This window comes from Vibrio sp. B7 (assembly GCF_963888765.1).
In the GTDB taxonomy this organism is placed as follows: Bacteria; Pseudomonadota; Gammaproteobacteria; order Enterobacterales; family Vibrionaceae; genus Vibrio; species Vibrio anguillarum.
Genome location: NZ_CAWPKR010000039.1, coordinates 57672 through 115342, shown reverse-complemented (window position 1 = coordinate 115342; position 57671 = coordinate 57672). Strand labels below are relative to the sequence as shown.

General features: G+C 43.1%; 57 protein-coding genes and 1 pseudogene (2 of these 58 cut by a window edge). 21 read left to right on the top strand and 37 right to left on the bottom strand.

The features are described from left to right. From AACV32_RS16460 to AACV32_RS16375, 18 genes are all read right to left on the bottom strand, one after another. A protein-coding gene (locus AACV32_RS16460) for a UDP-glucose 4-epimerase family protein (RefSeq protein WP_017045890.1) crosses the window boundary here: on the bottom strand, window positions 1–21 show its 5' portion. 939 nt of this gene lie to the left of the window's left edge; the window shows 21 of its 960 coding nt (coding positions 1–21); its start codon is at window positions 19–21; its stop codon lies off the left edge, out of view. Between the two features lie 523 nt (window positions 22–544). After that, on the bottom strand, window positions 545–2044 hold the full coding sequence (locus AACV32_RS16455; RefSeq protein ID WP_017045891.1) for a hypothetical protein: 1500 nt from the start codon (window positions 2042–2044) through the stop codon (window positions 545–547). Next, window positions 2034–2384 (bottom strand): DUF2304 domain-containing protein, encoded by a 351-nt coding sequence (locus tag AACV32_RS16450; protein ID WP_000972858.1) that lies wholly within the window; start codon window positions 2382–2384, stop codon window positions 2034–2036. The genes AACV32_RS16455 and AACV32_RS16450 overlap by 11 nt, the downstream gene beginning before the upstream one ends. Then, window positions 2381–3088, bottom strand: coding sequence for a glycosyltransferase family 2 protein (locus tag AACV32_RS16445; protein WP_017045892.1), 708 nt, complete (start codon window positions 3086–3088; stop codon window positions 2381–2383). The genes AACV32_RS16450 and AACV32_RS16445 overlap by 4 nt, the downstream gene beginning before the upstream one ends. A 56-nt stretch (window positions 3089–3144) precedes the next feature. Beyond that, complete coding sequence (locus AACV32_RS16440; protein ID WP_017045893.1) at window positions 3145–4719, bottom strand: GMC oxidoreductase; 1575 nt, start codon at window positions 4717–4719, stop codon at window positions 3145–3147. Then, window positions 4709–5971 carry a sugar nucleotide-binding protein gene (locus tag AACV32_RS16435; protein WP_005524837.1) on the bottom strand — a complete coding sequence of 421 codons (1263 nt, stop codon included), beginning with the start codon at window positions 5969–5971 and terminating at the stop codon, window positions 4709–4711. The genes AACV32_RS16440 and AACV32_RS16435 overlap by 11 nt, the downstream gene beginning before the upstream one ends. 4 nt (window positions 5972–5975) lie before the next feature. Beyond that, window positions 5976–6350, bottom strand: coding sequence for a GtrA family protein (locus tag AACV32_RS16430; protein ID WP_017045894.1), 375 nt, complete (start codon window positions 6348–6350; stop codon window positions 5976–5978). 27 nt (window positions 6351–6377) lie between these two features. Next, window positions 6378–7574, bottom strand: a complete 1197-nt coding sequence (locus AACV32_RS16425) for a glycosyltransferase family 4 protein (RefSeq protein WP_017045895.1) — start codon at window positions 7572–7574, stop codon at window positions 6378–6380. Beyond that, entirely contained in the window at window positions 7574–8704 is a 1131-nt protein-coding gene (gene wecB / locus AACV32_RS16420; RefSeq protein WP_170895465.1) for a non-hydrolyzing UDP-N-acetylglucosamine 2-epimerase, read from the bottom strand. The genes AACV32_RS16425 and wecB overlap by 1 nt, the downstream gene beginning before the upstream one ends. Next, complete coding sequence (locus tag AACV32_RS16415) at window positions 8701–9567, bottom strand: dTDP-4-dehydrorhamnose reductase family protein (protein ID WP_017045897.1); 867 nt, start codon at window positions 9565–9567, stop codon at window positions 8701–8703. Before AACV32_RS16415 ends, wecB begins: the two co-directional genes overlap by 4 nt. Beyond that, a complete protein-coding gene (locus AACV32_RS16410) occupies window positions 9568–10605 on the bottom strand; it encodes a polysaccharide biosynthesis protein (RefSeq protein ID WP_017045898.1) in 1038 nt (345 codons plus the stop codon). A gap of 1 nt (window position 10606) precedes the next feature. After that, window positions 10607–11710 (bottom strand): glycosyltransferase, encoded by a 1104-nt coding sequence (locus AACV32_RS16405; protein ID WP_017045899.1) that lies wholly within the window; start codon window positions 11708–11710, stop codon window positions 10607–10609. A gap of 10 nt (window positions 11711–11720) precedes the next feature. Further along, the gene (locus AACV32_RS16400) at window positions 11721–12695 is read right to left on the bottom strand and encodes a class I SAM-dependent methyltransferase (RefSeq protein ID WP_236732699.1); all 975 of its coding nucleotides are present in this window, start codon (window positions 12693–12695) and stop codon (window positions 11721–11723) included. 74 nt (window positions 12696–12769) lie between these two features. After that, window positions 12770–13921, bottom strand: coding sequence for a glycosyltransferase family 2 protein (locus AACV32_RS16395; protein ID WP_017045901.1), 1152 nt, complete (start codon window positions 13919–13921; stop codon window positions 12770–12772). Continuing rightward, the gene (locus AACV32_RS16390; RefSeq protein WP_017045902.1) at window positions 13911–15371 is read right to left on the bottom strand and encodes a lipopolysaccharide biosynthesis protein; all 1461 of its coding nucleotides are present in this window, start codon (window positions 15369–15371) and stop codon (window positions 13911–13913) included. Before AACV32_RS16390 ends, AACV32_RS16395 begins: the two co-directional genes overlap by 11 nt. Beyond that, the gene (locus tag AACV32_RS16385; protein WP_236732700.1) at window positions 15349–15984 is read right to left on the bottom strand and encodes a hypothetical protein; all 636 of its coding nucleotides are present in this window, start codon (window positions 15982–15984) and stop codon (window positions 15349–15351) included. Before AACV32_RS16385 ends, AACV32_RS16390 begins: the two co-directional genes overlap by 23 nt. An 83-nt stretch (window positions 15985–16067) precedes the next feature. After that, the gene (locus AACV32_RS16380) at window positions 16068–17282 is read right to left on the bottom strand and encodes a hypothetical protein (protein WP_017045904.1); all 1215 of its coding nucleotides are present in this window, start codon (window positions 17280–17282) and stop codon (window positions 16068–16070) included. After that, a complete protein-coding gene (locus AACV32_RS16375; protein ID WP_249339508.1) occupies window positions 17283–17567 on the bottom strand; it encodes a transposase family protein in 285 nt (94 codons plus the stop codon). Window positions 17568–17960: 393 nt separating this feature from the next. Here AACV32_RS16375 and rfaD point away from each other — a divergent pair, with 393 nt between their 5' ends. The 7 genes from rfaD to waaA all read left to right on the top strand — a co-directional run bounded on the left by rfaD (window position 17961) and on the right by waaA (window position 26266). After that, on the top strand, window positions 17961–18902 hold the full coding sequence (gene rfaD, locus AACV32_RS16370) for an ADP-glyceromanno-heptose 6-epimerase (RefSeq protein WP_017045906.1): 942 nt from the start codon (window positions 17961–17963) through the stop codon (window positions 18900–18902). Window positions 18903–19093: 191 nt separating this feature from the next. After that, on the top strand, window positions 19094–20863 hold the full coding sequence (locus AACV32_RS16365) for a polysaccharide deacetylase family protein (protein ID WP_026028626.1): 1770 nt from the start codon (window positions 19094–19096) through the stop codon (window positions 20861–20863). A gap of 5 nt (window positions 20864–20868) precedes the next feature. Then, window positions 20869–22119, top strand: a complete 1251-nt coding sequence (locus AACV32_RS16360; RefSeq protein ID WP_170895466.1) for an O-antigen ligase family protein — start codon at window positions 20869–20871, stop codon at window positions 22117–22119. Between the two features lie 13 nt (window positions 22120–22132). Next, window positions 22133–23161, top strand: coding sequence for a lipopolysaccharide heptosyltransferase II (gene waaF / locus AACV32_RS16355; RefSeq protein WP_170895467.1), 1029 nt, complete (start codon window positions 22133–22135; stop codon window positions 23159–23161). A 5-nt stretch (window positions 23162–23166) separates the two neighbouring features. Continuing rightward, entirely contained in the window at window positions 23167–24204 is a 1038-nt protein-coding gene (locus AACV32_RS16350) for a glycosyltransferase family 9 protein (protein WP_170895468.1), read from the top strand. Continuing rightward, entirely contained in the window at window positions 24201–24983 is a 783-nt protein-coding gene (locus AACV32_RS16345; RefSeq protein WP_017045911.1) for a glycosyltransferase family 32 protein, read from the top strand. The genes AACV32_RS16350 and AACV32_RS16345 overlap by 4 nt, the downstream gene beginning before the upstream one ends. A gap of 11 nt (window positions 24984–24994) precedes the next feature. Next, window positions 24995–26266, top strand: coding sequence for a lipid IV(A) 3-deoxy-D-manno-octulosonic acid transferase (gene waaA / locus AACV32_RS16340; protein ID WP_170895469.1), 1272 nt, complete (start codon window positions 24995–24997; stop codon window positions 26264–26266). On the opposite strand, the gene AACV32_RS16335 is transcribed toward waaA, so the two are convergent. The 3 genes from AACV32_RS16335 to AACV32_RS16325 are packed head-to-tail and all read right to left on the bottom strand — an operon-like array spanning window position 26267 to window position 28770. Further along, window positions 26267–27313, bottom strand: a complete 1047-nt coding sequence (locus AACV32_RS16335) for a glycosyltransferase family 9 protein (RefSeq protein WP_170895470.1) — start codon at window positions 27311–27313, stop codon at window positions 26267–26269. Window positions 27314–27319: 6 nt separating this feature from the next. After that, a complete protein-coding gene (locus AACV32_RS16330) occupies window positions 27320–28060 on the bottom strand; it encodes a glycosyltransferase family 25 protein (RefSeq protein ID WP_170895471.1) in 741 nt (246 codons plus the stop codon). Further along, a complete protein-coding gene (locus tag AACV32_RS16325) occupies window positions 28057–28770 on the bottom strand; it encodes a 3-deoxy-D-manno-octulosonic acid kinase (RefSeq protein WP_170895472.1) in 714 nt (237 codons plus the stop codon). Before AACV32_RS16325 ends, AACV32_RS16330 begins: the two co-directional genes overlap by 4 nt. A gap of 115 nt (window positions 28771–28885) precedes the next feature. Here AACV32_RS16325 and AACV32_RS16320 point away from each other — a divergent pair, with 115 nt between their 5' ends. Together AACV32_RS16320 and AACV32_RS16315 are read left to right on the top strand one after the other, a co-directional pair. Next, a complete protein-coding gene (locus AACV32_RS16320; RefSeq protein WP_170895473.1) occupies window positions 28886–29956 on the top strand; it encodes a glycosyltransferase family 9 protein in 1071 nt (356 codons plus the stop codon). Next, window positions 29953–30738, top strand: coding sequence for a glycosyltransferase family 2 protein (locus tag AACV32_RS16315; protein WP_170895474.1), 786 nt, complete (start codon window positions 29953–29955; stop codon window positions 30736–30738). Before AACV32_RS16320 ends, AACV32_RS16315 begins: the two co-directional genes overlap by 4 nt. Here AACV32_RS16315 and AACV32_RS16310 read toward each other — a convergent pair. Further along, window positions 30707–31741: a glycosyltransferase family 9 protein gene (locus AACV32_RS16310; RefSeq protein WP_170895475.1), complete on the bottom strand. Its 1035-nt coding sequence runs from the start codon at window positions 31739–31741 to the stop codon at window positions 30707–30709. The two genes, AACV32_RS16315 and AACV32_RS16310, sit on opposite strands and share 32 nt — an antisense overlap. 123 nt (window positions 31742–31864) lie before the next feature. On the opposite strand from AACV32_RS16310, the gene coaD reads away from it, so the two are divergent. Then, entirely contained in the window at window positions 31865–32356 is a 492-nt protein-coding gene (gene coaD, locus AACV32_RS16305) for a pantetheine-phosphate adenylyltransferase (protein WP_026028196.1), read from the top strand. A gap of 15 nt (window positions 32357–32371) precedes the next feature. Here coaD and mutM read toward each other — a convergent pair whose 3' ends face one another. The 5 genes from mutM to radC all read right to left on the bottom strand — a co-directional run bounded on the left by mutM (window position 32372) and on the right by radC (window position 35217). After that, window positions 32372–33181 (bottom strand): bifunctional DNA-formamidopyrimidine glycosylase/DNA-(apurinic or apyrimidinic site) lyase, encoded by an 810-nt coding sequence (mutM, locus tag AACV32_RS16300; protein ID WP_017045920.1) that lies wholly within the window; start codon window positions 33179–33181, stop codon window positions 32372–32374. A gap of 63 nt (window positions 33182–33244) precedes the next feature. After that, window positions 33245–33712 (bottom strand): hypothetical protein, encoded by a 468-nt coding sequence (locus AACV32_RS16295; protein ID WP_017045921.1) that lies wholly within the window; start codon window positions 33710–33712, stop codon window positions 33245–33247. Between the two features lie 135 nt (window positions 33713–33847). Then, window positions 33848–34015 carry a 50S ribosomal protein L33 gene (gene rpmG / locus AACV32_RS16290; protein WP_010318992.1) on the bottom strand — a complete coding sequence of 56 codons (168 nt, stop codon included), beginning with the start codon at window positions 34013–34015 and terminating at the stop codon, window positions 33848–33850. 13 nt (window positions 34016–34028) lie between these two features. Then, on the bottom strand, window positions 34029–34265 hold the full coding sequence (rpmB, locus tag AACV32_RS16285; RefSeq protein WP_004397476.1) for a 50S ribosomal protein L28: 237 nt from the start codon (window positions 34263–34265) through the stop codon (window positions 34029–34031). 277 nt (window positions 34266–34542) lie between these two features. Further along, window positions 34543–35217: a RadC family protein gene (gene radC, locus AACV32_RS16280; RefSeq protein WP_017050807.1), complete on the bottom strand. Its 675-nt coding sequence runs from the start codon at window positions 35215–35217 to the stop codon at window positions 34543–34545. Window positions 35218–35438: 221 nt separating this feature from the next. On the opposite strand from radC, the gene coaBC reads away from it, so the two are divergent. The 4 genes from coaBC (at window position 35439) to lpxM (ending at window position 39456) form a co-directional block, all read left to right on the top strand. Further along, window positions 35439–36653 (top strand): bifunctional phosphopantothenoylcysteine decarboxylase/phosphopantothenate--cysteine ligase CoaBC, encoded by a 1215-nt coding sequence (gene coaBC, locus AACV32_RS16275; RefSeq protein WP_249339507.1) that lies wholly within the window; start codon window positions 35439–35441, stop codon window positions 36651–36653. A 208-nt stretch (window positions 36654–36861) separates the two neighbouring features. Then, window positions 36862–37452 carry a nucleoid occlusion factor SlmA gene (slmA, locus tag AACV32_RS16270; RefSeq protein ID WP_013855724.1) on the top strand — a complete coding sequence of 197 codons (591 nt, stop codon included), beginning with the start codon at window positions 36862–36864 and terminating at the stop codon, window positions 37450–37452. Between the two features lie 56 nt (window positions 37453–37508). Then, window positions 37509–38456, top strand: coding sequence for an LpxL/LpxP family Kdo(2)-lipid IV(A) lauroyl/palmitoleoyl acyltransferase (gene lpxL, locus AACV32_RS16265; protein WP_017048263.1), 948 nt, complete (start codon window positions 37509–37511; stop codon window positions 38454–38456). 22 nt (window positions 38457–38478) lie between these two features. Further along, entirely contained in the window at window positions 38479–39456 is a 978-nt protein-coding gene (gene lpxM / locus AACV32_RS16260) for a lauroyl-Kdo(2)-lipid IV(A) myristoyltransferase (RefSeq protein ID WP_026028740.1), read from the top strand. A 101-nt stretch (window positions 39457–39557) separates the two neighbouring features. Here lpxM and pyrE read toward each other — a convergent pair whose 3' ends face one another. Together pyrE and rph are read right to left on the bottom strand one after the other, a co-directional pair. After that, window positions 39558–40199, bottom strand: a complete 642-nt coding sequence (gene pyrE / locus AACV32_RS16255) for an orotate phosphoribosyltransferase (RefSeq protein WP_017045925.1) — start codon at window positions 40197–40199, stop codon at window positions 39558–39560. Window positions 40200–40444: 245 nt separating this feature from the next. Then, window positions 40445–41161 (bottom strand): ribonuclease PH, encoded by a 717-nt coding sequence (gene rph, locus AACV32_RS16250; protein WP_170895477.1) that lies wholly within the window; start codon window positions 41159–41161, stop codon window positions 40445–40447. A 178-nt stretch (window positions 41162–41339) separates the two neighbouring features. Between rph and AACV32_RS16245 the strand changes: the two genes are divergently transcribed. Next, complete coding sequence (locus AACV32_RS16245; protein ID WP_013855720.1) at window positions 41340–42206, top strand: YicC/YloC family endoribonuclease; 867 nt, start codon at window positions 41340–41342, stop codon at window positions 42204–42206. A gap of 240 nt (window positions 42207–42446) precedes the next feature. On the opposite strand, the gene citG is transcribed toward AACV32_RS16245, so the two are convergent. From citG to citC, 6 genes are read right to left on the bottom strand one after another with little or no spacing between them, the layout of a single operon-like run. Then, on the bottom strand, window positions 42447–43391 hold the full coding sequence (gene citG, locus AACV32_RS16240; protein ID WP_170895478.1) for a triphosphoribosyl-dephospho-CoA synthase CitG: 945 nt from the start codon (window positions 43389–43391) through the stop codon (window positions 42447–42449). Then, the gene (gene citX, locus AACV32_RS16235) at window positions 43369–43905 is read right to left on the bottom strand and encodes a citrate lyase holo-[acyl-carrier protein] synthase (protein ID WP_094123284.1); all 537 of its coding nucleotides are present in this window, start codon (window positions 43903–43905) and stop codon (window positions 43369–43371) included. The genes citG and citX overlap by 23 nt, the downstream gene beginning before the upstream one ends. After that, a complete protein-coding gene (gene citF / locus AACV32_RS16230; protein WP_170895479.1) occupies window positions 43902–45431 on the bottom strand; it encodes a citrate lyase subunit alpha in 1530 nt (509 codons plus the stop codon). Before citF ends, citX begins: the two co-directional genes overlap by 4 nt. Window positions 45432–45441: 10 nt before the next feature. Then, window positions 45442–46317: a citrate (pro-3S)-lyase subunit beta gene (citE, locus tag AACV32_RS16225; protein WP_026028738.1), complete on the bottom strand. Its 876-nt coding sequence runs from the start codon at window positions 46315–46317 to the stop codon at window positions 45442–45444. Further along, entirely contained in the window at window positions 46314–46610 is a 297-nt protein-coding gene (citD, locus tag AACV32_RS16220; RefSeq protein ID WP_017050622.1) for a citrate lyase acyl carrier protein, read from the bottom strand. Before citD ends, citE begins: the two co-directional genes overlap by 4 nt. Window positions 46611–46661: 51 nt before the next feature. Further along, window positions 46662–47717 (bottom strand): [citrate (pro-3S)-lyase] ligase, encoded by a 1056-nt coding sequence (citC, locus tag AACV32_RS16215; protein WP_170895480.1) that lies wholly within the window; start codon window positions 47715–47717, stop codon window positions 46662–46664. A 284-nt stretch (window positions 47718–48001) separates the two neighbouring features. On the opposite strand from citC, the gene citS reads away from it, so the two are divergent. From citS to AACV32_RS16185, 6 genes and pseudogenes are all read left to right on the top strand, one after another. Then, window positions 48002–49342 (top strand): citrate/sodium symporter CitS, encoded by a 1341-nt coding sequence (gene citS, locus AACV32_RS16210; protein WP_017050620.1) that lies wholly within the window; start codon window positions 48002–48004, stop codon window positions 49340–49342. After that, window positions 49335–49704: pseudogene (locus tag AACV32_RS16205) on the top strand (OadG family protein). The gene citS and the pseudogene AACV32_RS16205 overlap by 8 nt, the downstream one beginning before the upstream one ends. Before the next feature lie 17 nt (window positions 49705–49721). After that, window positions 49722–51536, top strand: coding sequence for a sodium-extruding oxaloacetate decarboxylase subunit alpha (gene oadA, locus AACV32_RS16200; RefSeq protein WP_017050619.1), 1815 nt, complete (start codon window positions 49722–49724; stop codon window positions 51534–51536). Between the two features lie 15 nt (window positions 51537–51551). Further along, window positions 51552–52853 (top strand): sodium ion-translocating decarboxylase subunit beta, encoded by a 1302-nt coding sequence (locus AACV32_RS16195; RefSeq protein ID WP_017048250.1) that lies wholly within the window; start codon window positions 51552–51554, stop codon window positions 52851–52853. 70 nt (window positions 52854–52923) lie between these two features. Beyond that, complete coding sequence (locus tag AACV32_RS16190) at window positions 52924–54630, top strand: ATP-binding protein (RefSeq protein WP_156117094.1); 1707 nt, start codon at window positions 52924–52926, stop codon at window positions 54628–54630. 2 nt (window positions 54631–54632) lie between these two features. Then, window positions 54633–55316, top strand: a complete 684-nt coding sequence (locus tag AACV32_RS16185) for a response regulator (RefSeq protein WP_017048248.1) — start codon at window positions 54633–54635, stop codon at window positions 55314–55316. A gap of 13 nt (window positions 55317–55329) precedes the next feature. On the opposite strand, the gene AACV32_RS16180 is transcribed toward AACV32_RS16185, so the two are convergent. Further along, the gene (locus tag AACV32_RS16180) at window positions 55330–55602 is read right to left on the bottom strand and encodes a hypothetical protein (RefSeq protein WP_017048247.1); all 273 of its coding nucleotides are present in this window, start codon (window positions 55600–55602) and stop codon (window positions 55330–55332) included. Between the two features lie 391 nt (window positions 55603–55993). Further along, window positions 55994–57671, bottom strand: partial view of an Ig-like domain-containing protein gene (locus AACV32_RS16175; RefSeq protein WP_170895482.1) — the 3' portion only. The gene runs 1211 nt beyond the window's last position; 1678 of the gene's 2889 nt are visible here — the last part of the coding sequence; its start codon lies off the right edge, out of view; it ends in the stop codon at window positions 55994–55996.

The window sequence follows — 57671 nt, the reverse complement described above, 5'->3', positions numbered from 1 at the left end:
GCCTGTAACTAAAAGTTTCAATCTTCCTCCTGATTTGAAACGGTTGCAAAACGAGTACCGCAATACATATTCGCAGCGACTGATTTTACTTATAAAAGTTTTAAGTGCCTTTAACGTCTGTTAACTGAAAGGTTGCATTTTTCTTGAAAGTCTTCAAACCGAACAGTTTGATGCCCTGTGTTGCGGACAGCCCTCAATAAAACTATAGACTGATAATCATACACTTATAGTTAAACAAATAACTGAAACAGTAGGATCAATAACAATGCTTAAGCCGAGATCATAACGTTGTTGTGTGTTAAACGTCCAAAAAATTGGCAATTAAGCCAACAGAAAAAACTAAAGCATCAACAATATATAGCATAATACACTACCAGTAAGATCCTCAAATGCTATATTTAAGTCAAGGGCATTCTGTTCTAACCCCTAAAATAAATATAGCGATCGATAGTCGGTTACCAGCAAACTACCCATTCTGACATTTTTGCCAATCTTTATCACTCTCTGATGAGACATTGAATATCTTCAGGCAATTCTTTACACGTTACTTATAATTGCTTTCGTTTTCGATAAAAGAGAACAATAGTAATGCGACAGACATGAGCGAAGACACGATCAACCAATGCGAATACCGAAAATCAGATGATACGGCAAAAATGGATACGCCAAGAAGGTGGAGTAATCCTGATAAGGAAACAGCTAAGGCGAACGTTGAAAGTATCCTATTGCTAAGGCTATTTTGTTTCAGGATAACAACAAAACTAATGCCAAACACTACTAATGCTAGTAGCGCATAAACTATAGGCAAGAAAATTATGGAGTTGAGAGACAACGACCTTACTTCCTCGAACACTGTCGAGTCGACCTTATCTCTCGCAGCAACTCCTAACTCGTTTGAATAGATTGCGTCGAAAACAGGAGCCCATAACGCTCCAAAAGACCTAGTTGTAAGTGCAAGAAAGAAATCTGCTCGGTGCTTAAAGTACGCAATAGGATTATCAATAATCACACTCATCCAGTGTTTTAACAAATATTCATTTATGTCATCATCGCCATCGCGTATTTTGAGAGGTACTCCTTTGAAACGTCTTTTTGCATCGAGTTCATGGATTTGCTCGCCAAAAACAAGCGGAATATATGAGTTTGGCGTGTACAATGCGCAGATATTGTCCATTCCCTGTCCAGATTCTAGGATTTCAGAAAGATAATCCTTTTTTGTTCTACAACTGATACCAGTCAAATCATACAATACGGTTACTCTCCAGAAGTTCTTCTTCTCGACCGTATATGCGTTGTTGAGATATTTCGAAGCTGCAAAGAAACCCACTGTGGCCATAACCGCAAGCAAAAATACGGCCAATAAACGGCCAAAACGCACAAGCGAGATCGCATTACCTTTTGTCAGGTTTGGCATCAGCGAGGAGAATAGTAGAAAAACCATAGGGATCACCGCTGCCGCTGCGTTATGGCGAGTCGACACGGCCGCAAACGCGATAACCAGTCCTATGATCGCAACAAAATATTTGACTGGTTTGCTTAATGTGTCACGTTCCGCTCCGAAACCAGTAATCACTGACAAACCAAGTAAAAACATAAGCAAGGAGGTGAGTGTGATGTCGGACCAAACAGCGCCCAATATTCCAATAATTGGTGGGAAAAAACCAAACAGCATACAAACTAGAGAACTCAGCCTTGAATAGGTTTTTGCCAGAGAGTAGCAAGCCATAAACAGACCAGCATAGTAAAGAAGCATGTTCAAGACCAACATACCAGCAGGTCCTTCAACAACATATTGATCTAAGAACTTCCAAAGGTACACATTAAAAATGGGAAATGAGTCAGAAATATTGTCTGTTCTAGCCTGAGTGAGAATATTTATCGAATCTGGAGACATCGCCCCTGGATAAAAATGCTGTACGACAAAGTAAAACGCTAAAAAACAAGGTAGCCCAATTTTAATTATTCTTGCAACGTTGCTTGACTCTTTCTTTAGCAGCACATTTAACAAGCTGTTACTCAAAATAAAGAGTGGTTTATTTTTCATGTTCAACAGCCGAAAATTTATCTTCAATTTTCTTTTCTAGTATCGCTATATGCCTAACGAGCTTGGTATGCTTATCTAGCAATGCACGATTTTTCAAGTGCAGATTAAATACTACTATGGCACCACCCACAACAAAGAAATAAAGTAGAAGATCAGCCCCACGACCAACACCCAAGGCATTTGCGATCGAGTTAGACACTTCTGGAAATATAACCAGAAAGACACCAAAAAATGAAAAAACAGAAATCAATAACGAGACAAAAAAGAATTTCTTTCTCTGCTGAATAGCATAGATGAAAAAGATTAATAGAAAAGCCGCTAGTATTAACTTAATCATCATTTATATAACCTATTAATCAACAAATCTAATACTATGGAAATGGAATTTGAAATTTTCTGCCCTTTCGACACCGAATACTCAGTATATTTAATCGTCACTGGTACTTCGCACCATTTTAGATTCTTATTGCAAATTTCATCGATGATTTCAGATGCATGCGCCATACCACGTTGAGTGATAGAAATTTCGTTCACTGCGCGCGCAGTAAGCAACCTCAGACCATTATGCGAGTCAGTCAGCGTTACACCACTGGTTGCATTCGTAAACGCTATCGCCGCTTTTAGTGTGAGCAGCTTTTTCTTCGAGATATTTTCTACTCGACCAAGAAAACGACTACCCAAGGCAATATCCGCTTGCTCTTTCTCAAGCGCCTCCACCATCACGAAGATATCTTCGTACATGTGTTGTCCATCAGCATCAAACGTGACGACATAATCAAAGTCGATTCCTTTCAGATAGCTAAACCCAGTTTGCAATGCCGCACCTTGACCCAAATTATCACAGTGACTAATCACTTGAGCACCCGCAGCTTTCGCTATCTCTGCCGTATTGTCACTGGAGCCGTCATTCACTACCAACACATTGTTTGTAACGTTAAGCAGTACATCTTTGATGACATCACTGATAACACTCGCTTCATTATAAGCAGCAATTAAAACCCACAGCCTTCCATCAAAAAAACGGCGAGTACTATCTAAATTCATTTTTCATTTCCTAATATGTACAGCGAGCTAAATAGGTTTGCTTTCGTTGACTAGCACTACACTATTTTTAAATATTCTCTGGCAATCCTATCTGCGTTTGCCATGATCGTAAGAGTATGCGACTTTTCTGTGAGATTAGGTAAAGAAGAACCATCGACCAAGTACACATTTTCTAACCCACTAACTTCCCCTGAAAGTTTACATTGCCCTAACACGGGTTTTTCTTTCATCGGAAATGTCGATGCGTAATGAATACATGCACCAGGTTGTGTAAATTTAAAACTAAAAGGAAACAATATCGCACCAAGTTTTAAAAAATTCCTCCTTAAAAGTCCTTTAACTTCCTTACCCGCAGTTTGGTATCGTTCATCATATTTCCCTTCAATTTTCATGTTGCCTTTTTCATCAACAATAATTTTTGATTTAGAAAAATACCCTGGCAGGAACACATTACCTATGACACATGCGTTCATTAACCGGCTCAATAGTTTAAGCGCGTTAGCCTGTCCCATAGGCACATATCGGGAAAACTCAAACAGTGGTAAGCCTTGTGTGCCCAATAATGAACCAAACGCGCTGTCTTTCTTTTTCGTTTTGACATTGAAGGAAAGTTGCCCCAATCCAAACTCACTGCTTTCGACTTTGCGACCAAAAAAGCGAGGAATGAAAAGCAAAAATGCTGCTGCCGGGCAACTTTGCACTTCAATTTCCTTGTTTTTAATTTTTAACGATCGAACAAGAATTTTTGTACTTGAAAGAGTCCCAGCGGCCAAAAAGACCGCTGAAGTACTGTAAGAATATGACGCCCCATCTCTTCCGACAGCATGTATTTTGCTCCCTTCTGGTTGCGACTCTACATTAGTTACACGTCGATCTTTGATCAAGGTAAAGTTAGGTGAGCGAAGCAACTCATCAAGATCATATTTCGCTGAGTAAATAGCCTTCTTACCACACCCCCAAAGGCAGTTTCCAGACTTGTCACACTTTTGTCTTTCACCTCTTTGCTCATTGAGCACAGCGATGCGTGAGCGCCCCAATTTGAATCTATTACTTCCAGCATTCTTAACTCTGTAATTATTATTAATGTAGGAAGCCAGAGGATCTATATCGATGGGATCAGAAGACCAACTATCCAGACCAAAATAATACTTCATATCATCTGAACAACGACCACTGATACCCATACGACGTGCAACAGTCGCGTAAGATGTATACATTTCTCTATAGTGGTGCCCAAAGTGATAGATCAGACTTCTTGAATCCCATGCTGCGACACCAGCCCCCCACGCCGTCGACAGTCCACCGAGCGCCATAGAACCTGCAACAAAAAAATTCTCTGTCTGAGTATTAAGTTGTTCACTAAAATCTTTAAACACATGTGATAGTGTTGGCACACGAAACTTAGGTGATACCGCACCACCATTTTTTAAGGAGAAATAGGTTTTTCCCAGCATCCATTCCCACTGCTTCTTATCATTTAGACGACTTATATAGTGAGGTACAGTTGGGCCGCTCAATGCAGTATCATTCCCCCAATCCAGCATCAACACTTTCTTTCCACTTGCTATTAATGGAAAGGCAGTTGAAGTTCCTGCTGGACCACTTCCGATAATGATTACATCATATATCATATTTTTTATCTCTAGTCGGGTGAACACCATATAAGAGTTTAAAGAAAGGCGCAGTAACTATGGCAATCACCTCTTTGAAAAGAGTTATTACAATATCTCTTATTGAACTACCAACAGTTCTATTTCGACAGTTTACAAACTCATTAAATCCTTCAGGCGTCGTCTCAATCAATATCGATGCAGCCACTATTCTGTCAAAAAGTTCGGGGTGTCGTGACAAGGTATTATCGTAATATTTAATCAGGTTTGGCGAAAAAATAAGTCGCTCTTTCAAATAAAGAGGCACACCATCATGTAACGTCTCAATGACATGAACATAACGTTTTATTAGGCTAGCCGACGGCAGTTGACCGTATACATAACTTAATACCGCTTTGGCTTCTCGAATAAGTAAGTATCTATTGACATTGCAGCTTCTACAAATACTTGGTATAGGTTCATCTTGGCAAAGATCTGATTCAAATAATTGATATCCAAAACTCAGCGCTAGATAACGATCCAAACCAAATGGTTTCAAAGAGGAGTGTTTCATCACTTCATTTAAAAGGTAACTTATCGGTTTGGGTATATAAAAAAACACTAAACTTTTATTTAACTTAAAAAAGGCTGTTTGACTAAGAAAGTCGTCAAACGCCATCGTATTGGTTATGATATTTAGCTTATGCTTTGTTGCATTGTCATCAAGAATCGTTTTAACACTCGCGCAAACTTGCCCAATGTAGGACGTTTGAATTTTCGGTATCGGCTTAAATATGGGTACCAGAGGAAGCTTTTCACTCAGACCAAGCAACATTTGATAGAAACCTTGCGGTTCACCACCATACACTAAGCCTAATCGCAACACATAAGCATTAGGTTGAGAGGAAAGATAATTTTCAATCTCCAACTTTACTCTCGCATATTTGGTTTGAACGGTTTTCTGTGCAGACAAGCTGCTGAAAAAGATAAACTTAGCTCCCATCGAAATAGTGTCTTCGTAGAGTTTTTTTGCCGCAGATATTTCTGTTTCTGCTGACAAATCTGCTTCTTTATCAAGTTTGGTGATTGCAGCAAGGTGCACAACGGCATTTACATCTTTGGGAAGATGGAAATTCTGATAGTCTGCAAGACTATACTTCAACGAAGTTATTCTCCGCTGGCTGCTTTGTTCACCGCTTCTAGAGCAGGCAATAACGTCTACGCCATCTTTCGTCAACGCATTGATTAGCGATTTGCCGATGTACCCCGTTGAACCAGTAATTAGGACTTTCAATTAGTTATACCTTAAATATAATCTTTTTGGTCACATAGAAGCTAAGTATCATGATCAATACATCAGAGCAGAACTTGAGTATAGATATATGTGCACTAAAATAATATTCAAACACAAGTAACAGTGTGGTTCCTAACATTGAGTTAGTAATTACGGCAAGTATATATTTCATGACTTGAGCCAATATTTGGTTTTTGTCGGCGCCTTTAAAGGTTACATAGCGATGCCCTAGAAAAGACATTGCTGCGGCAAAGGCCTTCGATGAAACATTGGCGAGAGCAACATCAAACTTTACGCTCATGGTCAGCAGCAAAAACATTCCCATCTCAAGTAAGTAAACCACTCCTTGAAGAAAGAAGTAGATGATTAATGATTTCATTTTTTATCTATCAGAAAAGACTGTCACTCACTTATTCATCAACAACAATTTGATAGCAGAACGTACGGAGAAGTATTGTTCAAGCGTTTTACGTCCATTTTCACCTAATTGCTCTCTAAGGTTGGCATCTTCCGCTAATTTTCTAGCTGCCTCAGTGAGCAATTCATCCTCCCCGTTGATATACGCAAACCCACACTGATTGTCGTTGATGTAGATTGACAAGTCATTGTCAGGATTCAAACTACCCAAAATCGGGAGTCTATTTGCTTTATATCCCAGCAGTTTGCCTGGGAAATTATGTGCTTTATGACTTCTTGCTAATGAGAACAGACCCACGTCTACCTGCGTGAGAATATCGGCGTAAACTTCCTGACTTACTGCCCCCATAACGGACAAGTTGTCAAGTCTCCACTCCTCTTTCTTTTCAAGAACCAGATCGAATTCATCCCCCTGCCCAACAAAGAGAAAATGAGCCGAAGGAACGTCTTTCATGTTCCTTACCAAACGAAGTAGGTTTGCCATATCTTGCGCATGGCCGATATTGCCACCGTAGAAGAAAAGGACTTTATCCTCTGTCGCGGTCTGTTTTCTGATATCAATCAGAGAACATGGCATGCCATGACACTTCATGTTTGACCAATTTCGAAGAACTTCGAGATTCTTAAACTGTGGATGTATTGAACTGAAGTAAGTCACATTGGCGTCGGACATCAAACCAATCTTATGAGACGCTTTGTAATTTAGGCGTTCAAAACACTGGAAATATCGTGCGACGATTGACCCTTTTCGAATGATTCCCTCATCAATGGCCCACTGAGGAAACATATCTCTAAGTATCAGATAGATTCGTGAATTGTGCGTCTTTCTCATCCAGTGCATTAACGGCCCAAAAAAGATGGTCGGAGAATAGTTAATACAGAGTTCGAACGGGTTTTCTTGAACTTTTTTGCGGATGGCCACCCAAGCCCGAAAAGATAAGAGCGACTCATTAATCGCCCTCTTTACCATGCCAACACCTCTAAGTGTACCGCTTCGAAAACGCCACACTTCAACATTGTTTACATAGTCAATAACCAGATCGCGCTCTTGATTAGACTTTCCCGGAGTAATAACAACAACATCATGTCCTTGGGACTGCAATTCGACCGCCAACTCGTTGAACATTTTCGCGTGAACACGTGTTCCTTCAGGCAAATATTCATCGGGGAACAGAGCAATTCGCACTAGTAGCGCCTCCAGACAATACGGTTTATGTAGTCTGTATAACTCAAAATCGTTCGAACCACTTTGTCTGATACGTTAGGGGCAACATAATCTTTGACGACATTGATTAATCGATTCGAACCTGATGCTTTCTGGTCTTCTAAGATGCTAATCGCTTGAATAATACGATCTACGTTCATACCCGTGAACATGACTGCACCTTCTTCAAAACCTTCTGGTCTTTCTTGAGCGTCTCGAATGTTGACCGCCGCAAGATTCAAAATTGATGCTTCTTCTGTGATGGTTCCACTATCGCTGAGAACGATAAATGCGTCCTTTTGTAGTCTTACATAGTCAGAAAAACCAAGTGGCTTTAGAAGTTGCACGTTTTTGTGAAACTCAAGATTCAGCGCATCAATTTTCTTGCGCGTACGTGGGTGCGTAGACACAATAATCGGGAGATCGTACTTCTCGCCGATCACATTTAGGGCTTCAACAAATTTATGGATATTAACCGAATCTACGTTCTCTTCGCGGTGCACACTCACCACAAAGTATTTATTTGGCAAAACGTTCAGCTGCCCAGTAATGGTTGATTGCTCAATTTTGTTTTTATAGAACGCCAATACCTCATCCATCGGACTGCCCGTCTTAACGATAAAGTTAGGTGAGATCCCTTCTGCTAACAAGTATTCACGCGCAATATCACTATACGGCATATTGACATCAGAAATATGGTCAACAATCTTGCGGTTGATCTCTTCAGGTACGCGTTGATCAAAGCATCGGTTACCAGCTTCCATATGGAATAACGGGATTTTGTGTCGCTTCGCGGAAATAGCTGACAGTGCGCTATTTGTGTCACCTAAGATCAGCACAGCATCGGGTTTCACTTCTGTTAGCAATTCATCTGACTTACAGATCACTTGAGATATGGTTTCTGCTGCCGAGCCACCTGCACATTCTAAGAACATATTGGGTGCGCGAATTTCTAAATCATCAAAAAAGATCTGATTTAATTCATAGTCATAGTTCTGACCTGTATGAACAAATATATGCTCGAAGTACGTATCCAGTTTCGCAATCACGCGAGACAAGCGAATAATTTCAGGTCTGGTACCTACAAATGTAACAACTTTTAGCTTTTTCATTTTTTATACCGTTTGACAAAGTCTGCGTGCATGTAGTCAACAAGCTCTTCCCAGGGAGGAGGAGTAAAGTCAATTTCAGTCCTTAACTTTGTAGAGTCCAACGAGCGGTCAATATGAAGTGTATCGTCTGGATTAATTAAGATATTTTTTTTGTAAGAATTGGATACCAGTTTCAGAAGCGTGTACTTGTCAATTGGATCAACGGACAAGTGGTATAGTCCCTTTACATCGCTATTAAAGATCTTTTCGGACAACATTTTTGCAATATAACACGTTGGCAAACCGGAGAAAATCGCCTTAGAAAAACCTCTAACTTGTCCTTCTTGAGACAAAAACCAATCAATCAGACTCAAATTAGAACTGAGTTCATGGCCAATGATTGAGGTGCGCAAAGTCAGGTGATTGCCGTATTCGACCTCACCCAGTTTCTTCGATAATCCATAGAGGTCAAATGAGTCTGGTGCACTTTCCTCGGTATACATACCTTGTTTACCAGTGAAAACACAATCCGTTGAGAAATGAATCAGCTTGGCAGATACCGTGTCACACAACGCAGCCAACTTGTGAGGTAACAAGGCATTAATGGAAATGGCTGCAACGTGATTTTTAGCAATATCATTCTGCTTAATTAAGCCTACGCAATTAAGAACCAACTGAGGCTTCAGACTCTCTACAACGTGCTCAATGGTACTGAAGTCGTCAACATCAACACTGGTGAAAATGTTTTCTTCGAATCCTTGGAAGTGTTCGCTTGGTTGATTTGCCCGAATTGTACCAAAAACGCTTAACTCTTTATTTTCGTGGAGGTTTGAGAACAAGCTGTAACCCAGCATGCCCGATGCGCCTATGACAAGTACTTTCATTTATACACCCTCTGGTACAAAAACATTGCCGCTTTCAATTTCACGAATGAAATCCAGTTTACGCAGCAACTCTTTCATTCCTTCAACGTCCAGAAGTTGGGTATTATGAGAGTTGTAGTCTTCGATTGTTGACAAATCCTTTTCTCCATTTTCAAAGTACTTGGAGTAATTTAAATCGCGGTTGTCAGAAGGAATACGGAAATAACGACCTTGCTCTTCAGCAACAAACATTTCTTCACGGCTACAAAGTGCCTCATATAATTTCTCACCATGGCGTGTTCCAATAACATTCATGCTATGGTCTTCTTTACCCATAATTTCTAGGATTGCTTTCACTAAAACGTTAATTGTTGCTGCTGGTGCTTTCTGGACAAAGATGTCACCGTTTTCACCGTTCTGGAACGCATGAATCACTAGGTCTACTGCATCATCCAACGTCATCATGAAGCGGGTCATATTTGGATCTGTCACTGTAATTGGTTGCTTGTTAACCACCTGGCGAATGAATAGTGGAATCACAGAACCACGAGACGCCATGACATTTCCGTATCGTGTGCAACAAATTTTCGTGTTGGTGTGCTCTAGGGTACGGCTTTTTGCGACAATGACTTTTTCCATCATTGCTTTGGAAATACCCATAGCATTGATTGGGTATACAGCTTTGTCTGTACTCAAACAAACCACTTTTTTCACGTTGTTTGCGATTGCTGCTTCAAGCAGATTCTCTGTACCCACAACGTTGGTTTTTACCGCTTCCATTGGGTAAAACTCACAAGACGGCACTTGCTTTAACGCAGCAGCATGGTAGATATAATCAACGCCACGAGTTGCACTCAACAAGCTATTGTAGTCACGAACATCAGCGATATAAAACTTAAGTTTATTGTTATTAAATTTTTTACGCATGTCGTCTTGTTTCTTTTCATCGCGACTTAGAATGCGGATTTCTTTAATATCGCTATCGAGGAATCTATTTAGAACAGCGTTTCCGAACGAACCAGTTCCGCCTGTAATTAGTAACGTTTTATCTTTAAACACGCTATACCTCACACATATCATTTAATAATTTAAAAAAGTCATTCCAGCCGGAATCAAAATTGGGTTCGAATTTTTTAAAGGTTGTCAGATCGGACTCTGACAACCTTTGAATTGCCTTAGACCAAAGTAACTCAGAGTCGGAGACAAATGTTACCCCTTCGTAACGTTCTAGTATTTCACGCGAAAAGCTAGTGTCAGCACTTATAATTGGTTGCCCGTTACTCGCAGCTTCAAGCAGGGGTAAGCCAAAGCTTTCAATTTTACTCGGATATACCATTGCAGATGTTTGTATATAAAATTTTTGTACATCCGAAAAGCTCAATTTACCCAGATACACCACATTGCTCGCCAGACCTAAGGCGTCTATCAAGCTGTCTAAATAGGGAGATTCTCCTTTGGCCATGGTTAAATAGAAGCCAATCTGAGAAATGTCATGATGCTGCATCAGTTCGTGGAGTGCCCTTAACACAACCTCATGGTCTTTAAACGGCTCAGGCGTTGCAGGGTAGAACAGCGACACTCGATGCTTAATTCGCTCGTCTTTTGGCTCATGGCCGTTTTTCACAGACAAATTCACTTCTGGCTTTAGGACGTATGTAGCTTCATTGCGAAGAGAAAACTTATTGACTAACGCCTCTTTCATCCAGTTTGTCTGAACGACAAAACGCGTGTGCTTGTCGTTGTGCAACAAGATGAAAAATGGATAGACGTACTTATAAAATGCCAGACCTCTTTCTCTTTTGGAGAAAAACGACCACTTCATGTCACTCAATGAAATCCCTTGATGGAGATATACTATCTTAGGCTTATTAGGAAAATATACCGAGGTATTCTGTAGTGAAACCACAGCATCAGGATCGATATTCTTTGCCTTTAGCGTTGCACGCAGCCCCTTCCAATCCCAAATAATTCTCTGAAAAGAAGATTGACGCTTTACGCGAGTAACATGAAAATTTTCTTTGTCGCGGACATTTTTGATCTCATCATTAATGAACAGATAATAGTCATGTTGGCTATCGCTGTATTCAATAAGTTGATTTAGTATTGTCAGCCCGCCACCACCAATCAGGCTAGTGGCCGAAATCGCTATTGCTTTTTTTTTCATCACATTAAATTTATTCTTGGCGAAAAACCATCACCACTTCTTCACCACACTTTTTGCTGAACATGGCTATCAGGTATGCCCCCCAAGAAAACGGAACCAACATTGACCATCTAACCACCTTTCCTAGTCCAGTAGCCCAAAACTGCCCAACAAATGACTCGTTATAGATGCCAAGAAACATACTGTTTTTCGTCATCACTTGACTCTTTGAAGAAGAGAATGATGAAAGCTCTATCAGCCTGCAGGCGCTGTGAACGCAAAAAACATTAACGTGTCTTGGTGTTTCCCAACCACGCCAGTTATCCTTAAATACTTTACGGGTCAAAGAGCCGGTGTTGGGTGTACTCGCATAAATAATACCTTCTTCATTGAGCAGTAACTTGAGACGTTCCAGTTCTTTGAGTGGTTCTGAGACATGCTCAATAACATGATTGAGAAAAATCACGTCAAATTTAGCGTCTGTAGCAAGTGATGGAAGTACTTCACATCCTGCATTTTTAGCAACTTCCATCGCTTTGCTGTCAAAGTCATATCCGTAGACATTCCCAATGCCAAAAGCTTTCAGTTTGCGAAGAAAATTACCGTTACCACAACCAAAATCGAGCACTGACGTGGATGCCAAATCTTGGCCAGTAAACAGCGTTTCCCAATCGGAATCGAAATGGCACATTTCTTTGGGGATCAAATGCGTCAATATTGACAAATTCTGTGGTGTTGTTTCTCTATGCGTTGAATACTCACCGTAAAGTGTCGATAAATCAAATTTTTCAGGCACTTTGGCAGAAACGTGGCCGCAGTTTGGGTTTAAGCACTGAACATAATCAAACTTAATAGATAGAGCACATTCATAGTCTGGCCTTCCTGGCAAAATTTTTTTCGTCTCACTCGAACAAAAAAGACATATATTCTCGTTTTTCAAGAGGTTCTCCGTTTCATGTAAGACTCTCACTCCTTCCATATTCCTTATAAAAATGAAAAGGCTCAATTATTTTTCAACGATCGTTTTAACAATTAAATTGATTAACACTGCTACTGATAAATAACTCTTGCGTTGAAGCGTTACTTGGCATTCATAAACTCAACGTATTTATCTACTGCTTCATTGATATTTTCGCAGTTTGCGATCACGGACTTACCACCGCTCGGCGTAGGATTTTTGAGCCTAATCAGGATATTTTTCAATCGGTTAAGTTTTAACTTCACTTTTTCCATTATGAGAGACGATAAGCTGATTGAAACGCCTAATTCTTCACAATTTCTTTTCGCGATAGCAATCTTGTTACCGTATTCAGCATGATTTGTCTGACACAGAGAAATCAATCTCGCAAAGTTAAATTTGTCTGCGAGATTGTATACATGAAGAGTCTCAATTGCTGCCTGAGACCAAGTCGTCTCAACAGAGAAGAAACGAGGTATACGCTCGTCCCATTTAATATCCTTAAATGGCTTGATATGTTCGTCGTCATCGAGAGAGCCTTTGTGCTTGTTCAGCGCACTTCGTCCTGTATTACTACCTCCAGAAGCGCCAGGAATAGTTACTGGATAATCGAGAGTATAATATTCTTCCGTTTGCGCAGCTAATGAAATAGCAATAGATATGTCAGGACTGATTCCTAAAAAGTAGTTACCGTTCTTTTCTTTAATTTTTTCCAACAATGTTTTCTGTACTATTCCGTGATATAGCTTCGGTAGTTCATCAGTACCTTGACAGGCATTCCTCAGTGCTTGCTGGAGTTTTTTCTTACTGTCGCATCTCTTCCAATCACCACTAAATTTATCGATATACAATTTTCCTGCATGTTTGTCGCCCCAGACTTTAGTAATAAAGTCTGGCCAAGAGTAAGTCGCAATGATTCGCGGAGAGAGAACGCTAACCTCGCGTTCTTTCATTAATTCAATCACTCGCTCTATTTCAGGACAAACACTGTCATCATCCCCAATCAAACATACATACTCACCCATTGAGGATTCTACAGCGAAATTGTAGTTTTCTGTCATAGATAGACGTTGGGTGTGATGCGTATATTTCAGCCGAGATATATGGCTATATTTTTCTAACAACGATTTTAACGAGTCAGATTCACTGGTATCACTCACGACAACTTCAACATTTTCGTGAGTGTACGCTAGAATTGACTCTATCGAATGAACTGCATATTTCTGTCGGTTATGAGTTGCAATAACAATCGATAACAAATACTCATTTTTCATCTATATGTCTCATCATATAAAAAGCATAAGTGGTTATTAATAGTAATGACATCATTCCGATTGGGATAATAATCAAAAGTTCATTAATATTCGATAATGATTTCAGTAAAAAATTAGCAAGCAGAAGAGTTAACATACATATAAATATAGGTATAAGCATACTAAATGCTATCCATTTAAATTTATTCTCTATTGCTGTAACATTTTCAAGATTAATAAATATAAGTAATAATATAATAACATTATAAGCAAACCAACATTTCGCCACGTCTATCGGCGTTAAATATGACGCTGCATAAGTCTGAGCAATAATCATAATTATACCCAAAAAAACATTGACCTTCACCAGATATGAAATTCTACCAAATGCAATTTGTGCACAATAAGGGATCATTAAAACACCTTGAATCAGACTGCCTAAAATTAAGTACCTTAATACTCCCGATACCTCTGTTGCTAAAACCTCATTGCCAAAAAATAGTAAGAGAACATATTTTGAATATGCTGCAGCGTAAATGCAAACCGATGTAACGCCGATCATCATGATCAATGAATTCTTAGTTATTTCTGCTTGATAACGATGCATTTGGTTGGAGGATTTGAGCTCCACCAATTTAGGGAAAAGGTAATAATAAAATGCAGAAGTGAAGATCATAGGAAAACTTGCGATAGTGAACGCTAAAGAGTAATAACCAAGAGTTTCACTCGATACAAATTTTGCCAGAATTAACTTATCACTTTGGAAACACAGAGAAGACATTATGACGAGAAATAACATCTTATTTTTAAAGCTCTTGTTTTCTAAATTATCATGCTCGTTGATTTCAAAAATATCATTATATTGAGATTGATAATGACAAAATTTATTTTTTACCACTAATTGCAATGCGATAGTGTAAATAACATTAGCGATAAGAAATATTAAGAAGTATGCGAAAACATTAAGACTAAAATATAGAACAACAAAAGTTGCTAATGGGTATCGCATTATACTGAACGCAATATATAGTTTATTGAATTTTACTTGATGCCCTGTTCCACACAAAGTAGCCTGATAATAGATTTGTAAAAATATCAATGACAGAGATGCCGACATCATGATGTTTATTTTACTTAGGCTATCACCGTGTGAATTAGCGAAATAAGTAAAGAGGAATAGCGAAACGAAAAAAAGCAGAAAGGATACCTTCAAAAAAGTGATGAAACACTGCCTTACAAACGAACCTGTCAGTAAGATATCTCCGCGCGAGTAAGAGTTTGAGATATTTTTTGTATAAGCTGCACTTATCCCCCCATCAAGAAGCATGAGAACAGATTGCATTGCTGTAAAAAGTCCTACAAGCGCATACCCCTTTGGTCCAATAGCATCAATTAGAAAAGGAAGTGAGACCAACATCATCAATGCTGACAAACATTTTCCAAGTATATTAGCTAGTAACTCTCGATTCATCCAAATCACCAAAAAGACGACGATATAATGTCGATATATAGACTATAGAAAATCCACTTAGCATAAATAAAGAAAATAGTCCGTATCTGACTTTATTATTATTTGCATAATAGACAGTCATATACTTAGATTCTTGGTATAATCCACGATTTTCAACAATCGATATTAACTCTAGGTAGGGTTCAAGAAGGTTGGAACAAAGTCTATCGAAGTAATAACAAGTACTTTTAGGATCTCTGAATCCATCAACATATTCTAATGTTGTTTTACGATATATTCTTTCAATATTTTCTTTGAAAAGATCCATCGAATCCCTATATAAATTTAAGTCACCGACTACTTTTACCATATAAATACCTGTTCCGACCCGCTTTATGTCAATCATCTCTTTGATTTTATGATAAAGAGTAACCGAATCCTCAATCATTAATAATTCTGGACGTTCATTTTTTATTAACTCAACTAAATCCTTAGCAAAAACTATATCTTCGGTGAGATTTTTAGTAAGCTGATCTAATGGCGGTTTTGGGTTTCTAAAATTACCATATCCATCATAAGTTGGCGTAATGAATAAGTAACCCTCATAAACTGTAGTATCTTGTTTTTCTGGCATGAATTTATATCCTAAGTATCCAGAAATTATCGTAGCAACCAATAGTATTAAGAAGTTTTCTCTCAAATTTAAAAATATAATCCTCATGAATTAATTACCCTTGAGTTTCCATAAATTATTGGTAAAAAATATATCATTGGGAATGCCTCAAATGTTATCGTTGTCATTCCAAATATTACATATACAGCAATAATTGAAAGTCTCGAACTATTCTTATCGATTAGTGCCTTATAAGTAAAGTAAATCACAACACCAAGATACATTAGAGAACCTAAATATCCAAGATTTCCTTGAACTGATGCAATAACTGAATCAGCAGCTTCATAAACCTTACTAGGATCTAACATTGAAAAAAGTAAATTAGCCGTATTAGTATTGTAACCAAACTCACCAGACAGAAAACCTACATTTTGGAATGCAACCATTATCAGATTAAATCGTCCAACACCAGATAAAGCCACATAGTTTTCACGATTTAACAGACCATCTAAGTTAAGTAGAATAGTAGGTAATATTATTATCAATGATAATGCAGAAAACATTATGTACCGGATAGGCACGATGAATATCGTCAATAAAGCAACTAATGTAATCAAACCAGTACCAGATCTGGTCAAAAATATAGAAAATGCTCCAACTAAAAATAATAACATTGTTGCTTTTCTATTAAAATATTCTTTTTTATAAGCAAGAAAAGCAATTGCTGCACATGTGAAGAATGCACTTGTATTCGGTGCCATGAATATACCGATAACACGGGAAGACATACCAAAATCAGTAGTTCCAAACCAATGAGGCATAAAGGATAACTGGTAAATTTGAGTGACTATGTTAATAATAAAAATGTATGAAATAAGATAGACAGATGTCTTTTCGAGTTTTTTTAGATCAATAACCGTTAGCCATATTATTATAAAGACAGGTAGTATCCATCGAAATCCAGCAAGAAAATAAATTTCCTTTGTATCAATGTATGTATATACTGCACTAATCAAAACAAACAAACCAAACATTAAAGTTGTAATCAAAAGTGGTGTTTTTGATCTGTACAAAAACAGTGGTAATAATGTAAAAAAAAGCGCGATGACAAGTATATCTTTTATAAATTTAAAAATAGGAAATATTCCTGCACTAGCGAGTGATGTAAAAGCACCAGAATACATAGGAATTTGATCAAAGACACTCATCACCGTAGTAAACGAGAGTAATATGAAATAAAGCCTTATAATTAAGGCCTCCATTTCTTCTTCGTTGTGAAGTCTTTTGATACCCAAAATATTTTTCGATATTGCTGTCATCTAATGGCACTCCCTTATGCGCGGAATCCGCATAAGTACCACCGTCATGCCCATCGCCCTAGTTATCATAGAAGTAGAGGAAACACCATGACTAAGATCACCAAATCGCTTCAAGAAATCCAACCGAACTTCTACATATAGGCTAATCGCTTTCCAGTCATCTCGGCCAGAAAGTACAGCACAAATTGTTAACAAAATGATATCAGTTAACTTGTGCTCGACTTTACCTTTTTGGTGGTAATCTGGAGTGATATCGAAATACATAAATGGTTGCTGGTTACTCATCATTAGACCTCCAATTTGTCTATGGAGGTAATTAGAAAACACTAAAAATGATCGTCAAATTGATCATTGATTAATTGTTTGTTGTGTGATGCCGTTATCCATCGACACAAGAAAACTGTGAGCTCACTATGCTACAAACCGTTTAAAGATGCGTATGTTCATGATTTTTCCTTGGGCACGCTACCGCCCTTAGGTCTAACTCCTACAAGCGGTTCTACCTTAAGTGAACTCTTCCTTTACAAAATCAGGAAGTACTATTGGGCAGAAATACTACATCAAAACAATACATAGCGCGAGACTGTCGCTAGCCTAGATTAGATTTTGTGATTACAGCCACTAGCTAAGCCGCTATAATGCGCATAATTGTTCGTATTATAACCATAGGAATTTTGTATGATCATCGTAACTGGTGGCGCTGGCATGATTGGCAGCAACATTATCAAGGCGCTTAATGAACAAGGTATTAATGATATTCTTGTTGTCGATAACTTAAAAAATGGTCGTAAATTCAAAAACCTGGTTGATCTGGACATTGCCGATTATATGGACAGAGATGATTTCTTGGTGCAGATCATGTCTGGTGAGGATTTCGGCCCTATCGAAGCCGTATTTCATGAAGGCGCTTGCTCTGCCACTACCGAGTGGGACGGCAAGTATGTGATGCTTAATAACTATGAATATTCTAAAGAGCTACTACACTACTGCTTAGAGCGCGACATTCCATTTTTGTATGCTTCATCAGCCGCAACCTATGGCGATACCGATACCTTCATTGAAGAAAAAGAGTATGAAGGTGCGCTGAATGTGTATGGCTATTCCAAGCAGCAGTTTGATAACTATGTGCGCCGCATTTGGCAAGAAGCACAAACACACGGTGAGACCCTTTCCCAAATTACCGGTTTTCGTTATTTCAATGTCTATGGCCCGCGTGAACAGCACAAAGGCTCAATGGCTTCTGTTGCTTTTCATTTAAATAATCAAATGAATGCGGGTGAAAACCCGAAACTGTTTGCAGGTAGTGAAACCTTCCAGCGTGATTTCGTTTATGTGGGTGACGTCGCGGCTGTGAATTTATGGTTTATGAACAGCGGAGTATCCGGTATTTATAACTTAGGTACTGGCAATGCTGAATCTTTCCAAGAAGTGGCCAAAGCCGTTATCAAGCACCATGGTAAAGGTGAGGTTGAAACCATTCCATTCCCAGAGCACTTAAAAGGTGCTTACCAAGAGTTCACCGAGGCCGATTTAACGAAATTGCGCGCCGCTGGTTGCCAACATCAATTTAAGACGGTGGCTGAAGGTGTGGCTGAGTATATGGCGTTGATTAATAAGTAATGATGGCTGAAATCACTCCCTACTAACCTCCCTCTAAAAGGGGGAGGAACTAGTAAACATATCTCCCTAAAAGGCTGCTCTCTTCTTACTGGAAGACTAATATGGAGTAACCATTGGAAGGGGAAGAATGAAAAATTGATCGTGTTTTTTAGACATATGAAAAGCATTTGCTGCTAACTCGTGGAGTATTGATGAATATATTAATGGCCTTATCTCAACTTGAGGTCACTGGGGCAGAGGTTTACGCCACAACCGCTGGCGATGAACTGACAAAGCGTGGGCATAAGGTATTTTATGTTTCCGATACGCTAACAAAACCTCACCAAGGGCTATTTTATAAACTCCGTTTTAATAAACGCAGTATTCCTCGCCGCTTTTGGCATGTGGGTTATCTTATTTATCTGATTAAGAAACACCATATCCAACTAGTGCATGCTCACTCTCGCGCCTCCAGTTGGAGTTGTCACATTGCTTGCAAATTAACAAATACGCCTATGGTCACCACAGTACATGGTCGTCAGCCTGTACACGCATCTCGTAAAAAATTTCACGCCATGGGTGACAAAGCACTACCGGTTTGTGAGGCCATTGAACAACAACTCATGACTGAATTGAATGTTCCACAAAGCTCGCTCGTCGTAAGCCGAAACGGCATTGAAACGCAAGAATTCACTTGGCAAAACGCTCCTCAAAATAGCAAACCCGTGGTCAGTATTATTGGTAGGTTAACCGGCCCCAAAGGGGATCTTTGCTATCGGTTGCTCGATGAGTGTTTAGACTCAGCAAAATACCAGATTCAGGTCATATCTGGCTCTAAAATTGAAGCGCGTTTTGATAAGTTTACTTCTGACGTTCACTTTCTTGGTTATTCACAAGATGTCGTCTCGATACTTGCTCAATCAGACTTAGTCATTGGGGCTGGCAGAGTGGCAATGGAATCTTTGCTGTGTGGACGGCCTACCCTGGCAATCGGTGAGGCAAGTGCAATTGGTATTGTCGATGACGATAATATCGCTGCGGCCATGGCAAGCAACTTCGGTGACATCGGGCCTAAAGATCTCGATATTGATTTTTCAAAAGTTAGTCAATATGTAGAACAAGGGTTAAAAACACCACACTGCTCGCCACAAGTCAGTGAGATAATTCAGCACAGCTACAGCTTAACCAATGTGGTCGATCAAATAGAAGATATTTATCAAACGGTTCATGTTGAAAAGCTGCGTAAAGAGATGCCGATTATTATGTATCATCGCTTTATTAAGGATGAAAGTGAAAAGGGCGTACATGGTACCTATCTGCATATTGACATGCTTGAAAAGCACTTCAACCTGCTAAAAAAAATGGGGTTTGAAACGCTAACCTTTAAAGATTTAGCGGATAAAGGGCTTATTCACCGCCTTGAATCAGGCAGGCGCTATATCATCTTAACGGTTGATGACGGCTATCAAGATAACTACGAATTGATGTTGCCGCTATTACGAAAATACGGTTTTAAAGCGGTTGTCTATGTAGTAACGGGGGAGGATTTTAACCGTTGGGATGTTGAAGTACCGAGCAACCCAGAAAAACCAGTGCCTTTAATGTCTCGTCAGCAAGTCAAAGCATTACACGATTCAGGGCTAGTTGAAATTGGCGGCCATACAATGACTCATCCATTTCTCAGCAAACTCAGTGAATCTGAACAGCGTAAAGAGATCTCACGCAATAAGCTTGAACTCGAAGAGCTACTAGGCGAACAACTGGTTTCTTTTGCATACCCCTATGGCGATCATGATGCGCACTCAAAACAGATCGTGCATCAATGTGGCTATCAATTTGCGGTTGCAACCAACAGCGGCCCATTGTTAATTCATCAAGATCCATATCAAATACGACGTATTGCTATTTTCCCTAAAACCGATGTGTTTGGCCTATGGCGCAAAGTGCGCGGTAATTATACATTCAGAAAATCGACGAAATAATAAGAATGGAATCACGAATGAACAAACTTCTTAACGTGAATAATTTTGCGCTATCATCATTATTCTTAGTTCCAGCACTCCTTCTATCGACTAATAATTTTAGTGTTGTCATTGTCGCATTTATCGTTTTATTCTCAATTCACGACCTAGTTAAGAATAAAACTCATTGTGATTTTAATAAATATGACTTACTGATCACTTGTTGTCTTGGTTCCTATTTTTTTGCCAATTTACCAATTACAATAGTCGATGGTAGTACGTTCAGGTACTTTCAAGGCGGTAGTCGTTTATTGTTATGTATTCCTGTTTATTTAATGTTCAGAAAAGCTTTCATCCTCCGCTCGGCACAAGCCTATGAATGGTTATCTATTGGCGTCATAGTTGGTTCTTTTGGTGCGCTGGTTATTGCTCTTTATCAGTTCGTTATACTCCATATGCCACGTGTTGACGGTTTTCTCTTTAGTATCAACTTTGGTTATTTGGCGTGCTCATTGGCATTTCTATCTTTATGTTTATCTATAAAAAATCCTAAATATAGAGTCTTATTATTTTTAGCATTCATCGCCTCAATTATTTCAACAGTATTAACTTTAACTCGTGGCGCCATATTTGCTATTCCGCTACTTCTGATATTGTGTGCGCTACTAAATTGGAAAAGACTAAATCTAAAATTAACATCAACGTTCATTGTGGGTTTTATCGCTCTATCATTAGGGACTTATTGGAATTCCGATTCAGTAAAACAACGAATAGATTATACAGCTTATGAGGTGTCTCATATTATTTCCGGAGATGTAGAAGCGGCAACATCTACAGGTACTCGATTCTATTTATGGAAAGCTGCAACGGAAGCGTTTAAACAAAGCCCATTCATTGGTTTACCTTATAATGAACGAGAAACTCTCAATAAGCAGCTTTATGCTGAAGGTAAAGTGAATGAATACACTCGGAATTTAACTCGTGGTCATGCCCATAGCCAATATTTCGAAATGCTAGCGAGTAATGGAATATTAGGTATAATTGCCATTATTATGATGCTTGTAGTACCTTTTGCGGTCTTTACTCAACACTACAGGAAAACCGATAGCCTCTGGGGTTACACAGGTACGGTATTTGTCGCTGGGTTCATGCTCTTTTGCTTAACAGAAGCACCATTACAAGCTAACTTAATCAGCGCATTCTATGGCTTTATGCTTGCAACCTTCTTTGCTCTTATTCGTATAGAAAAGTACAATGCCGTTCAACAGCCAAACTGATGAGCAGCAGGACATGAAGATTCTGATTATCGGCCCTTCTTGGGTTGGCGACATGGTCATGTCGCAAAGCCTCTACACCACATTGAAGCAAAACTACCCCGCTGCGACGATTGATGTTCTAGCCCCCGCTTGGTGCAAACCGATTTTGGAGCGCATGCCAGAAGTGAATTGCGCCATTGAAATGTCGATTGGACATGGCGCATTTAATCTTGTAGGTCGATGGGCACTGGCTAAAGAATTAAAGCGCAATGGCTATACGCACACATACGTTTTACCTAACTCGGCTAAGTCAGCTTTAATTCCTCTGTTTGCTGGTATTCCATCTCGTACGGGCTGGAAAGGTGAATTTCGTTATGGTTTGCTCAATGATCTTCGCCCAAATCGCAAAGTTTTTCAGTTTATGGTGGAGCGTTATGTTGCTCTTGCTTATTCTAAGGAAAGCATGCTTAGTGAAGTTCAGCTAGAAACCTGCCCTCGCCCTTCTCTATTCATCGATAGCAAAGCTCAACAGTATACAATGTCAAGATTAGGTTTATCGACCCTAAAACCGATTATCGGTTTATGCCCAGGAGCAGAATTTGGCCCGGCTAAAAGATGGCCAGATAAATACTATGCTGAAGTTGCGAACGCTTTGATTGAAAAAGGCCAACAAATTTGGTTATTTGGTTCAGCCAAAGATAAAGTGGTGACAAGCGCTATCCGCAATGCGCTTCCGAAGGAATTACAAAATTCGTGCTTTGATCTAGCCGGTGAGACATCCTTAATTGAGGCAGTTGATTTGCTTGCAGCTTGCCATACTGTCGTCTGCAACGATTCTGGGCTGATGCATGTATCAGCCGCTGTTGGGTGTAATATTGTTGCAATATATGGCTCAAGCTCACCAAAATACACACCACCATTGGCAGATAGTGTCGAAATTATACACACTGACATAGAATGCCGCCCTTGCTTTCAACGCGAGTGTCCACTTAAGCACCTTGACTGTTTGAACAAGCTATCACCAGATTTGGTAATGGCTGCCGTAAACAAATTTATTGGATAAACTTGATGCAACATCTTTGGTTTGAACGCGGTGCTTATGCATCCAAGCAAGCAAAAAAATACTTAACTCATGAGTTTTCACCCGAGAAGGTGAAAAAGATTGCGATTTTTCGTCACGCTGCATTAGGTGATCAGGTCATTGTTCGCCCCTTTCTTATTGAAGCGAGAAAATTTTTTCCTAACGCAAAAATCACGCTAGTGGGTGTCTCTAACTATCAATATGGAACACCTTCAGATCTCGCTGATGAAACCATTTTTATGATTGGTCGACATCGCAAGCATGAACTGAATTGGAAGCAGAAGATCCAGCAATTTACGCAATTAGAAGAACAAGACATCATCTTTGATGTAGCTGGCACAAGCCGTTCTTATTGGATGACGTTGCTCAGTAAAGCCAAGTTGAAATTTGGTTTCCCATACAAACCTTATTTATGTGGAAGCTTGTACAATATTGCGGTATTTCGATCTGATTTTCAGCCAGAGCTTGAATGCATGCTCGATATGCTGAAAATGCTCGGACATAACCCACAAAGACCATTAGATTTTGGGTACCCAAGTCACCTAGAACTGTACGATAAAGAACAAAGCAAACCTAACATTCTCTATTTTAATGGCGCATCAACTCAATCAAAAATTCTGACTCGAGAACAAATGAAGAGTTTCATTGAGCTCGCAATTACAACTTTTCCAAACCATCAACATGTCTATCTAGAAGGAAAAAATGATTTTGAAAAAGGTGATTTTCTTCGTCATTTGGAAGTTAACCATAATTTCACGATTCAGCCTTGTCTGTCATTAGATGAACTAGTCGAATACATTGCCAAGGCGCGCTTAGTGGTGGCTCCTGATACGGGAGTGAGAAATATTGCTGTGTCAACTCATACACCGACCGTTGGTATTTTCTACTCAACCGTACCATTTAGATACACTCCATTAGAAGGTGATCACCGCATTGTCATGAATGCGAACGGTGATATTCCTAGTAACCAACAAATTATTGCAGAGATGGCTACTGCATTAGAACAAAATAAAGAGACAGTATGAATAACTTCCCTATTATGGTTGCAAACCGCACCATCAAGTTGATTGGTAATATTTTTAAAGTGCTTTCATACCCATTCCACTTTGTTTTTCCTAAAGTACGATTCACTATTCCTGAATATTCTCCAGCCAAAATTCAAACAAAAAATAGCAGTGGTGTACCTAAAATTATTTGGCAAACCAACTATTCAAACCGTAGTAGTCTACCTATCTATTTGAATTATCTATTCAATCGTCTAATGTCACTAAGCTACGATTATCGCTATGTCAGCACCGAAGCACGAGAAGAATATTTACGCGAAAATGCATCACAAGAAGTTTATGATGCATATATGAAGTTGACCGATGGTGCTGCTCAAGCCGATTTATGGCGTGTGACAACTTTATACCAACAAGGCGGTGTCTATATGGATATTGATGCCACATTGGTTTGGCCGCTTAGTCGACTACTAAAAGGCATCAATGACGCGTTATATATCAAGATCAAAAATGGGACTGAAATTACTAATTACTTTTTAGCGACAGCGCCACAAAACCCTCATTTCCAGAAAGTGATGGATACGATTGTGTATAACATCCAGAACTATGATGTTAAAAAAGGAGTTTACGGGACAACAGGACCTGCGGTATTCAATGATGTTTTAAAAGATGAATCCATTCAATATCGTCGTCGCCGTCATGTTTGTATCCAAGGCACATTTACCAATGAGTATTTTCAATATTTAGACAAGCCTCGTGGTAAATGGACTCACCAGAAACCTGAAGATCTAATCAAGAAGTAAACGAGGTCATTGTGCTCATTCGTTGGCTGTATACGTTCCTACTCACTATTGTTTCTCCATTTTTGATGTGGAGTCTGTACAGAAAACGAGATGGCAAGCCATCCGTGGGTGCTCGCTGGAAAGAACATTTTGGTTTCACACCGCCACTTGAAACTAATAAATCACCGATTTGGATCCATGCGGTATCGGTTGGAGAAACACTTTCCGTTTCTCCACTGATAAAAAAACTCAAATCACAATATCCTGATCAGCCGATTGTTATTACCACCACAACGCCTACTGGTGCAGAACAAGCGGCTAAATTACAAGGTATTGCCGAACATCGCTATATGCCATTTGACTTCTCTTTTGCCATTCGTGGTTTTTTAAATGCTATCAAGCCTAGCCAACTACTCATCATGGAAACTGAGCTTTGGCCGAATACGCTACATACTGTCGCAAGATCGGGTATTCCTATCACTGTTATTAATGCTCGTTTATCTGAGCGTTCATGCCAGCGGTACGCAAAAGTTCAGCCAATATTTAACATGCTAGCGAAAAATTTAACCCGAGTACTATGTCAATATCCCGACGATGCACAGCGCTTTATTCGATTGGGTGTGACAAAAGAAAAAATTTTCGTCACTGGCTCAATTAAGTTTGATATCGATATAGACCAAACAACCATACAAAAAGGCCAGCAGTTAAGATCTAATCTGGGGAGAAATCGTCCAATTTGGATTGCGGCAAGCACTCATCAAGGTGAGGATGAACAGGTATTAGCAGCCCATGCTGAAGTACTTAAAGAGCACCCTAACGCATTGCTTATTCTTGTCCCGCGTCACCCAGAGCGATTTAATGCTGTTTTTGAGCTGTGTAAAACACAATTTATTAGTGTGCGACGAACTGAAACAGAGTCTGAACTTGATCCAGAAGTACAGGTGTATCTAGGTGATACAATGGGAGAAATGCTGGTACTAATGGGTGCTGCTGACATTTGTTTTATGGGCGGAAGCTTACTGGGTGATAAAGTTGGAGGTCATAATATGCTTGAGCCTGCAGCACTAGGTAAACCAGTGCTAACAGGACCAAGTTACTATAATTTTACGGATATAACAGAACAACTAATCAAAGCTGAGGGATTAGAGGTTGTCACTACGGCTAAAGCAATCTCAAAATCTATATCTCAAGCATTCAATGATAAAAATGTACTTCACTCTAAATCACAATCAACTCGACTCGTAATTGATAAAAACCGTGGATCACTAGCGAACACAATATTAGCCATTGAACTAATAATTTAATTAGGTTAGTGCTTGCTTTAGCTGTTCCTCTCCAAAATTATTGATATCTGTAATAGCAATAATAACATTTGCATGTTCAGAGTTAGGGTGCCAGTTGCTGAAATTAACCTTATCTTGTTTATAAATTGCAATCTGCGGTTTATTAAAACCAGATGCGACGTGAACTATTGATGTATCAACAGAAACCACTAACTTCGCTTTCTCGACAATAGCAATGGCATCATAAATAGAATCACTCTGATCAAAGTGACGAATACTTGCAGTAGTAAGGGACATAGCGTCCAAAAGATCTCTTGTATCAGGAGCCGATAATAGAACCACACTCAATGACTTATCCCATTCTTTGATTGCACTAATGATTTTATTTATCGAGTCCTTGTTCAACTTCCTTTCGTTGCCACTACCAAATGGATTAATCAGCACAAACTCATTGATATTATTTTCAGTCAAGAAAAGTTGTGCTTTTTCCATAGAAGAGGGAACAAGAGGAACTATATAATTCTCTGCTGATTCAGTTATACCCAATAGAGTTGCAATATAGTTAAACTTATCAGCATAATGCATATTTCTAATATCATCAGAAATTTTTAAATTAATCAGCTTTAAATCAGGATCTAGGCCAATATTTATTTTAGACTTTAACTTATTCAGCAAATAAATATCTTTCATTTTCATATCAAGATTAAAAGCGACTACTGCATCGACCGACCCAACTTGCGTACAGACTTCTTTCATTTCACTGTATGACGGTCGCTTACTTAGATGCACAACTTGATCAACACCAAAGTGTTCTGTAAACAATGGTGCCATCGCAGAGGTAGTCAGCACTTTAATTTTTATTTCTGGGCGGTACTTTTTAAGTTTCTTGAGTACCCCGGAGGAAACAATAGCATCACCCAATTTTGCATCATTACGGATAAATAGAATGCTATTAACATTCTCTAAATCTAATTTAGATACTTTTGATGAATCAAAAAGAATGATTCCAAGATGACGTCTTATTTTATCTCTGGTAATTTGAAGTCGAGATATGAGTCCTCTTATCATAGATAATTACCTTTTAATTGATTTATGCATAACATTCCACCATGTCAATCTGATGGTCCTTGAAAGCCTTTCTATTTCTCTAAACATTTTATTCTTTAAGGCAACTTTGGCTAATTTTTTTTTGTTCTGAATTTGGCTTTCCATATCAGATGGATTGTATATAGCATATGGCAATAATCCCATAGAAGATATGTGATGTTTATATGGTTCGCCAATAAAATTATCGACAGCACATAACCATTGCTCACTTTCGTCTAAAAATCTACGTGCCGCTTTCGGTGTAATGCTATATCCCCTAGCTCCTCCAGCATTATCCATCCACATCACAACTTGAAAGCCATCATGAGTATTTTCAATCATTTTACAATTAAAGTTTGTATCCTGAGGTTCAAGACGTAAATAGTCGTATTTTTTATGTAACTCAGGAAGCTTATCAATAACAAGCGAAAAAAATGGTGTTGGTAAAAAATCATCTTCAAATATTACTATGGGCTCATCTAACTCAACGCATTTTTCCCAGAGTGAATAATGACTCGCATATACGCCCTTTTCCCCAGGAGTCAAAGGTCTACCACGATATTTGATTCGATAATCATCATTTGGCTTCATAGCCAACTTAGGTGGTAACCCACTAAAACCATTTACAGCTTCAAAAAACTCACATTCAACATCTATTTCTGACAGTTTTTTCTGGACCCGCTCTCGTCTAGCATTGGCCTCTTTCAAGTTAATCACAAATAATTTCATTTTCTTTTACTCTCACTATACGCATGTAATAGTTGATCAAAACTTATCTTTAAGGTGTTGATAGATCTATTTTTTTGTTCTTTCTCAAACGATCGCTTCAATCTATCTAAATTTCCTTTCTTCCAGCTCTCGCCTTGTTGCTGGCAGCACTTATCAAAATCAATAATCCATACCTTCTCTTGGTCATCAATCAAGATGTTATGGATATTGAGATCGGTGTGATTAACTTGCGCATCATGCATTTTGCGGATTTCTCGACCTATTTTTTCATACATTTCAGTCGGTAATGGACGTTCTTGTAAAATAGACACCAGATCGCGGGCGTTCGGGATTTTTTCGCTGAGTAAATCGGCCTGGTAACAAAAAGTGCGCTTTACTGCTCGCGCTGCAATCGGGCGTGGAACATTTACCCCAGACTCTCTCAGAGTATTGAGCAATTCAAATTCTTGGAAGCTGCGCGTTTTCTGCCAACCAGAAAAAAAGTAGTGATCACTTACTAACTTACCGAACAATCCACCACGCTTATAGTGGCGTAGTGCTGCTTCTATTTTTTCAGCTTTTACAAACCATGTCGTACCGCGTCCCATTGCACTACCTGTGACGCTACCAGCCTGCAGCCAAAACTCAGGGTTAAAACAGCGGAGCGGATCTTCAACTAGAAAATGCTCGTCATACCAAATTGTTTGATTCTCTTTTTTCAGCGTTTTCATCGTTTCACTTTTTAATGACGAGATTGAATGTGCTTCATCATGCTTGTTTGGTATTTTACATTTATCGGCGCTATCTGCATAATTCTTACTAACTTTCTCTATACCGATGTCACTTATGGCTCTCTTTTCTTCTGCTCCACGCTCAATTTGTGTGTTGCGTCTGTCGGCGATTGGCGATGTGTGCAATGCAGTGGCCACCGTGCAAGCAATTCAACACCAATGGCCTGAAACTCATATCACGTGGATCACTGGAAAACTGGAAGCGCAGTTACTCACTGATTTGCCTAATGTAAACGTGGTTATATTCGACAAAAAACAGGGATGGAAAGCATATCAAAAACTGTGGGCAGAACTTAAAGGGCAATCCTTCGATGCGCTTTTGCATATGCAGTATGCCTTTCGTGCCAGTATTGCCACTCTGGGTATTAAAGCTAAATATAAACTCGGTTTTGATGCCGCCCGCAGCCAAGATTTCCAGCACCTATTTACTAATGTAAAAGTGATATCACCTCAAGCGCCTCATGTATTAGATGGCTTACTCGCGTTTGCTGAATGCCTTGGAGTCAAAGAGCTAGAACCTAAGTGGTCACTTACTTATTCAGATTCCGATCATCAATGGGCCAAGCAGCAACTTGCACATTCAAAGCGTAATTTAGTCGTGGTTCCTGCCGCGAGTAAGGCTTATAAAAATTGGACCGCTGAAGGTTATGTAGCAGTGATAACGCATGCTCAACAACTTGGTTGGCATATCATTTTGGCCGGTAGCCCTGCGCAAATTGAAGTTGATCTAGCAGCCGAAATAGCGAGTAAACTTACTCAGCCGGTACTCAATGTCGTTGGTAAAAGCCAGCTTAAAGAGATGTTGGCACTGCTCGACTTAGCCGATTTAGTGATAGCGCCAGATACAGGCCCAGCGCACATGGCAAATGCAATGAATACTCCCGTTATCGGTTTATACGCTCACCATAATCCGCAGCGCACAGGGCCTTATCAGTATCGTGATTATGTGGTGTCGGCTTATGAAGAAGCACTGTTTGCCGAAACAGGAAAAACGAAAGAGCAAGTCAGTTGGCGTACTCGCGTCAAAGATGAACAAGCGATGCAGCGCATTCAAGCAAGCCATGTTATCCAAATGTTTGATAAGATAACGGCTGATTTTCAGCTAAACCCAATATCCGAGGAATGAATGTGAGCAAACCTACTTTAGCCGTTGCGCTGATCGTTAAAAATGAAGCGCAACATTTGCAAGCTTGCTTGGAAACCGTTCACCAATGGGTAGATGAAATCGTCGTCTTAGATTCAGGTAGCAGTGATAATACCGAAGAGATTGCACGCCGTTATACTGACAAGTTTTTTGTCAATTCACAGTGGTCTGGGTTTGGCCCACAGCGCAGCTTAGCGCAGTCGTATGTCGAGTCTGATTATGTGTTGTGGCTAGATGCCGATGAACGCGTGACCAAAGAGTTAAAAGATAGCATTCAGCAAGCGGTCGCCGCTAATAAACCCAATACACTGTATCAATTTGCCCGTTTAAGTTGGGTTTTTGGCCGCTATATTCGCCACTGTGGTTGGTATCCTGATCGCGTGTTGCGCCTCTACCCAACTCAATTAACGCAATATAACGAGGCTTTGGTGCATGAAAAAGTCGAAGTCGCAGATGGCATGAAAGTCGAGAATCTTGCAGGTGATGCGATTCACTACACCTATAACGACATTCATCATTATTTAGTTAAATCAGCAGGTTATGCAAAAGCATGGGCAGAGCAACGAGAAAAACGTGGTAAGAAAAGCAGCATTAGCCAAGGTATTTTGCATGCGTTTGGCTGCTTTTTGAAAATGTACGTCATCAAAGCTGGCTTTTTAGATGGCAAACAAGGCTTTTTACTTTCTTTATTATCGGCGCATTCCACCTTTGTTAAATACGCCGATTTATGGGTTAGAACCAGTACTGAGCCGCCCAAGGGTTAAGTTCGGCTAACACCGCATTAATATCAATGCGGCTCATATCGGCCTGAGTTTCTTTGTCTTTTGCTGGTGGTGGACAAAAAGCGATATGGCGACCTTGTGAATTCAATGGTCGCCAACGCAGTGGCGTGGCTGAACGTTTGGCGGGGAAAAAGCCTACAGTGGGCACATCAATCGCAGCAGCGATATGCAAAGGCCCGGTTGAACCTGCAATAAAAATATCAGCGCAAGCAATCGAGCGTGAGAAATCAACAAGCCCTTCATTTTTATCATACAGTGCCGCTCGCCCGCCCTTTTCTTCAATCAAAGCTTTTAACTGCGCGGCTTTCACTTCTTCTCCCGGCCCGGCGGTAAGGATAATTTCTTGCTTGCCATCAATCCCCATCACTAACTGCGTGTATTGCTCTAGCGACAAATTATTCGCCGAACCGCCGCTTCCGGCGTGTACAAACATCCACGCTTTACTGCTATCGAGATGAAGTTGTGCAGCCAGTTTGCTTTTTTGTTCAACAAGCATCGCTTGGTCAAATTGCAGATAAGGTGCGCTCGGCTCGACAACCTCTTTGCCAATATCATGCAAAAAAGCGCGTACCAAATCTAAGTTATACTCATATTCTGCTTTGGCTGATTGAGAGCGTTTTTGCTTAATTCGTTTGTTGTAAAAAATTTGAGCGAATTTAGTCGCCGGCGCTAAACGATAAGGAATACGAGATTTCCAAACTAATAGTGCATTGTAAGTGGTCGAGAAGAGGTTGATCGAGGCATCAAAGTGTTGCTGTTTAATCGCTTTAATACATTGCTTTTTCTTCGCAGAGGACGCGTTTTCCGTTGGGTCGACCATCACAGCATCAATCCACGGGCAAAGCTCGGCCAGCGCGACGGTATAGCTGGGGACTAACGCGGTAATATGGCAATCTGGCAACGAGGCTTTTAGCATCGCAAAACTTGGCCAAGCCAGCATGAAATCACCAATTTTATCGTTACGGATCACCAACAACTTGTTCATCGTCTCTTCTCTCACTCGCTAAGTGTCACAGTTTAATGCGGGCTACATCATACCGAGTTCAATAGGTAATTTTGAGTCTTTTTGTTAATATCAATGCCAGTTAACCAATATGAGCCTTCCACTGTGAGCCAAAAAAGAATTTCGCGTGTGATTTATCCCGGCACTTTTGATCCCATCACCAATGGTCATTTGGATCTGATCGAACGCGCCGCCAATATGTTTGATGAAGTGATCATCGCCGTCGCCGCCAGCCCAAGCAAAAACACCATGTTTACTCTGCAAGAACGGGTCGCCTTTGCCAGCGCAGTCACTCAACATTTAGAGAATGTCACTGCCAAAGGATTTGCTGGATTAATGGTCGATTTTGCGCGTGATGAAAAAGCCAATGTGCTGATCCGCGGTTTGCGTACTACGGTTGACTTCGAGTATGAATTTGGTTTGACCAACATGTACCGCCGTTTGATGCCGGGGCTGGAAAGTGTGTTTCTTACACCATCAGAGGAGCATGCGTTTATCTCCTCCACCATTGTGCGTGAAGTGGCGATTCATGGTGGAGAAGTTGATCAATTTGTTCCTGACATTGTCGCTAACGCCTTGCATGGCAAGAAAATATAGCCTTTAGGACGTACCTTATTTTTGGCAAGCAGAGCAGAAAAAGGTGTTACGCTGACCAATTTTCAGCGCTTCAATCGCTTGCCCACACGCTGAGCAAGGCTGCTGTGCTTTGCCATACACATTAAGCTCTTGAGCAAAATATCCCGGTTTGCCATCCGCTTGTGCAAAATCTTTTAAGGTTGTGCCACCTTGTTGAATCGCCGTTGCTAAGACTGATTTGATTTCTCGCACGAGGCAATTCCACTCAGTCAGTGTCAGCGAATGAGCGGGCCGAGTGGGGAGAATTCGCGCATTAAACAATGATTCACTCGCGTAGATATTGCCTACGCCAACCACCACTTTATTTTCCATAATAAATTGCTTAACGGCGATACGTTTGCTGTTCGCTTTTTGCGCAATGTAATCTGCATCAAAATCATCGGTTAATGGCTCAGGACCGATATTACTTAACACCGAGTGGCTTTCTCCTTGTTCGCACCATAGCCAAGCGCCAAATCGACGTGGATCGTGGTAGCGCAGTACCTTGCCATTGGTTAATCGCAGATCAACGTGATCATGCTTACCTGCCGGAAAATCACACTCCAATACTCGCAATGAACCTGACATTCCCAAGTGAACAATCGCACTGCCAATATCGGTCTCTATCAATAAATATTTGGCTCGACGGGCAATATTGCGGATCACTTGCCCTTCTAACTGTTTCAGCTCTTGAGGGATGGCCCAACGTAATTTGGGCGTGCGAAATGTCAGTTGCTGGATCGTTTGACCAACTAGATGCGGGCTAATCCCCATTTTACTTACTTCAACTTCGGGTAACTCAGGCATGATAAATCTCGATTCTTCATTCGTCGTTCTTGGTTTGTTCAACGCTCAAAGAGAAATAATGGCTCAGTTCGGAAAAAGAAAAGCTTCTTCTACCGAAAGTGCCACCCATTTCTCTTGCCAATTTTTCAATAACCAAAACTGGGGGGTTTGGTAGTAGGTGATCCTTTGCGGCTCTTCGCGATCCTGATACCACACCTCCACGGTTTGTGGGTTACGTAGTAGAGACGCAAGCGACTCGTAAGTGGCATCATCTACTTCTGTACCAACTAAACTCTGCCAGCGTTGTGCCAATATTTCAGGTGCAACTGAAATTGCTTTGCTTGATCGCCAACGATTTTGATTCAGTTCAAGTGACCAGTCAGTAAAATGCAGTGCTTGCAGCTCTGCATTTGGATTAATCACATAAGGATAAGGGCTAGCAGGCGGTTCAATAAGATAAGTTTTGATGACTGTGGGTAAATTCAAAATGGCAATAAAAGCAATAACAGCCAAGATAAGAATATTATTCCAACGGCGGCGATTGATACGCATAAGTGATCCCTAAGAGTTTATCTTTGAGTAACTTAGCACATTATAGTGAGAGCTGACATTGCTGGGTACAAATTCCAGACAATAAAAAACCCAGCCAAAGCTGGGTCTTTCAATGCTTACAAAGCGTAAAATCAATTACTTGATTTTACCTTCTTTGTAAAGAACGTGCTGGCGAACTACTGGATCAAATTTCTTGATCTCAAATTTGCCTGGCATGTTGCGTTTGTTCTTGTCAGTTGTGTAGAAGTGACCAGTACCTGCAGAAGATATTAGTCGAATTTTCTCACGAATGCCTTTAGCCATTGCTCAATTCCTCTTAAACGTTTTCGCCACGTGCACGGATATCAACAAGAACAGCATCAATGCCTTTCTTATCGATGATACGCATGCCTTTAGCAGTTAGACGTAGTTTAACAAAACGTTTTTCGCTCTCTACCCAGAAACGATGAGTTTGTAGGTTCGGCAGAAAACGACGCTTAGTAGCATTTCGTGCGTGTGAACGGTTGTTACCCGTTATTGGACGCTTACCAGTTACTTGGCATACTCGGGACATGAATGTCTTCTCCAAATCGTTTCAGCTCGATATCAACCTTGGTGGCCGAACCTCGTTCTCGATGTATTAAGAAGTTTGAGGTTAAAAACCGTTATGGAAAATCCATACAAGGCTATCAAAGGTCGCGTATTATACTAACTTGACATGCATTGCTCAAGACCCGAACAGATCCTTTTTACGGATTTGGCGATCTTTTTTTAAGCAGAGCTGATTTAGGTTGATAATTTAGTGCGCGAATCATACCAGAATAATCTTAAGTCACAACCTAAAATGTGATTCAAATCCACCCTCTTTCTGCAAAAGAAATTACCTCGCCATCGCCCACCACAAAATGGTCCAAAATACGGATGTCCACTAACGCTAGTGCATCGGTTAATCGACGTGTGATTCTGCGATCGGCTTGGCTAGGCTCAGCAACGCCTGACGGATGATTATGGGCCAATATTAATGCCGCCGCATTATGGTGGAGTGCTCTTTTAACCACCTCACGAGGGTAAACGCTGGCCGCGTCAATCGTCCCCTCAAACAATACTTCATCGCTGATCACTCGGTGTTGATTATCCAAAAACAGAATATAGAAGGCTTCTCGATGGCGATCGCGTAGCACACTCGATAAATAAAGCTTGGTTTGCTCTGGGCTAGTCAAAGCGCCACCTCGTTTGAGCGTTTCGGCCAAATAGCGCTGCGTCATTTCAAGCACCGCCTGCAATTGAACGTATTTGGCTTCGCCCAACCCTTTATGGCGGCAAAACTCTTGCTGGTTGGCCAAAAAAAGCGCTCGAAGTGATCCAAACTCGCGCAGCAGCAGATCCGAGAGAGCAAGCACATTCATTCCTTGAGTACCAGTACGAAGAAAAATCGCCAGCAGTTCAGCATCCGATAATGCCTGAGGACCGCGAGCAAGCAATTTTTCGCGTGGCATTGATTCTGTGGGCAGTGATTTGAGGCTCATTAAGCACTCCTAGGGCTAAAGGTACTCAGACAACATAGAGAAATAGCCAAGCCTGCAACTTTGCTTCTCTTTATTTAGGCTTAATTCATGGTTTTTTGTAATTGATAAGTGATGAAAGACGCAGAAACACTCGTCCAATATAAAAGGATTGAGCGGATCATAAGGTCACTCGATGCGAGAGTTGTGCTAACATAATGCGCAGAATTTTTGAGGAAAAGACAATGCAAACACTGGCAGGAAAAAAGATTCTGCTCGGCATTAGCGGCGGTATTGCTGCGTATAAATGTGCTGAGCTAACGCGTCGCTTGATTGAGCGAGGCGCTCAAGTACAAGTGGTGATGACCCACGCTGCAAAAGAGTTTATAACGCCACTGACCATGCAAGCCGTCTCTGGCAGGCCAGTTTCAGATAGCTTATTAAACCCAGCCGCCGAAGCGTCTATGGGCCATATTGAACTTGCCAAATGGGCAGACTTAGTCCTACTGGCTCCCGCGACTGCGGATCTCATCGCGCGCGTCGCCGCAGGGATGGGTAATGATTTACTCACCACTTTGATTTTAGCCACCAATGCGCCAGTGGCCGTCTCGCCGGCAATGAATCAGCAGATGTATCGCAATATCGCCACACAAGAGAATATTGCCACGCTTAAACGCCGAGGCATGATGATTTGGGGCCCAGCAGCTGGTGAACAGGCGTGTGGCGATGTTGGCCCGGGCCGCATGCTTGAGCCAATGCAATTGGTTGAGCGCTGCGAGTTTTTTTTCCAAACAGAGGTGGCAAACAACACACTGCTCGCCGGTAAGTCACTGTTGATTAGCGCAGGCCCAACCCGTGAAGCACTCGATCCAGTCCGCTATATCAGTAACCACAGTTCAGGCAAAATGGGGTATGCGATTGCGCAGGCCGCCGCTCAATTGGGCGCGAAAGTGACTCTGATCAGTGGCCCGGTCAATTTGCTCACACCGCCACAAGTACAACGTATTGATGTGGAAAGTGCCTGCGATATGCATCAGCAAGTGATGGCGCAAGCGCAATCACATGATGTGTTCATCAGTTGCGCCGCCGTAGCCGACTATCGCCCTGAGATCGTCGCCGATCAAAAGATCAAAAAAACCGATGCGAGCGATCACATGCTCATCACCATGGTCAAAAATCCCGACATCGTCGCCAGCGTAGCCGCATTGAAAGAAAACCGCCCGTTCACGGTAGGCTTTGCTGCTGAAACGCAGCAAGTTGAAAAATATGCCCGCGCTAAACTGCTCAACAAAAAACTGGATATGATCTGCGCCAATGATGTTTCTGTTGCAGGCCAAGGCTTTAATAGTAACGACAATGCGCTGACCGTTTACTGGCAAGGTGGAGAGCAAGCATTACCTTTGAGTTCAAAATCTGCATTAGCTCACGCGCTGATGCAACTGATCGCGAGTCAACTGTAGGCTACAAACAGACGTTCTAAGCTTCTTTTAGGGTTCATAGCGTTTATTGGGTGGTAAAATCACCACCCAGTTCAATCATTTTCATTTTTACGCTACGCAGTCCGAAAACTGTCCGTTAAACTACTGCGCTTAATGGACAATACCCAAACCATCTGAAGGGTATAAATATTTGCTCACAAGCATGTGGTAACTAAAAGGAAATCGAGTCATGGCCGTCAATAAGAAAATCAATCGTCGTGAAGAGATTCTACAAGCACTCGCTGAAATGCTGGAATCTAACGATGGCGCATCACGCATCACCACAGCAAAGCTAGCCAAACAAGTGGGCGTTTCTGAAGCGGCTTTGTACCGTCATTTTCCGAGTAAAGCACGGATGTTTGAAGGCTTGATTGAGTTTATTGAAGAGTCTTTAATGTCGCGGATTAATCGCATTTTGGATGAAGAGAAAGATACACTCAACCGCATCCGCTTAGTGCTACAGCTTATCTTGGCTTTTTCGGAACGTAACCCGGGCTTGACACGAATTTTATCCGGCCATGCTCTAATGTTTGAAAATGAGCGACTGCGTGAACGGATCAACCAACTGTTCGAACGCATAGAAACGTCACTACGCCAGATCCTTCGCGAACGTAAACTGCGTGAAGGTAAATCCTTCCCCGTCGACGAAAGCATTTTAGCCGCTCAACTGCTTGGCCAAGTGGAAGGAAGCCTAAATCGCTTTGTGCGATCTGACTTTAAATACCAACCGACGGCAAATTTTGAAGAGTATTGGGCATTATTAAGCGCTCAGATTCAGTAAAAACAAACCACCACCGTCGTGACAAAGAATCATCATCAGTGAAAGAATCAAGAGTAATGAGCAAAGAAAAATACGGTAAACCTGAGTTTTCCCTCTCGCTACTGCACCCTAAATATTGGGGCGTGTGGCTTAGCTTTGGGCTACTCGCTTTAGTGGTCAACCTGCTTCCTTATTCTGCGTTACTAAAAATAGGACGCAGCATGGGCGCGTTTGGAATGCGCTTTGCTAACAAGCGAGTACACATTGCCACGCGTAATCTACAGCTATCTTTTCCAGAGAAAAGTGCAGGTGAGATTGAGCATATTGTTAACGAAAACTTTAAAAACACTGGCATGGCACTGATAGAAACCGGAATTACTTGGTTTTGGCCGACTTGGCGTTTTGCTCGCCTACTTGATGTGAAAGATGTCAGCGCCCTTTTGCAACTCAAACAAGAAAAACGTGGCGCACTGCTGTGTTGCGTACATGCGTTAAATTTAGAAATTACGGCACGTGCTTTTGGTGTAATAGGCCTTGAAGGCTATGGCGTTTACCGCCCACACAGCAACCCTGCGTATGAATTTATCCAATACCGTGGTCGCACACGCAATGGCAATAAACTTATCTACCGCACCGACATTAAACAGATGATCCGCGTACTCAAACAGGGCGAGCGCCTATTTTATCTACCCGATCAAGATTACGGCCATAACAAATCGGTGTTTGTTCCCTTCTTTGCGGTCAAAGAAGCGTGTACCACCACAGGCACCAGTATTCTGGCTTATACTAGCCAATGTGCGATTGTCCCTGGTTCAGGGTTTCGAAACGCCAACGGAAAATATGAAATCATCGCCGATAAAACCATTGATGGCGACTATCCAAAAGATGACATGACCGCCGCCGCCGCTTACATGAATAAATACGTTGAAGAAGTGATTCTACGCGCACCAGAACAGTGGATGTGGCTGCATAAGCGTTTTAAATCTTTGCCAGATGAAACGTTAACTAACTCTCGCTATTTATAACTAGAAAAAGGTTTTGCTTTCAATGAGCAACAACGAAAACAGCACAGACAAACACTTGCACAACCCCACATTCCAATGGTCTTTTTTACACCCAAAACATTGGGGAACTTGGATTGGGATCTTCTTTGCCGCTATGTTCGCCTTTATGCCACCCGTATGGCGAGATAGGCTAGCACGCAAATTATCCACCTTTGCGGTACGCAAAAACGGCCGTGTTGTACGCCGCACGCGAGTGAATCTGGAAAAATGCTTTCCTGAAAAATCCCCGCAAGAACGCCAGGCTATTTTGGAAGAAACCTTTGTCAAAGCAGCACAATACATGCTCGGTTATTCGGAGTTTTTGGTTCGTTCCACGAAACACAATCAGCAACGCGGCATCATGATTGGTGAAGAGAACTTATTGCCATTGTTAGATGCTGGAGAAAACGTGATCATCCTCGCCCCTCACGCTTGGGCGGTCGATTACCCTGCGGTAATGCTTGCGGCAAAAGGCTATAAAGTAACCACCATCATGAAGCCACAGCGCAATCCTATCGGTGATTGGTTAATGCACGTCCAACGCATGCAATATGGCGGGCGTATTTTTGCACGTGATGCTGGAGTAAAACCGTTTGTACGTTCAATTAAAGATGGATACTTAGGCTACTGGCTGCCCGATGAAGACTTTGGCCCGGCCAACTCGGTCTTTGTTCCATTCTTTGGCACTGAAAAAGCCACGTTAAAAGGTTTTGGTAAAATGGCGCGCCTATCAAAAGCGAAAGTCGTGCCAATTTTGCCTGCTTATAACGATAAAACCAGTAAGTACGAAGTGCATATTTTGCCTGCATTAGAAAACTTTCCAACGGGCGATGAAGAGCAAGATGCACGCGCTATGAATAAGGCGATTGAAGATTTAGTCACACCACGCCCAGAACAGTACATGTGGAATTTATCACTGTTGAAAACGCAGCGTGATGGCTCGGAAATTTACGATAACTCGCACCATGGTGATCAAAGTTAATCGCTAGAATAACTAAACTAATAACAAACAAGCCCCGAGCGTCAAACTCGGGGCTTTTACTTTTCAATAAGTGGCTCTACGATTCGCAAATAAGTTGATGCTTAAATTCCGTACTGCGCACGATACGCTTTTACCGCCTCAAGGTGCTTAGCATCTGCCCCTTTCTCTTCAAGGTAAGTAACCAGATCGGTCAGGCTAACAATTGAGATGATCGCGCAACCAAAATCACGCTCGACTTCTTGAATTGCAGAAAGCTCTCCTTTGCCTTTTTCTTGGCGGTCAATTGCCACCAAGACACCAGCAAGATCCGCACCGTGAGCTTGAATGATTTCCATCGACTCACGAATGGCAGTACCAGCTGTAATGACATCATCCACCAGCATAATGCGCCCTTCTAATGCGCTACCGACCAAGTTACCGCCCTCACCGTGGTCTTTCGCTTCTTTACGGTTAAAGCAATACGGCGTATCAACATCATGATGATCAGCCAACGCTACTGCAGTTGTAGTCGCAATTGGGATCCCTTTGTACGCAGGTCCAAATAGCACATCAAACTCAATCCCAGAATCGACCAAAGCAGCGGCATAAAAACGCCCTAAGCGCGCTAAATCACGGCCAGTATTAAACAAGCCAGCGTTAAAGAAATAAGGGCTTTTTCGGCCAGACTTCAAAGTAAACTCGCCAAACTTCAAGACTTCTTTTTCTAGTGCAAATTCAATAAATTCACGCTGGTATGCTTTCATGATTTTCTCTCTCTTAACTCATACACTTTGGTTTATTTCTCTTTCCCAACAAGAACAACCCCCTCCTAGCCTCCCCCTAAAAGGGGAGGTACTAAGATGATGCATTCCCTCCCCTCAAGGGCAATATTGGGAACACTTCCTTTATTCCCTCCCCTTATAGGGGAGGGTTAGGGTGGGGTCATCACGTACAACAATACAATGAATAAAACGGGCAAAAAAATAGCCCCCAACTGGGAGCTACTTGATCAATCTAATAACGATGCTTTCTGCGCTTCAACAATATCAGCGATGCCTTTCTTGGAAACGGCCAGTAAATCCATCAGCTCTTCATGGCTAAACGGTTCACCCTCTGCGGTGCCTTGAATTTCAATCATCTTACCGTTTTCAGTCATCACCACATTCATATCGGTATCAGCGGCAGAATCTTCCACGTATTCCAAATCACATAAAATGTTTTCACCCAAGATGCCTACTGAGACAGCAGCAACATGGCCCTTCATTGGATTCTTCTTCAATTTACCGCTAGCAACCAGATGAGCAAACGCATCCGCCAGTGCCACACTTGCGCCCGTAATTGATGCAGTGCGAGTACCGCCATCCGCTTGAATAACGTCACAGTCAACCGTGATCATCACCTCTGGCATTGCCTCTAAATCCACCACAGCACGTAAGCTGCGAGCGATGAGACGTTGAATCTCCATGGTGCGGCCACCTTGTTTACCGTTGGTCGCTTCACGACGAGTCCGTGAATGGGTTGCACGTGGCAGCATGCCGTATTCGGCAGTAACCCAACCTTTGCCCTGACCTTTCAACCAGCGAGGAACACCCTCTTCGACAGTGGCATTACACAATACTTTGGTATTACCAAATTCCACCAATACTGACCCTTCAGCATAAGCAGTGTAGTTGCGAGTGATTTTAATTGGGCGAATTTGATCGGCCGCGCGGTCATTTGGACGCATAGTGCATCTACCTTTTATCGGGTGAGACGGAATCGATTGGGGCGAGATTATAGCGGATTAGCCGCCTTGACGCTAGGTTGGTCACCCTTTGCATTGGCGTGAACCTAGTACACGCGTGAAGCTAGTGCTAACATACCTCTCGTTTGATATTTCATCTTCGTGAGCAAAGGACAAATCAATGATTTACAGCATGACCGCGTACGCGCGTAAAGAAGTTAAAGGTGATTGGGGTACTGCGGTATGGGAAATTCGCTCGGTAAACCAACGTTATCTTGAAACCTACTTCCGCCTGCCGGAACAATTTCGTGGTCTTGAGCCTGTACTGCGTGAACGCTTTCGCCAACGTTTAGCGCGCGGCAAAGTAGAATGTCACTTACGTTATGAAGCAAACCCTGCGGCTAAAAGTGAGCTGAATATCAATGAAGCACTCGCCAATCAAGTGATTAAAGCCGCCAACCAAGTAATGCACATGACAGGCGAGCTAAGCCGCATTAATCCGTTTCAAATCATGCAGTGGCCCGGCGTAATGGAAACGCCAGAACAAGACATGGACAGCATTAATAAAGCCTTATTAGCAGGCTTTGATGACGCAATCATTGAATTCATTGACGCACGTGGCCGTGAAGGTGACAACATGAAGGCGTTAATCGAACAACGCCTGACGGCGATCAGTGAAGAAGTGGTAAAAGTGCGCGCACGCATGCCAGAAATCCTGCAATGGCAACGTGAACGTCTATTGACTAAGTTTGAAGAAGCAAAGATTGAGCTTGATGCAACGCGCGTCGAGCAAGAGCTGATTTTACTTGCACAAAAATCAGACGTTGCCGAAGAGTTAGACCGCCTCGATTCGCATGTCAAAGAAGCACGTAATGTGCTCAAAAAAGGCGGCTCATGCGGCCGTAAGCTCGATTTCATGATGCAAGAATTTAACCGCGAATCGAACACGTTAGCCTCGAAATCAATCAGCACCGACATCACGGCCTCTGGCGTTGAACTTAAGGTTCTGATTGAGCAAATGAGAGAGCAGATCCAAAACATCGAATAAGGGTTTTTGAGTATCTCTAAGCTTACCAAGCCCCTGTAAATAGGGGCTTTTTTTTCAGGAAATTTCAGGTCTTTGCCTCTGTTTTCAACCAACTGGTGAGTAACTTTCCAGCACGAGAGAGAATACTATGACGAATTGTGCTTTACCCCAAAAGTCTCTTGATTTCAAATATCGATCCAATATTGCGTCCAGTTATGGCTGCTTTTTAAGAATTTCCGATCTTAAAGTTAACAATCAAAATTACTCGTGACGGACTTGAAACAATTGCGCTAACTCATTAATTAACCAAGTAGCGGCTAATAGATCTGCACTGCCGCCGGGGCTTAAGTGTTTTTCAATCATCGCGCTATCGAGCGCCGTAAGAGCTTGTTCAATTTCTTGATATAAAAAGCCGCCTTTGGCGAGCAGTTGCTGCGCTTGCGCTTGCACAAAATGCAGCCCTTCTAATCCACCGCGAGCAGCGAGGTTGCTGTCGTTATTGTTGGCCATCAACACCAATAAGGTATGCCACAAGGCTTGCTCGGTGCTGGCTCCTTTGGTTAAACAGGCTTGGTAGGCTGGCAGCGCATGTTGCATCACCATCGCAAGGCCAGAAGCGGCTTCACCGCGTGCGCCGGTTAAACCGTACCGACGATAAATTCGCTCGCCTGCCGTTTCGGGAGCCGATTCACGCTTCGCTTTTAGCTCATCAATAATCAAAAACTGGCAAGCTTGGCGAATGGTTTCGCCAATATGCTGCGCATCAATTTTGAGTTGATTGGCTTTGAGCCACCCCACAGAGCCGCAAATAAGCCCCAAGATAAAAATCATCCCTTTATGGGTGTTCACCCTTTGAGTGGCAGCAAACATGGCTTGCTCAGCTTCTATGCCAATCGGGCGCAAGGCGGTCAGCAACTGAGCGGCCGGATTTCCCGCGCTCTCCCAACCTGCACTGACAAAAGATTGCAGATAAGGCGCAATCGCCTCGGCACTGGCGATAAAAGTGTTGAGATCCATATCGCGGTGTGCGCCATTATTAGCAGTATCCACCAAACCCGGTTTAGGGGTGAGATGCACCTCTAACATCATGGCATGATAAGCCAGATGCCCCACTAAGCGAGGCAAGCTGAACGTTTTCGTGCCACTTGTGCCAGAGGCTTGGCTAGGCAGTTCAAGCAGAAGATCAAGCGCAGCAGGAATAGTCATGAACCATCTCCTCGATTTTAGCCAACAAAGCCTCAACACCGTGCTGCCGCGAGCGAGCACAGATCACCGCATCACGTTCACACAGCAAGCAGCGCCGTCTTGGCAACTGCGCACCTTGGCGCGAGATAATATGCCCATCGACATCAAGCACATCCAGATCCATCAGTCGCCCTAGCGGGTGCTCGCGTTCAATCTTCATCATGGCTTTTTTCAACATGCTGGCTGAAGGAGTCTGAATCACCACAAAGGCTTCCGGCCCCGTTTTTTCCACCAACAGCTGACAAGCCACTTGCCGCCAGCCCGTTTGCTGACACAGTTCTTGAATGGCACGCATACCTGCATCCATCACGGTTTGGCTGGCAGCGTTGAGCTTAACCGCGCCCGGCATGTTAACCGTGAAAGAAACCAGAGGCAGTGAATGGCGTTTTAGCCACTCACCTTGTTGCCGAACCCGCACTTCTTTACGCAGAAGTAGCTGGTCCAGACTGACTGAAAGATCAGGATGGTGACTCATAGGCTTTTTACCTGCTTGATAACATCAATGATCGAACCGTCACGGTAGTGAACAAAGGCAACGGTTTTGTCTTCAAATTGCAACGGCTGGGGTTTACCCGTCAGCAACTCCGCACGCTGTTGCAACGCTTCAATCTCGACAACGGGCAGTTGCGCCGCGATGAAACGCGCTTTCAGTTCGGGACGATTCGGGTTTACCGCGATACCTTGATCCGTCACCAACACATCGATGGTGGCTCCTGGGGTGATGACGTTAGTGACCTTCTCGACCACGGTCGGAATGCGGCCACGCACCAAAGGCGCCACAATAATCGATAAGTTTGCCGCCGCCGCCGCGTCACAATGACCGCCGGATGCGCCGCGAATTACCCCATCAGAGCCGGTGATCACGTTAACGTTAAACTGGGTATCAATTTCCAGCGCACTCAAGATAACCACATCCAGCCTATCCACCGCCGCCCCCTTCGAGCTTGGGTTGGCGTATTCGTTAGCAGAGATTTCGAGATGATGTGGATTGCGCGCTAACGAGCCCGCCGCCACCGAATCGAAACACTGCACATCGAGCAAGTAATCAATCAGTCCCTGTTCATGCATTTCCACCATAGTCGCAGTGATACCACCGAGAGCGAAAGAAGCGCGAATGTTTTGGCGCAACATCTTCTCTTTCAAAAAGCGCGCAACCGCGAGCGATGCACCGCCCGAACCGGTCTGCATTGAAAAACCATCATAGAAATAGCCTGAATGCTCGATGACTTCTGCAGCGCGTTTGGCAATCAGAAGCTCGCGTGGGTTGGTGGTCATGCGCGTGGCATCCCCACCGATTTTGCTTGGGTCGCCCACTTCCGCCACCTGCACAACCGCATCGACGCGGTCTTGAGTAATCGATGCAGGGAAATTCGGGAAACCGACGATGGCTTCAGTCAGCATCACCACTTTTTCAGCGTGTTCGGCATCGACTTTGGCATAGCCGAGTGAGCCGCAATTGGATTTGCCTTTAAAACCGTTGGCGTTGCCAAACTCATCGCAACAAGGTACGCCAATAAACGCCATGTCGATGTAGATCTCACCGCTTTGGATCAAATGCACACGACCACCGTGCGAGTGAATATGCACGGGCTCATCAAGCAGGCCGTTAGAAATGCTGTCGGCCAGCACTCCGCGGATCCCTGAGGTGTAAATCTTGCTCACTACGCCGTTTTTGATGTGTTCAATCAAAGGCGAGTGACAAGAGGTGAGCGAGCTTGAGGCGAGCGTGAGGTTTTTAATCCCCAATTCGGCAATCACCTCCATCACTAGGTTGACGGTTTTATCGCCGCCACGAAACGCATGGTGGAAAGAAATGGTCATGCCATCTTTTAAACCAAGATCGACAATCGCTTCACGGATCGAGCTTTTCACTTTGCGACTTTTTTTCGCTGACTCATCCAGCAAATGCGGCGTGATCGCGTGCGCTTGGGTGTAAGCCGTCAACGCGTAGCGTTCCACTTCCAGCACAGACAGAGGGTTATTTAATGTATTGATACTCATGAGATGACCTTTAGTGTTTGATGCCGGATTCAGCACGTTGCAGTGTCCAACGTGCGCGTTCGATGATGGGTCCATCAACCATTTTGCCGTTAAGGGAAACCACGCCCAGCCCTTTTTCTGCTGCTTCTTCAGCGGCTTCGATGACTGCGATGGCGTGATCGACCTCTTTTTGTGTTGGGGCAAACACGTTGTGCAGCAAGTCAATCTGGCGTGGGTTAATAAGAGACTTGCCATCAAAGCCAAGCTGCTTAATGTGCTCCGCTTCACGCAAAAATCCCTCTTCGTTATTGGCATCGGAATAGACGGTATCAAACGCCATGATCCCAGCAGCACGTGCCGCTTGCAGAATGGAGCAGCGCGCAAACAACAGCTCAATCCCTTCTGCTGAACGCTGCGTGCGCAGATCGCGTACATAGTCTTCCGCGCCAAGCGCAATCCCAATCAGGCGGCGTGAGCTAAAGGCAATCTCGACTGCGTTGTTAATGCCCTGCGCGCTTTCAATCGCGGCCAGCATGCGCGTGCTACCCACTTCACGTCCGCATTCACGCTCGATCTGTTCGATGACTTTTTCCATCTCAATTACATCGTTGGCGTTATCGGTTTTCGGCAGACGCACCACTTTGGCTCCGCCACGCACCACGGCATTAAGGTCTTTGATGCCGAATTCAGAATCGAGCGGATTGACCCGCACCACGGTTTCCATCTCTTGATACATAGGGTGTTGCAGCGCATGGAACACCAACATCCGCGCGGTGTCTTTTTCACGCAGCGCGACCGAGTCTTCCAGATCGAACATGATGGAGTCGGGTTGATAGATAAAGGTATTGCTGAGCATGGCGGCATTCGCGCCCGGCACAAATAACATACTGCGACGAAGTTTGGTCATGATAGTTGGCTCCACTCAATGTTCTGAACTTCACAAGCGCGCATCACCGCCGCCTGTACGCGCGCGCGGATCACACAATCCAGTGCGCCTTTGTCTTCGATGGTGACCAGCGCATCGTGCACTTGCATCGCGTCGAGGGTGTGCAGTACGACCTGACGAATCGCATGACCAAATTGCTGCTCGACGGTACTGTCTAACACCAGTTCAATACCGCCATCGTTATTGGGTTCAATCCGAACCTGAAGATCACTGGACTCCAGTGTTCCCGCAAAGGCGGGATGGGCAATTTTCATGGGTACAACCTTGTTAATGAGTTATTGGATAAAACAGTGTCAGCACTGCGATCATACCGCTAACAGTTGCGGTGCGGCCTGTAGCGAATGTTCCGCATAATTCTGACAAAGGTAGGAATAAGTCGTTTTCGGCACGAGATCGGCAATCGCGGCAACGCCAAATTGTTTGAGCAAGTAACGCACGCGCGATGCGGAGATCGGCTGCGAGGCTTGCTGACTGCGCTCAATTTCCACTACTTGGATCGGCGCACTGACATCGTGCGCTTCTTTTAGCCAGCGGCGCATGGCTTGGTTGTAGTTACGCGTCACCGTACAAATCGGCTCACTGCCGACAAAGCGGTGCGTAATGCCAAGGGCAGGTGCTATTGAATGGCGGAAAATACTTAAATCCAGCGCAGTATGGGATTGATTGACCACTTGCTGATCTTTAATAAAATAACTAGGGAAGGTCGCGCGCGAAATAATATAATCCGAGCCAGAATGAATAGTTAAATTCAATAAGTGTTTACTGCCTGCCTTAATCATGGCCATACGGTCAGCGTAAGAAAAATCTTTATTCTCTGCTTTTACCACAAATAAATGCACCCAATCACATTGTTCACAGGCTTGTTCAATTAAATATTGATGACCTAAGGTAAATGGATTGGCATTCATCACAATACTGCCAATTTTACGCCCAGACATTTTTAATAACTGCAACTGTTTGCAATAAACCGCAAGACGATTTGGGCTATTTTCTAATAAAGCAATATGCGGTTCGACTTTATCGACTAAGAAAAAACCGCACTGTCGGAATAAATCTACATTGGTCGGCTTAGTGAATAGAAATAGTGAAAAACACCCTATTTCATAAGCGAAGTTGGTTAATTCGGTCATCAATTTGAGCGCAAAACCGGTCCCTTGCAGCGCAGGAGAAACCGCGATGGACTTCAACACATGCCCCGCAATTCCACCGCAAGCGATGATTTGGTTTGTACTGTAAGCCACCACAAAATGCTCAACATCCTCATCAACCGTGAGCTGATGCTGGCAGAGAAACTCTTTGATCTGCAAGAGCTTGGTTTTATTCTTGCTTGAAACTCGCGAGAAGGTGTAAATATCTACCATGGTCGGCTTCCTCACCTATTTTTTCTGACTTTATTATCTAAATTAAGCCGCAAAGGTTTAATGAGGGTAATCACTTTATTTCCCGTGGTTAACGCTCTTTATGGTTTTAATGAATTTAATTTTTATATCTTTAATTTTAAATTCTATTTATCTATCTAAAATTTAAATCATAAAAACCATTGAGATTTTTAAAGCCACTGGTTTGAATGACTATTTTCACAATTATCACTGACTATTTTATTTAATGTAGTAAAGGTCTTAATAACCTCATTGGACATAAAAACATGAACGAAAAAACCCTATATTTAGATAAAAAGTCCGCAGGTGGATTGAATCTAAGCCAGATAAAAATATTTGGCACTCCACTCCCTTTATTTTTATTTTTACTGATCACTGTATTAGCCGCCCATATTACTGACACTTTACCTAGCGGTCTGGTCGGTGGTTTTTCTTTTATGTTTGTCATCGGCGCGATATTTGGCGAAGTTGGCAAACGCCTACCTATTTTTAATAAATACATCGGCGGTGCACCGGTAATGATTTTCTTGGTTGCTGCTTGGTTCGTCCACATGGGCTGGCTCAGCGACCGTGAAATAAAAACCGTGACCGAAGTGATGGATAAGAGCAAGTTCTTGGATCTGTTCATCGCAGTACTCATTACTGGCTCCATTTTGGCGGTCAACCGTAAACTACTGATCCGCTCTCTAGCCGGTTACATTCCAACCATTCTGGCTGCGGTTGCCGGTGCGGCGATATTTGGTATCGCTATCGGCCTCGTATTTGGTATCACCCCTGATCGCATCATGATGCTGTATGTGCTGCCGATTATGGGCGGTGGTAATGGCGCAGGTGCAATTCCACTTTCCGAGATATATGAATCGGTCACTGGTGGTTCAAAAGAACAATACTACTCAGTAGCGGTCGCCATTTTAACTATCGCTAATATAGTGGCTATCATCGTAGCTGCTGCTCTGAACATTATTGGTGAAAAGATCCCATTATTAACTGGCAATGGCGAGCTAGTACGCAGATCAAAACTAGACGTCAATGAAGAAGCCCAAAATCTTAATATCACTCACCGTGAAATTGCGATTGGTTTAATGCTGGCCGCATGTGTGTACACCTTCTCTTACGCTTTATCGAAAGAAATTCTGCCCGGTTTTGGCTCGATTCAGATTCACACTTTTGCTTACATGGTGGTGATCATCGCCATCCTTAACGCGGCGGGTTTGTGCAGTGATGAAATCAAAGAGGGCGCGAAACGCCTGTCGAATTTCTTCTCAAAACAGATGCTGTGGCTATTGATGGTCGGCGTTGGTATTGCTTACACCGATCTGGCGGAAATCATCAATGCCTTAACCTTTACTAACGTGATTATTGCCACTGTTATTGTACTTGGGGCGACTTTGGGTGCTGCTTTAGGTGGTTGGGCGATGGGCTTCTATCCTATTGAATCCTCTATCACCGCAGGTCTGTGTATGGCTAATCGCGGCGGTTCTGGTGACCTTGAAGTGCTCGCGGCCTCTAACCGTATGAATTTGCTCTCTTACGCACAAATCTCTTCACGTCTGGGTGGCGGCATTGTGCTCGTTATCGCCAGCGTGGTGTTCGGTATGTTTGTTTAACTCTTTAACCCTTGCTCCTTGGGATTATTTGGCGCGCCTAGCGCGCCTCTTTTTTCTCCCTATTTTCAACCCTGTTTTTATCACTGGAAGTGACTATGCAATCAACCTCACTATTCCTCGAAGGGATTAATTTGCTGACCCTGGGGATGGGCTTTGTGTTCATCTTTTTGATTTTCTTAGTATTTGCAACTCGCACCATGTCGTACTTGGTTGTACGTTTTGCCCCGCCTCAAGTACCAACCAAAACGGGCAATAAAAAAACACCAGCCAATAAGGCTAAATCCAAACAAAACCAAGGTGAGTTGCTCGCGGTGCTCACTGCAGCTATCCATCACCATAAAGCACAACAAAAATTATCTTAGTGAAGGAGAAATAACAGATGACTCAGGCGATTAAACGCGTAGGTGTAACAGATGTCGTATTACGCGACGCTCACCAATCTCTTTTTGCCACTCGCTTACGGATTGACGACATGCTGCCGATTGCGCAGCAATTAGATCAGATCGGCTATTGGTCTTTGGAATGTTGGGGAGGCGCGACTTTTGACAGTTGCATCCGCTTTTTAGGCGAAGACCCATGGCAACGCCTACGCTTGCTCAAACAAGCCATGCCCAATACGCCACTGCAAATGCTACTGCGCGGACAAAACCTACTCGGCTATCGTCACTATGCTGATGATGTAGTGGATACCTTTGTCGAGCGCGCAGTGAAAAATGGCATGGATGTGTTTCGCGTATTCGATGCGATGAATGATGTGCGTAACATGCAACAAGCTCTACAAGCGGTGAAAAAGATGGGCGCACATGCGCAAGGCACGCTCTGTTACACCACAAGCCCAGTGCACAATTTACAAACTTGGGTCGACATAGCGCAGCAACTGTCGGAGCTGGGTGTCGATTCTATTGCCCTTAAAGATATGGCCGGCATTTTAACCCCGTATTCTGCCGAAGAGTTAATCTCAACCCTGAAAAGACAAGTGGATGTCGAATTACATCTGCACTGCCACTCTACTGCTGGCCTTGCCGATATGACCTTACTCAAAGCGATTGAAGCGGGCGTTGATCGGGTCGATACCGCGATTTCCAGCATGAGTGGCACTTATGGTCATCCAGCGACGGAATCTCTGGTCGCCACCTTGCAAGGCACGGGCTACGACACCGGGTTGGATATCGCTAAGCTCGAAAATATTGCGACCTATTTCCGCGATGTACGCAAAAAATACCACGCCTTTGAAGGCATGATGAAAGGCAGTGATGCACGTATTTTGGTGGCGCAAGTCCCGGGCGGTATGCTGACCAACATGGAAAGCCAACTCAAACAGCAAAACGCACTGGATAAACTCGATTTAGTGCTCGAAGAGATCCCGCGTGTACGTGAAGAGCTTGGCTTTTTGCCACTAGTGACTCCGACGTCACAAATCGTGGGTACACAAGCGGTGATCAACGTCGTAATGGGTGAGCGTTACAAAACCATCACCAAAGAAACCAGCGGAGTACTGAAAGGTGAATACGGTAAAACACCTGCGCCGGTCAACGTGCAGTTGCAAGCTCGAGTATTAGCAGGTGCTGAGCCCATAACCTGCCGCCCCGCTGATTTGATTACTGCTGAAATGCCAACCTTGCAAGACCGCGTATTGCAGCAAGCTAAAGAGCAACACATCACTCTCGCCAAGAATGCGATTGATGATGTGCTGACCATTGCGCTGTTCGATCAAGTGGGTTGGAAGTTCCTCGCGAATCGCCATAACCCAGAAGCATTTGAACCCGCACCACAAGCAGCAAAAACTGGTGACGCCTCTCAAATGCCTGCGGCAAAAGCCAAAGCCGCGTCAGTGGAAAGTCAGTCCGTCGCAAGTAACGGTGTCTACACCATTACCGTCAACAACCAAAGCTATGTGGTGAAGGTAGATGAAGGCGGCGAGCTGACACATGTCGCGCCAGCAGCATCGGCCAATAACGCACCAGTACCGAGTGCAGCAGAAGGTGAAAACCTCGCAGCACCCCTTTCTGGCAATATCTGGAAAATTCATGCGGCAGCAGGTGATGAAGTGGCTGAAGGCGATGTCTTGCTGATCTTAGAAGCGATGAAGATGGAAACTGAAATCCGCGCACCACGTGCCGGAGTGATCAGTGTCATTGAAGTCAATGAAGGCGATGCAGTACAAGTCGGCGACGCCTTGCTAGTACTAGCATAATCAGGGACAAAAATAATGGAAAACGTTTTAGCTATGGTGCGTGATTTTGGCCTATTCCACCTCCAGTGGGGGCAAGCCATCATGATCCTTGTCGGTTTAACGCTGCTCTATCTGGCTATTTTTAAACGCTTTGAGCCTTTGCTACTAGTGCCTATTGGGTTTGGTGGCATTCTCTCTAATCTGCCTGATGCAGGGCTTGCCATGTCGGCGATAGAAAATGCCTTGTATGCCGCCAAACCGGAAGTGATGACGGCCTTTTCAAAAGTACTACAACTTAGCTCGTACATGCCTTTGGACATTAAGCAAGCATTGAGTAGCGCAACGCCACTACAAATGACCACCTTGCACTTGCTGGCCGAGCAGTATCAGTACAGCGATGGTATGCTTTATCTGTTCTATAGTCTGGCTATCGCTTCCGGAGTTGGGCCTCTACTCATTTTTATGGGCGTAGGGGCAATGACGGATTTTGGTCCACTGCTGGCTAACCCCAAAACCCTGCTGCTCGGTGCGGCGGCTCAGTTTGGTATTTTCACTACCGTACTGGGTGCATTGGCATTAAGCAGTTTAGGGGTAATGGATTTTAGCGTGGCGCAAGCTGCGGCGATTGGCATCATAGGTGGTGCGGATGGCCCTACGGCAATTTACGTCTCGAGCATGCTCGCACCTGAATTGTTGGGGGCAATTGCGGTCGCAGCCTACTCTTACATGGCGTTAGTGCCTATGATTCAGCCGCCGATAATGCGTGCGCTGACCACGCAAGAAGAACGCAAAATTCAGATGCATCAACTACGCCAGGTACACAAGCTAGAAAAAATTGGCTTTCCACTGCTGTTACTGATTTTGATTGCGCTCTTACTGCCTTCTGCAACGCCACTGCTCGGTATGTTCTGCTTTGGCAACTTGATGCGTGAGTGTGGTGTGGTGGAGCGTTTATCCGACACAGCGCAAAACGCACTGATTAACATAGTGACTATTTTCCTTGGCCTATCAGTCGGTTCGAAACTGATGGCGGATAAATTCCTCCAGCCACAAACTATCGGCATTTTGGTGCTCGGTATTGTTGCGTTTTGTGTCGGTACTGCCGCAGGGGTTTTGATGGCTAAACTGATGAACCGTTTCTCCACCACCAAACTCAACCCACTGATTGGTTCAGCCGGAGTTTCTGCCGTGCCGATGGCGGCACGCGTCTCCAACAAGGTCGGGCTAGAAGCCAACGCGCAGAATTTTTTGCTGATGCATGCCATGGGACCAAACGTCGCTGGGGTCATTGGCTCTGCAGTAGCGGCAGGAGTCATGATCAAATATGTGATGGGATAGACATTATTGATTGGTGTTTCTTAGACTCCAATCAATAAGCCTCACTTATAGCAAGGATAGACTCGCCGGCATGAAAATATCACTAGCCCACTTTTTACACACCAAAGTCTGCCAGACTCTTTCGTTTCAGCAAAGGGTCGGTGCACTACTGGTTGCTATGGTAGTGATCCAGCTTTTGCTGGTAGCCGGCTTTTTCCATCAAACTCTTAGTGAAACCCTACAAGATCAGATCAGCACTAAGGCTCTGATTCAAGCGCGTGAGATTGCGACTGACCCCAATTTAATTGCCCTAATCCAACAAAATCGTCTCACCGAAGTACAGACTAAAATCGATCGCCTACAACGCATTTCAGATGCCAACTTTATTGTGATTGGCGATGCCAATGGTATTCGCATTGCCCATCCAGATGAGCGAAAAATTGGTTTACCCATGCAAGGCGGTGACAGCAGTCGAGCGTTAAAAGAGGGCGAATATTACACCTCAACCCAAAAAGGCAGCCTAGGCTGGGCAATTCGCGGTAAGGCTGCGGTTGTCTCACCTTCCGGACAGGTTCTGGGTGTGGTTTCTGTGGGCTATTTACTCGATCATATCAGTGATTGGCTACGCATTTACTCCTATCCAATGCTCAGTACTGTGGCCCTACTCATGCTGCTTTCTGGATTGAGCGCTTGGCTGTTTACCCGCCATATCAAGCAACAGATGTTCAATATGGAGCCGGAAGAGATCGCCATGAACCTCAACCTGCAGCAATCCATTCTACAAAGTGTGTATGAAGGAATAGTTGCGATTAGCTTGAAAGGTGAAATCCTTTCTGTGAACTCTAAGGCACTTAATATTCTTGGCATTGCCCACCAACCGAATCATCTAATTGGACGTAATGTTCAAGAGTTCATCACTCCGACTTACTTTTTCATGGGTGCTAGTCCGTTTGGTCAGTTAGCACAGCAAAACAGCACCAGCCAGCAAGATGAACTGATTAGCTGTAATGGTGAAACCTTGGTGGCGAACCGTGTGCCAATCAATTCAGGGCAACAGCAAATTGGTTGGGTGGTGAGTTTTCGTCGCCGCAACGACTTCAATACGCTGACTTCCCAGCTTAGCCAGATCCGTCAGCACAACGATAACCTACGCGTAATGAGTCACGAGTTTGCTAACCGACTATCCACCATCGGCGGCTTAATTCAAATCGGCGCATACGATGAAGCCGTCAAAACCATTCGCCGCGAAACCGCCGAGCAGCAGCAACTGATCGATTTCATCTCCCAGACCTTTCATCCCAAAGTGATCGCAGGATTACTGCTCGGTAAATACAGCCGTGCCAAAGAGCTAGGGCTGTGCTTGGAGTTCGACCCGATGTCACATCTACATCAAGAGCCGCAATGCATGACGTCAGATGAGCTGGCGGCAGTGCTCGGTAACCTACTGGATAACGCATTTGAAGCGACGCTAAAAAACCCAAACAACAATAAAACCATATCGCTGCTGCTGACCGATAACGGTGAAGAGTTGGTGATTGAAGTGGCAGATAATGGCAATGGCATTCCTGCCGACATTGCCCAAACCTTGTTTCTCAAGGGAGTGAGTAGCAAAAACCAGCAAGGACACGGTATTGGACTTTACCTTGTTCATCGATTTGTCACTCAGGCTCATGGTTCGATACTTATCGACAGTGCAGAGCCGCAAGGGACTATTTTTTCTATTTTTATTCCCAATCGACCCAAAACACTTGTGGCGGAAAACCACTTACCACTAGCTGAAGGGCATAATAAGAGCTGATTATGATGGAATTAATCGACGTATTGATCGTAGAGGATGAAACGAGCATTGCTGATGTGCACAGCTTTTATCTCAAACAAACTACCCGCTTTCGCCCTGTTGGCGTGGCACAAAGTATTAATGAAGCACGTAACATGGTGCGCATTCTCAAGCCTAAACTGATTTTTTTAGATAACTACCTACCCGATGGTCGTGGCATAGAGTTTTTAAAGGAGCTAACTCATCAACCGCAAGCACCAGATGTGATTTTTATCACTGCCGCTTCCGATATGGAGACAGTACGCGAAGCCGTTCGCTGCGGAGTATTTGATTACTTGTTAAAACCAATTGCCTATGATCGAGTGCAAAACTCGCTGGAGCGTTATCTAAAATACACTAGCTCGCTGCGCGCTAATGACAGCGTCAATCAGCGCCACGTTGATGAACTGTTTAATTTTCAGGCTAAAACTGAGCAACTCGATAGTTTACCCAAAGGGATAGATGAACTTACTTTGATCAAAATCCAAGAGATTTATCACCATGAACCACAAACCGCGTACACCGCAGAGTTGTTAGGACAAGCGATTGGGATCAGCAAAACCACCGCCAGACGTTATCTTGAATATTGTGTGGCCAGTGGTTTTCTGGAAGCTTGTATCCAGCATGGTCGGGTAGGTCGTCCTGAGCGGCTTTACCAAAAACGCTAACTACCGCTTTGATTTATAAAGTGTAATGGAAGGGGAGCACTTCGGTACTCTCCCCTATTTCCAGCACCCCTTCTAAGTTGTCGCTATGACACTGACAAAGTGGGATCACAAACACCCCTTCCTCATCTTTATCGCATTTTACCAACATCGCCTGAGAAGACGGTGCTAAACAGTTAATCTCGGAACAAAACGCCTGACTTTCACGGCTAAAATGTTGCCAATACGCCAACCAATTTTCTCGCGCTTGAGCAGAAGCCAAATCTCTAGAAACCTTTCTAACTAACATCGCATCACCACTGTGGCTATTGAGTCGCTCTATTACAATGGATTTCGACTCGCCTGAGCATGAAGTAATTCAAAGTTCGCCGTAACGGAAAAAATCTTATTGGTTTTTATGTATTTATATAGCGATGAACGTTGAAGTAGTCACGTTGTAATGGCGTGGAGGGTAACTGGTTGCCTGGCCGCAAAATAGGAGCTGGGAATGACCAAATTTTCATTAAGTAAAATTAAATATTGTTATGTTTAATACCAGCATTCATAAAAAATCAAAAATATCGCATGAGGTTCTCTATTTCAGCTTCGGCGATTCAGATTAAGTTGATGACGATGGATAAAAACACGGAAGGCACCATGGCCTTCCGTTATCTAGTTAACTCACAAAGTAACCATGCAGGCTACTTACTGACACTGATCATTTCGTTGAAGTACTCGACTTGCTGTTCCATGCTCAGACTTTGATTATTTGAACCCAACGCCCAGATAAAGAAACCACCGTAACCATTCTCTTTTTGCCACTTGGCACGGTTGAGGTTGTTTTCACGGCTCTCCACAAAATTGCCGTTTGGCCCCCACTGGCTATTGATCGTATTGCCCAAAACAATTTTCGACTTATCTCCAATGTATTGAGCGTAATTGGCCATCGCGACATCGTAGAGGAAGTTTTGGCCGGCGTCATAGGTCATGACGTTGAAGAAATCGAAATCGTTCTTGGTTGCTTGTAACAGATCGATCACTTCACCATGGTGAGACGAGCGACCTGATGGCTCAACGTAAGAACAATTTTCAAACACACTTGAATCCATGCATGCCACAGGATCAGCACCGACATGGTATGTGGTCAGCGACAACACTTTATTGTCTCCCACTTTTTGGCGTATCAGTTTAATCAATGCGGTTAGGTCTTGGTTCTCTTTATCGGTAATGCGCGCTGCTTTCTCGAAGTCGAAGTCAAGACCATCGATTTGCACATAACCCGCTAATTGGTACTTGCTGTAATCACATTGGCCATCACCCCCCGCCGCAAGGCAGTCACCCACCACCTCTTCTGGTTTTAGGTTCTTCTTATAGACAGGGAAGGGTTTGTTGACCAATTCAACGAGGCCATTGGCCACCGCCTCCCGATTTACATCGCTACCAATCGCAGACCAAATACTTTCATAAGTTTGACCACCAAACGCGACCATCATGGTGACATTGCTATTATCGTGTTTTAAGGTTGACCACGCTAAGTACTGAGATGGCATCCAATCTGGGTTGTAACTTGGTGGGGTTACCATGTCATCAGAAATCGTAATGTTACCGCTAGCATCCCATTTACCAAACGATAATAAATAACCGTCACCTTCAGAATTAAACAGTTTTTCATAATCGCTTAATCCCCAAGAAGTGAGATAACTAATGGCACGGTCTGGGTTATCGGCAAGGCCACCACCACCGGTACTCGCTTTCACTGTAATATTGGATGGGGCTGACATTTGCTCTTGATTGGCACTGTTGAGCGCCTTTGCGTAAATAGCGTAGTTACCTGCTTGCGCTCCAATCCACTCATATTCATAAGGTGCTTCGGTGTCTTGATTCAGCACCTTGCCGTTGGCAATAAACGTCACGGACGTCACCTCACCTTCATAGCTCTTAGCATCCGCTTTGATTGAGATCGCTCGGCCTTCAAAGAAGCTTGAACCGTCTACAGGGGAAGAGAGTGACACCAGCAGATCTTTATCAGTAATGGCAATCGAAATCGGTGCAGTTTGAGCACTTGCGCCTTGATCGTCATACGCGGCAACCGTGAGAGTGTATTGTCCTTCAACTTGAGCAGGCACAGTGATGGTATAGAGATCGCCCGAAGAAGAGGTGGATGTTGCAACGACTTCGCCATTCAATTGAACATCGACACGCGCCACTTGGGTATCGTCGGTCGCCTCAACGACCACCTCAAATGGCTGATTAGGTGCTATTTTTTGTCCATTTTCTGGCGATTGAACATGCACTTCAGGAACAGGGTTAGGATCGCACTCACCAACGTCATTCCATGCATCTTTCCATGCATCTGGATAATTTGGATGCCCAGTACCC

What these genes read in the sequence shown, in the direction of transcription:
- AACV32_RS16455 (WP_017045891.1), bottom strand. Translation starts at nt 2,044, where the DNA reads ATGAAAAATAAACCACTCTTTATTTTGAGTAACAGCTTGTTAAATGTG.
- AACV32_RS16450 (WP_000972858.1), bottom strand. Translation starts at nt 2,384, where the DNA reads ATGATGATTAAGTTAATACTAGCGGCTTTTCTATTAATCTTTTTCATC.
- AACV32_RS16445 (WP_017045892.1), bottom strand. Translation starts at nt 3,088, where the DNA reads ATGAATTTAGATAGTACTCGCCGTTTTTTTGATGGAAGGCTGTGGGTT.
- AACV32_RS16440 (WP_017045893.1), bottom strand. Translation starts at nt 4,719, where the DNA reads ATGATATATGATGTAATCATTATCGGAAGTGGTCCAGCAGGAACTTCA.
- AACV32_RS16430 (WP_017045894.1), bottom strand. Translation starts at nt 6,350, where the DNA reads ATGAAATCATTAATCATCTACTTCTTTCTTCAAGGAGTGGTTTACTTA.
- wecB (WP_170895465.1), bottom strand. Translation starts at nt 8,704, where the DNA reads ATGAAAAAGCTAAAAGTTGTTACATTTGTAGGTACCAGACCTGAAATT.
- AACV32_RS16415 (WP_017045897.1), bottom strand. Translation starts at nt 9,567, where the DNA reads ATGAAAGTACTTGTCATAGGCGCATCGGGCATGCTGGGTTACAGCTTG.
- AACV32_RS16405 (WP_017045899.1), bottom strand. Translation starts at nt 11,710, where the DNA reads ATGAAAAAAAAAGCAATAGCGATTTCGGCCACTAGCCTGATTGGTGGT.
- AACV32_RS16395 (WP_017045901.1), bottom strand. Translation starts at nt 13,921, where the DNA reads ATGAAAAATGAGTATTTGTTATCGATTGTTATTGCAACTCATAACCGA.
- AACV32_RS16390 (WP_017045902.1), bottom strand. Translation starts at nt 15,371, where the DNA reads ATGAATCGAGAGTTACTAGCTAATATACTTGGAAAATGTTTGTCAGCA.
- AACV32_RS16385 (WP_236732700.1), bottom strand. Translation starts at nt 15,984, where the DNA reads ATGCCAGAAAAACAAGATACTACAGTTTATGAGGGTTACTTATTCATT.
- AACV32_RS16380 (WP_017045904.1), bottom strand. Translation starts at nt 17,282, where the DNA reads ATGACAGCAATATCGAAAAATATTTTGGGTATCAAAAGACTTCACAAC.
- AACV32_RS16375 (WP_249339508.1), bottom strand. Translation starts at nt 17,567, where the DNA reads ATGAGTAACCAGCAACCATTTATGTATTTCGATATCACTCCAGATTAC.
- rfaD (WP_017045906.1), top strand. Translation starts at nt 17,961, where the DNA reads ATGATCATCGTAACTGGTGGCGCTGGCATGATTGGCAGCAACATTATC.
- AACV32_RS16365 (WP_026028626.1), top strand. Translation starts at nt 19,094, where the DNA reads ATGAATATATTAATGGCCTTATCTCAACTTGAGGTCACTGGGGCAGAG.
- AACV32_RS16360 (WP_170895466.1), top strand. Translation starts at nt 20,869, where the DNA reads ATGGAATCACGAATGAACAAACTTCTTAACGTGAATAATTTTGCGCTA.
- waaF (WP_170895467.1), top strand. Translation starts at nt 22,133, where the DNA reads ATGAAGATTCTGATTATCGGCCCTTCTTGGGTTGGCGACATGGTCATG.
- AACV32_RS16350 (WP_170895468.1), top strand. Translation starts at nt 23,167, where the DNA reads ATGCAACATCTTTGGTTTGAACGCGGTGCTTATGCATCCAAGCAAGCA.
- AACV32_RS16345 (WP_017045911.1), top strand. Translation starts at nt 24,201, where the DNA reads ATGAATAACTTCCCTATTATGGTTGCAAACCGCACCATCAAGTTGATT.
- AACV32_RS16335 (WP_170895470.1), bottom strand. Translation starts at nt 27,313, where the DNA reads ATGATAAGAGGACTCATATCTCGACTTCAAATTACCAGAGATAAAATA.
- AACV32_RS16330 (WP_170895471.1), bottom strand. Translation starts at nt 28,060, where the DNA reads ATGAAATTATTTGTGATTAACTTGAAAGAGGCCAATGCTAGACGAGAG.
- AACV32_RS16325 (WP_170895472.1), bottom strand. Translation starts at nt 28,770, where the DNA reads ATGAAAACGCTGAAAAAAGAGAATCAAACAATTTGGTATGACGAGCAT.
- AACV32_RS16320 (WP_170895473.1), top strand. Translation starts at nt 28,886, where the DNA reads ATGGCTCTCTTTTCTTCTGCTCCACGCTCAATTTGTGTGTTGCGTCTG.
- AACV32_RS16315 (WP_170895474.1), top strand. Translation starts at nt 29,953, where the DNA reads ATGAATGTGAGCAAACCTACTTTAGCCGTTGCGCTGATCGTTAAAAAT.
- AACV32_RS16310 (WP_170895475.1), bottom strand. Translation starts at nt 31,741, where the DNA reads ATGAACAAGTTGTTGGTGATCCGTAACGATAAAATTGGTGATTTCATG.
- mutM (WP_017045920.1), bottom strand. Translation starts at nt 33,181, where the DNA reads ATGCCTGAGTTACCCGAAGTTGAAGTAAGTAAAATGGGGATTAGCCCG.
- AACV32_RS16295 (WP_017045921.1), bottom strand. Translation starts at nt 33,712, where the DNA reads ATGCGTATCAATCGCCGCCGTTGGAATAATATTCTTATCTTGGCTGTT.
- rpmG (WP_010318992.1), bottom strand. Translation starts at nt 34,015, where the DNA reads ATGGCTAAAGGCATTCGTGAGAAAATTCGACTAATATCTTCTGCAGGT.
- rpmB (WP_004397476.1), bottom strand. Translation starts at nt 34,265, where the DNA reads ATGTCCCGAGTATGCCAAGTAACTGGTAAGCGTCCAATAACGGGTAAC.
- radC (WP_017050807.1), bottom strand. Translation starts at nt 35,217, where the DNA reads ATGAGCCTCAAATCACTGCCCACAGAATCAATGCCACGCGAAAAATTG.
- coaBC (WP_249339507.1), top strand. Translation starts at nt 35,439, where the DNA reads ATGCAAACACTGGCAGGAAAAAAGATTCTGCTCGGCATTAGCGGCGGT.
- slmA (WP_013855724.1), top strand. Translation starts at nt 36,862, where the DNA reads ATGGCCGTCAATAAGAAAATCAATCGTCGTGAAGAGATTCTACAAGCA.
- lpxL (WP_017048263.1), top strand. Translation starts at nt 37,509, where the DNA reads ATGAGCAAAGAAAAATACGGTAAACCTGAGTTTTCCCTCTCGCTACTG.
- lpxM (WP_026028740.1), top strand. Translation starts at nt 38,479, where the DNA reads ATGAGCAACAACGAAAACAGCACAGACAAACACTTGCACAACCCCACA.
- pyrE (WP_017045925.1), bottom strand. Translation starts at nt 40,199, where the DNA reads ATGAAAGCATACCAGCGTGAATTTATTGAATTTGCACTAGAAAAAGAA.
- rph (WP_170895477.1), bottom strand. Translation starts at nt 41,161, where the DNA reads ATGCGTCCAAATGACCGCGCGGCCGATCAAATTCGCCCAATTAAAATC.
- AACV32_RS16245 (WP_013855720.1), top strand. Translation starts at nt 41,340, where the DNA reads ATGATTTACAGCATGACCGCGTACGCGCGTAAAGAAGTTAAAGGTGAT.
- citG (WP_170895478.1), bottom strand. Translation starts at nt 43,391, where the DNA reads ATGACTATTCCTGCTGCGCTTGATCTTCTGCTTGAACTGCCTAGCCAA.
- citX (WP_094123284.1), bottom strand. Translation starts at nt 43,905, where the DNA reads ATGAGTCACCATCCTGATCTTTCAGTCAGTCTGGACCAGCTACTTCTG.
- citF (WP_170895479.1), bottom strand. Translation starts at nt 45,431, where the DNA reads ATGAGTATCAATACATTAAATAACCCTCTGTCTGTGCTGGAAGTGGAA.
- citE (WP_026028738.1), bottom strand. Translation starts at nt 46,317, where the DNA reads ATGACCAAACTTCGTCGCAGTATGTTATTTGTGCCGGGCGCGAATGCC.
- citD (WP_017050622.1), bottom strand. Translation starts at nt 46,610, where the DNA reads ATGAAAATTGCCCATCCCGCCTTTGCGGGAACACTGGAGTCCAGTGAT.
- citC (WP_170895480.1), bottom strand. Translation starts at nt 47,717, where the DNA reads ATGGTAGATATTTACACCTTCTCGCGAGTTTCAAGCAAGAATAAAACC.
- citS (WP_017050620.1), top strand. Translation starts at nt 48,002, where the DNA reads ATGAACGAAAAAACCCTATATTTAGATAAAAAGTCCGCAGGTGGATTG.
- oadA (WP_017050619.1), top strand. Translation starts at nt 49,722, where the DNA reads ATGACTCAGGCGATTAAACGCGTAGGTGTAACAGATGTCGTATTACGC.
- AACV32_RS16195 (WP_017048250.1), top strand. Translation starts at nt 51,552, where the DNA reads ATGGAAAACGTTTTAGCTATGGTGCGTGATTTTGGCCTATTCCACCTC.
- AACV32_RS16190 (WP_156117094.1), top strand. Translation starts at nt 52,924, where the DNA reads ATGAAAATATCACTAGCCCACTTTTTACACACCAAAGTCTGCCAGACT.
- AACV32_RS16185 (WP_017048248.1), top strand. Translation starts at nt 54,633, where the DNA reads ATGATGGAATTAATCGACGTATTGATCGTAGAGGATGAAACGAGCATT.
- AACV32_RS16180 (WP_017048247.1), bottom strand. Translation starts at nt 55,602, where the DNA reads ATGTTAGTTAGAAAGGTTTCTAGAGATTTGGCTTCTGCTCAAGCGCGA.